The sequence below is a fragment of the Streptomyces sp. SID10853 genome (assembly GCF_010548145.1).
Classification (GTDB): domain Bacteria; phylum Actinomycetota; class Actinomycetes; order Streptomycetales; family Streptomycetaceae; genus Streptomyces.
Window position 1 is genome coordinate 1 of the sequence record NZ_JAAGLN010000020.1, and the last position, 50,865, is coordinate 50,865.

The following is a 50,865-nucleotide window of genomic DNA, read 5'->3' on the forward strand; positions in this document are numbered from 1 at the left end:
CGGCCCTGGCCCGGGGCGGCCTCCCGCGCGCGCCGGCGAGCACGGGGCCGGGGTGCCGGTGGCGGAGCTGAGTGCCCGCTGCACGGCGGCGTCCCCGGCCGTGCCCCCGGCCACTTCCTCGGTGGCTTCCTCGGTTGCTTCGTCGGTCTCGTCTCCGGCCGCTTCCTCGGTCTCGGACCCGGTCTCGTCCCCAGCCGTGTCGCCGGTCGCGTCCCCGGTCTCGCGTCAGGGTGAAGTGCGCCTGGCCGCCTGAGGGTTCAGCACCCGAAGGAGCGCGGGAGGGAACTCGGAGGGCCCGGGAGGGCCGTACGGGGCGCGGTTCACGCCCCGTACGGCCCTCCCCCGTACGGCCCTCCCCCGTACGGCCCTCCCCCGTACGGCCCTCCCCCGCCCGCAGGCCCCGGGCCCCTGCCCCGCCCCGCCCCGCTGTTACGCGACTGCGTTCCGGCGGCTGAGCACCTGGTCGGCGAGCCCGTACGCGACGGCTTCGCGCGCGGTGAAGACCTTGTCCCGGTCCATGTCGGCGCGCAGCTGGGCGAGTTCGTGGTGGGTGTGCCGGGCGAGCACCTCCTCCACCTCCGAGCGGATCCGGAGCATCTCCTTCGCCCGCAGGCTGAGGTCGGACACGGTGCCCTGCTGGCCGCCGCTCGCGGGCTGCCCCAGCAGGACCCGTGCGTGGTCGAGGACGAACCGCCGCCCGGGGTCCCCGCCGGCGAGCAGCACCGCGGCGGTCGAGGCCGCCTGCCCGACGCAGAAGGTCGAGATGGGCGAGCTGACGAAGGTCATCGTGTCGTAGATGGCCATCAGCGAAGTGACCGATCCGCCCGGCGAGTTGAGGTAGAGGGAGATCTCGGTCTCCTGGCTGGACGACTCCAGGTGCAGCAGCTGCGCGATGACGACGTTGGCCACACCGTCGTCGATCTCGGTGCCGATGAAGATGATCCGCTCCGAGAGCAGCCGGCTGAAGACGTCGTAGGACCGCTCCCCCTGCGGGGTGCGCTCGACGACGTTCGGAATCGTGTACTGACCCATGTCCACCGCGTACCGGTCCATCTCAGAGCCCCGTCCGTCGCCGGGGGCCGGCCGGGCGGACGTCGCCGAGCGACTCCACGACCCGGTCCACCATGCCGTACTCCATGGCCTGCACCGCGGTGAACCAGCGGTCGCGGTCACCGTCGCGGGAGATCGTCTCCTCGCTGCGGCCGGTGTGCTCCGCGGTGATCCGTTCGATGGCCTTCTTGGTGAATTCGAGGTTCTCCGCCTGGATGGCGATGTCGGCTGCGGTCCCACCGATGCCGGCCGACGGCTGGTGCATCATGATCCGCGCGTTCGGCAGGGCGAAACGCTTGCCACGGGTGCCGACAGTGAGCAGGAACTGGCCCATGCTGGCGGCGAACCCCATCGCGAGAGTGGAGACGTCGTTCGGGATGAGCTGCATCGTGTCGTAGATCGCCAGTCCCGCTGTCACGGAGCCGCCGGGACTGTTGATGTACAGGCTGATGTCCGTCTTGGGGTCCTCCGCCGACAGCAGGAGCAGCTGGGCGCAGACCCGGTTGGCCGACACCTCGTCGACCTGGGTGCCCAGGAGGACGATGCGCTGCATCAGGAGCTGTGCGGCCAGGTGGTCGTCGAAGCGGGTGGCGGGTGTGCTGTCGTCGTCCGACGCACGGGGGGCGAGGGCAGTGCCCCAGCCGGTAGAGGGAGTTGGCATCGGGGTCCTCCTTGTCGGGGCGCGGGACTCCTGCTCCGCGCTCTGCCCCCACTGTCGGCCCGGTGGTGGCCCCTGCCGGGCTTTCTCGGCCCGCAGCAGATTCGCTGACGGCAGAGCCCGCCGGGCCCGCGGTCGGCTGCGGGGCCGGCCGGGGTGTCTGGAGCCCGGGTTCGCCCGCGGTGGCCGAACGCACCGGTGGCGGGGACCCACGTGTGCCGTGGGTCCCCGCCACCGGTGCTGGCCGCGAGTCGAGCGATGTCCTTCCGGGCCTCCGGGCCTCCGGGCCTCTGAGCCTCCGGGCCGTCGGGCCTTCCGTCAGTCGGCCGCGGGAATCCTCCCGGCCTCCTGCTTGCCGAGCGAAGGCAGGTAACGCCCGATCAGCAGCTTGTACAGACCCGCGCCGAGCGCACCGCCGACGAGCGGCCCGACGATCGGCACCCAGAAGTAGAAGTTGCCGTACTGATCTCGCCACGCCGTGTGATAGCCGGTGATGAAGCTCGCCAGCCGGGGGCCGAAGTCACGGGCGGGGTTGATGGCGTACCCGGCGTCGGCGCCGAACGCCATCCCGATGGCGACGATGAGCAGACCGATGAGCAGCGGCCCCAGGTTGGCGCCGGGCGGGTCGTTGAGCAGGTCGGTCAGGGCGAACAGCACGAACAGCAGGATCGCCGTACCGAGGATCTGGTCGCGCAGCGCTCCCCACTCACTGACGGGCAGATTTCCGTTGCCGGGCAGCGTCGAGAAGACGAACTGCGTCTTGAAGGTGTGGCCGGGGTCGAACTTGGCCAGCACTTCGGTGTAGTTCCACCGTACGAGCAGCGCGGCGACGAAGGCACCGGCGGTCTGCGCCACGATGTAGGGGGCGACCTTCGCCCAGGAGAAGCCGCGGAAGAGGGCGAAGGCGAGGGTGACCGCGGGGTTGATGTGGGCCCCGCTGATCCGGCCTGCGACATAGACGCCCAGGGTGACGCCGAGACCCCAGGCCCAGGCGATGCTGTCGTGGTCCCCGAGGCCCGCGGCCACGACCTGCGCCACCACCCCGCATCCGAACAGGATGAGGATCAGGGTGCCTGCGAACTCGGCGGACAGTTCAGAGACCAGACCCGTTCTCTTTGCGCCTTTTGACATGGACACCTGCCTCCAGACAATGCGGGCTGAGACGTACGGCCGGCGGCACGCAGGGGCAGGGGGCGGCAGACTGACGCACCGTACGACCGAAGTACGCACACCGGCATACCCCATACGACGTGCACCAGCGCACCGGCGCAAGCTGTGGCGCGCGACCGGGTGTGACCACCCCCATGGGGACACCACCCGGCCGGGTGCATCCAGTCCGGCACCAACGGCCCCCACCGAGCCCACGCCCACCCACTCTTGACGCGAACACGTCGAGCTGAAATGGTCTGGACCAAGTTGGCGGAGACCACTGACGCCGTTGCCGCACCGCGCGGTTCCCTCCGGCACGAGGTGGTCGGCGCCGCTCCCCTTCGCGCCTCTCGGCCCCACCCGCGAGAGGCCGGCCTGGACGCGCCCGGCCCCCCACAGGCCGGGCGCGTCCAGGAAGACCTGATGTGAAGGAGTTCTCATGCACGCGAAAAGGAAGACAGCCGCGATCCTCGGTGCGGTCCTCGCGCCCGTACTCGCGCTCAGCCTGCCGGTCGGCTCCGCGAGCGCCCACGGATATATCTCGTCACCGCCGAGCAGGCAGGCACAGTGCGCCGCACACACCGTCAGCTGCGGTGCCATCACCTATGAGCCGCAGAGCGTGGAGGGGCCCAAGGGCCTGCAGAGCTGCAGCGGCGGGAACGCCCAGTACGCCGAGCTGGACGACGACTCCAAGGGCTGGGCCGTCACACCGGTCTCCTCCACCACGGAGTTCAAGTGGACACTGACCGCCCAGCACGCCACCAGCACCTGGCAGTACTTCGTCGGCGGCCAGAAGATCGCCGAGTTCGACGACCACGGGGCGAAGCCCGGCGCGACCGTCACCCACTCGGTGAATTTCGGCGGCCTCAAGGGGCAGCAGAAGGTCCTGGCCGTCTGGAACATCGCGGACACCAGTAACGCCTTCTACACCTGCATCGACGTGAACGTCGGCTGACACAGAGACCGCACCGGCACGGGCGGGCCCCGCCCAGGACAGTCCGGGGCCCGCCCGCGCCGGACGGTCGCTGCCGTGGTCGCCAGGCTCAGCCGAGTACGCGGCGGACCGCGGGCAGTGCGTCGCCTGGGTTGCGGACCAGGATCATCCTGGCGGTCGGCGCGTAGGCGTGAATGACGTTGAGAATTCGGTTGAACCAGAGGCTTGTCAGCTCGGTCGGCGGTAGCTCAGGGTCCTGGCCGCTGATGAAGCTGCCGATCACCACGCCGTCGTACTCGGTGTTGCTCAGTTCCTGGATCAGCCGGGTGTCACCGGCCTCATCGTCGGTGAGGACGATGACCGTGGCCGCCAGACCCGCCTCCCGCAGGCGTGCCTGAACCTTCTCGCCTATCTCCGGGTGCTTGCCGAAGCCCAGAACCCGCCACGGTTTGAGGACGTCCGATGTCGACAACGCCGTCTCCTGCTCCTAGAATTGGCTTAACCATAAGTCGAATGACTTGACTGGGAGGCTAGTCAAATCACATGACAAGCGTCAAGAGCACTCAGCGCAAGTACCGCTCCCCCTTGCGCGACGAGAGCGCCCGCCGTACTCGCGAGGCCGTGGTGGAGGCCGCCGGGGAGGTGTTCGTGAATGAGGGCTACTCGGGCGCCACGATCGACCAGATCGCGGCGCGCGCCGGTGTATCCCGTCAGACGGTCTTCGGAGTGGGCGGCAAGGCGCAGCTGTTCGGGCTCGCCCGCCAGCGGGTGGCCGAGGGCGGTAGCGTCAGCGCCAACGACGGAGACTTCCGGCGGATCCTGGTGATCCAGGACGCGCACCGGCTTCTTACCGAGTTCGCCGCCTTCACTGCTGCCATCTCGCAGCGGCTCGGGGCCCTGCAACTGGTGCTCGAGCAAGCCGCAGGAAGCGACTCCGAGCTGGCACAACTGCTGGAGAAATCCCAGGACGAGCTGCTGGAGTGTGCCCGTGGCGTCCTCGCGGCGGTGGCCGCGACAGGTTCGCTACGGCGCGATGTCCCCGCCGAGGTTGCCGCCGACATTCTGTGGCTGCAGATCCAGCCGGCCAATTACCGGCGTCTCGTGGAGGAACGCGGCTGGAGCCACCGCGCGTTCGAGCGGTGGCATGCCGCGACCATGATCGCCGCCTTGTTGGAACCTGATGGAGCCGGGTAGCCGGCGGATAGCCGGATAGCCGGTTCTGGCCTGACACTTGGGTCACGAGCCACCCCGGTGTGTCTCGGCCCTCGCGCGGGCGGCGACTCCCCGGCCGAGGCGAACGCCGCCGATCGTGATGCATCAGGCCGGGTTGGCGAGGTCGACGTGCGCCCGGCTCGTCGTGAAGCACACAGTCCCTCCGTCGCCCGCGATCTGCGCGCCCCAGTCGCCATAGTCCTGGCCGCGACTAACCGGGGTGACGGCGCAGTTCCTCGACGCTGAGACGGAACCCGCCATGCCACTCCACGGAGCAGCCAAGGCGCAGGGGGCTGCGGCCGACGGCGGTGCTTCGGTAACAGGGGCCCAGGGCGAGGCCGAGTGCCAGAAGCGCGGCAGGCGGTGGACGCCGGGGCTGGAACACTCGCTCGGCACGCGCTTGTGCTCGCCCGGCCGGACCTGCCCTCGGGGCCGCCCGCTCAGCCGTCCCCGCCCCAGGAGGTCGCCGGCCTCCTCCGTCGTCTCCTTGCGCAGCAGGTGTGGCGGCCACAGGTGCTCGGAGCCAAGGTGGTTCACCACGTCGTCGCGCAGACTCCACTCGGAGCATCCCCCGCTCTTCCTCCTGGTTTTCGCGGTGGACACGGCGTCGGTTTCCCCTGCACGTGCGGACGCCTCCGAAACCCCGTTGACTACGGGCCCTTGCGGGGGGGTGGGATCACGGCCGCTGGCAGGACCGCCTTGGCCGGCTGCGGTCCCGACACTACGTAACCAGGTGCGACCCCGGCCGTGCTGACAGGCGGTGAGATCCACGAGCTGTGGTGCTGACGGAACCCGAGACTCGCCTGCGCCTCCCTGTTCGTCACCGACGCGCACGGTGGTTTTGATCACGAACTGTTGATACCGGCTGTGAGGTGCCCGGTTGGGCCTCCGCCTCTGGCTGATGCCTGCTGCCCGTACGCCCCGGACTGGACACTGGAGGCAGCGCCTATCCCCCTATCCCCTATCCCCTATCCCCTATCCCCTATCCCCTATCCCCTATCCCCTATCCCAGGATGGGGTCGCGGTTGAGAGTGATGGAGTTGACGGATGTCAGGTCGTAGGTTTGCGCGTTCTGTGCCGGGAGTTGAGGGTGACAGCCGACGCCGTTGTAGCCCGAACACAGGCTGACACCGGCACCGTTGTACTGGTTGTTGACGATGTAGTGGTGGCCGTACTTGCCGCTCAAGTTGTGGGCACCGTAGCTGTAATACACGTCAGTCGGGTGGGGGCTGCCCCATGGATTGACGTCCTGGCCGTAGATGCACACAGCCCCGTACGGGCATCCCACCCAAGGGCCGTCGGCGGGTGCGGCTGACGCTGTCCCGCTGCTTGCCAGTCCGATCCCAGCGAGCAAGGCACCAGCAGCAAGAGCCGTCGTGATTCTGCGCAGCATGACGGAGTTCCCCGTTCGTTTGTGGCCCCTGTTCTGCGGGCCGGTCGGCCTCAGACTGGCCCGCACAGGCGCCGGACAGCAAGGCCGACACGAGCACATCTACATCTGGAACTACCCGCTCCCACAGGCCGAGTTCCCGGGGGCGGTGGGACGGCGGCCTCTGCTCTGCCCTCGACCTCGTCGGCCACGACACCACAACGAACACCCGCACCGCTGGGAACCATCACCGAGGACGTCATCAGGTCGGTCTTCGACGTCAACATCACCGGCCCCATCCATGACCGCCCAGAAGGCGCTGCCGCTGCTGTCCATGGTCCTGAAGAGCCGTCCGTAGTGGGCAAACGCGCCGCCCAGCCCCATCACATGGTCGTTCACCACGTTCAGCCAGGTGGTGCCCTTGGGGCGCAGCCCGAAATACCGGGGGTTCGACCCCGCGTACAGGGTCTGCACGGGCACGGTGAAGCTGATCCCGTCGGCAGAGGTGATCAGGCCCGCCACTCCACGCCCTCATGACGTCGATCCTTGCTGGGCCTCGATGGACAAGCCGTTCGCCACCGAGACGTCCTCCGCCCGGAAATAACCCTGATCGACCTGGACCAGACGGCCCCGGCTGGGCGTCGGAACGTCCACCTCGCTCAACTGCCTTACGGCCAGGGGAGGAAGGCTTCTCCTCGGGTTCCGCGGAGGTTCTTGCACACGATGAAAATCGCCGGGGCACAGGGTTCACGTGCGCTACTGTGCAACGTGTTGCAGTCGAGGGGGAACCAGGGGGAAGCGTGATGCGTGCGATGCGGGGCCGGACAGGTCTTGGGCACCGAAGCCAGAACGGAGTGAGGCAAGGCGGCGCGAAAGCGGCCGCCTTCGGACTCATCGCGGTCGTAACGCTCTCGTTGAGCGGGTGCGGGGGTGGCGATTCGGATGGTGCGCCGGACGGCAAGAAGTCGACTGCTGAGAAGACCGCTGCCGAACAGCCCGCCGCGGCCGGCTCCAAGGGCCTGGGCCTGGGCCTGGAGATGAAGGGCGCAAATGGCGCGGTGCTCACCATCGACTCCGTGCAGCGGTACGACGGCGGTGTGGTGACCGTCCGCGGCGAGATGCGCAACGACGGCAAGACGGCACTGAACACGGACCACTGGACCGGCGGCAATGACCTGTCGCTGAAGAACGGCTACTCCTCATCGGGTGCCACCCTGGCGGACCTCAAGGGCAAGAAGCGCTACTACCCGCTGCGGGACACCCAGGGAAACTGCTTGTGCAACCAGTTCCACACGGTCTTCCAGCCCGGCGACACGGCCGCGGTCTTCGTCCAGTTCCCGGCGCCGCCCGAGGGCACGACGGAGGTCGACTTCGCCATGCCGACCTTCGGCACCGCCCCTGTCAAGATCACGGTCGCGCAGTGAGGCCGGCCACGACGGCACGCGCCGCTGCCCTGCGGCTCGCGGCCTGCGCACTCTCCGCCGTATGCCTGACGGCTTCCCTCGGTCTGTACGACGCCCCCGGGGCCGACGCCGCCCCCTCGCCCAGCGCTTCGACCGAGCCGCCGCCCGTCCCGGTCGACCCACACGCCGCGGTGCTGAAACTGGCGCACGGAGCGGAGCTGGCCCCTCCGGTGGTGGTTGACATCCTCTCGGTTACCGGAGACCTGTCCGGCGACTCGGGGCGCGAGGAATCGAACGACGATATCAAGCTGACCCTCCAGGCCGAGGTCCTCTTCGCCAAGGACAGCGCGGAGCTGAGCGGTCGTGCCGACGCCCGGATCACCGAGGTCGCCGAGGAGATCAGGAAGAACGGCCCGCGGAAGGTAACGGTCCGCGGCTTCACCGACGACCTGGGGACGTACGCCCACGGCAAGGTCCTTTCCACGAAACGCGCCGATGCCGTACACACGGCGCTCGCCGCGAAGCTGGGTGCGTCCAGCGCCGTCTTCGCGGTGGTCGGCAAGAGCGAGGACGACCCCATCGCGGACAACTCCACCGAGGAAGGCCGGAAGAAGAACCGCAGGGTGGAAATCTCGTTCGGGCGAGGGACGAAGAGGTAGGCCGCTCCCGGTCGACGCTCCCCTCTGTACCCCTCCGGGGACGACGTGGCTGCTGACATCTGGGACAGCCGACGGGCGCCGACGAGGCACCGACCACGTCCGCCGCGGGGACGTTCGATCATGTCTCGGACCCTGCCATGCCATGTGATCTCGGCCGTTTGTGCTTAACCCCGGTACGTCTCCAGCAGCCGCCGTCCGGTACAACCTACCGAAGCGACCGATGTCATGAAGGTGAAGTACAAGGAGACGGCCCGTGGCGGGCTCGCGGTGAACATCATCGAGTGCTAGGCAGATGGGCCCTGACCAGCGCGTTCGTGTCTTTCAGCGCTGTCAGGTCCTTCCCTGCTTACGCGGCGGAAAGTCCCTGGAACCTCCCTGAGATAGACGTGAAAGTCCCTGAAAAGTCCCTGGGATGTCCCTGCTTTGCCGCGTTCTTGAGGAATGCGCGGTGCCTCCAGGACGACCATGCGCCCTAACCGTTGTCGAGTACGGAGTGCAACCGGTACACGCGTCGGGTAGCGAGACCTACGCATTACGAGACCGAGAGCATTCATGCTGGGTGGTGTCACACTGTGCCGCCTGGTGACGTTTTGCCTGATCAGACCATATGCGGCAGTCTCCCCTGTGCGACCTCGTATTGACTCGTCCAAAGGCATCTGTCCACCGGCTGTCCACCGGAGCACGCCTTGGTGCGGCTATCGGTGACCATCTGCTGACGCAGCTGGAGGGCCCGATGCCGACCTCGAGCGCAGTCCAACGATCTTGTCAGAATCTCACAACCGGCGCAGTCGTTCCGGCCACTTTGCTCGGGCGAGAGCTTCCCGGATCGCGCCGCACTGAGCCGCAACCACGGACCGACCGTGCCGGTCTCCGTGATCTGCCTCTCGAAGTACTTCAGGAGGACCTGCAGCCGAGGTGTGTCAGGAGGAAGGTCGAGCACGGCCGGCACCGTGTAGGGCAGCCGAGCCTGCTGACCGATGCCGCTGCTAGTGCGGATGGAACACCACCGCCGCTGGCAGGTCGAGCATCCTCTTGCGGAGTGGCGTGCACGGGTGACTGGCGAGCTGGCGGTAGGTGGCGTGCCACTCCTCTTGCATACGGTCAAGATCGTCGGGAATCGGCCTCATAGCTAAATACAATCATGTGTTCGAATTCGGATGCATCCCTGCAGCACGGCGCCGGTTGTGGCTAATCATCTGGGCAGGCTGGGGGCTCCTGCTGGTGGGGGTACTGGCAGGGTCTCTCAGTTTCGGGGGCTCGTGCCTAGCCTGGGCATATGGACAATCAGGCTGAAGTGCGCGCTTTCCTCAAGTCTCGCCGTGACAAGATCACGCCCGAGGAGGCTGGCCTGCCCTCGTACGGGAACCGCCGGGTGAGCGGCTTGCGGCGAAGTGAGGTCGCGATGCTCGCCGGGGTGAGCGTTGAGTACTACACCCGGCTGGAGCGCGGGAATCTCGGCGGGGTGTCCGAGGGAGTGCTGGACGCGCTCGCGCAGGCCCTGCGGCTCGACGACACCGAGCGCAGTCACCTGGACGACCTGGCGCGCGCCGCGAACTCGACGCCGGCCCGGGCGAAGCGTCAGCCGGTCCGGACGGGCGTGCGGCCGAGTGTGGAGCGGATCGTGGAGGGGATGCCGGGGCTGCCTGCGTTCGTGCAGAACAACCGGTTCGACATTCTGGTCTGCAATCCGCTGGGGCGGGCCTTGTACTCGGAGATGTACGCCGATCCGGCGTGCGGTGCGAATACGGCGCGGTTCGTGTTCTTCAGCCCGGCCGCAAGGCGCTTCTACACCGACTGGGAGCGCATCGCCCGGGGCGCGGTCGGTGCGTTGCGGATCGAGGCAGGGAAGAACCCCTATGACCGGGAGCTGTCGAACCTGATCGGTGAGCTGTCGACCCGCAGCGATGCCTTCCGGGTGCTTTGGGGTGCCCATGACGTGCACGTCTTCCGCGAGGGCAAGAAGCGGTTCAACCATCCCGTTGTCGGGGATCTGGAGCTGGACCATGAGTCGATGGATCTGCCGGGCGGCAGCGGGCTCATCATCGCCGCGTACAGCGCCGCCCCGGGAACGGCTGCTGAGGACGCCTTGAAGCTGCTCGCCAGCTGGTCCGCGCCGTCCGAGGCACCGCTGGACACCGAGGCGAACTCCGAGAGCTGATCCCTCCGTCCCTGACTTCCTTCGCCCCCGGCTGCTTCCTGCGGCCGGGGGCGAGCGGGTTTCGGTTGCTCAGGATGCGTAGCTGGGGGTCTTGGGGAGTACCCCTCACAGCGGAGGCTCCCTCGTTGCCGGGGATCGCGGTTGCATGGTGGTCGCCCCGCGTTTCGGGGTTCAGGCCGGTGACTGCTTCGGCTGGTCCCGCCGCCATCCACTCGTACAGCAAAGGCTGTTTCCGCATGTCCCCTCTGCGACAGAAAACCACTACCAAGCTGCCCTTCGTCGTGCCGCTGCTGGCCCTGGGTACCTTCTTGATGAGCACGACGGAGTTCATCATCGCGGGCATCCTGCCCGAGATGGCCTCCGACTTGGGCGTCAGCGTTTCCCAGGCCGGTCTGCTGATCACGGCCTTCGCGATCGGCATGATCATCGGCGGGCCCACGATCTCGCTCGCCACTCTGCGTCTGCCCCGCCGGTCGACGCTGGTCATGGCGCTGGGCACGTTTGCCGCCGGCCACATGATCGCGGCGCTCAGTTCGTCGTTCACCGTGGTGCTCGCGGCCCGGGTCCTGACCGCGCTGGCCACCGGCGCGTTCCTGTCGGTCGCCTCTGTGGTCGCTACGTCCGCGGCCGGGCCGGCCGCCGCGTCCCGGGCCATGGGCGTGATGATGAGCGGCATGGGCCTGGCCATCGTGGCCGGTGTGCCGCTGGGCTCGTTCGTCGGCCAGTCGATCGGCTGGCGCGGCACCTTCTGGGCGTTGACCGTCCTGGCCGTGATCGCCGCTGTGGTGATCGGCCGGTTCGTTCCCGCCGAGGAACACCGTGAGGCGCCCTCCGTGCGCTCCCAGCTCGGCGTCCTGCGCCATGGGCGGATGTGGCTCGTGCTGGCCGCGACGGCGCTCGTCTCGGGCGGGTTCCTGGCCGCCTACAGCTACATCTCACCGCTGCTCACCGAGCGGACGGGCCTGTCCGAGGGCGTTGTGCCGCTGGTCCTGGTCGGCTTCGGTATCGGTGCTCTGCTGGGCACGAACCTCGGCGGACGCTTCGGCGACCGCAGGCCGCTGACCACGTTTCTGGCCATTGCTGCCGGATCCGGGCTGGTGCTGTTCCTGCTGATCCCGCTGTCCGCCAGCACGTTCCCGACGGTCGTCCTGGTGGTGCTGCTGGGCCTGACCGGTATGGCGGTCACGTCGATCGCGACCCCGCTGGCCGTGCGGTTCGGGCACTCGGCCCCCGGGCTCGCCGCCGCACTGACCGTGTCCGGATTCAACGTCGGCATCGCCGTCGGCACCTGGATCGCGGGCAGTGCCCTGGACTCCCCGCTCGGTGTGAGGGGCCCGGAGGTCGTCGGTGTGGTCATGGCCGCCCTCGGCATGATCCCGCTGCTGATCCTGGCCGCGATGCGCGCCACTCGCACGAATACTTCTGAGGCGGACCTTACCGACGGGCCGGCCAAGGTGTCCTCGCAGGATGAGGCCGACGACCGGGTACTGGTCTGATCCGCTGGTCCCGGACGCAGCAGTGCCCCTTCCTCAGGAATCGGACAGACTCGCCAGACGCTGCCGTGGGGCTCTGACCTGTGGGAATCGACGCGGGGGTCCCTGCCGGTACCCCTCACAGCAGAGACTCCCTCATTCCCTCCGATCGCGGTTGCATGGTTACTGCCCCGCTTTCACAGGGACGCCGGTTTCACCGGCCCCGTCGCACCGTGCCCTGTGAATCCGGCAGATCAAATTCGTTCGCTCTATCGCCCCGAGAGGTTGTGCGCCATGGCTGAGGAACAGACCGCCGTTCAGAAGATGCTCGGTGACTTCGCACCCGAGCTGGTCCGGCTGACCGACGACGTCCTGTTCGGTGAGGTGTGGGCAGACGAGGGCCTGTCCCAGCGGGACCGGAGCCTGATCACTGTTTCCACTCTGATCGCGCTCTACCGCGCCGACCAGCTCGCCTTCCACCTGCCGAAGGCCCTGGAGAACGGAGTCACGAAGGACGAGCTGGTGGAGGCCATCACTCACATCGCTTTCTACGCAGGCTGGCCCAACGCCATGAGCGCGATCGCCCAGCTGAAGAGCATCGTCGAGTCGGACCCCGACGCCCGCTGACCCCCGCACCAATCCCCTCTGGAGCACCCCGTCTCATGAGCAAGGTCTTCTTCATCACCGGCGCCGGCCGCGGCTTGGGCCTGGACATCGCCCGCCAGGCCCTGGAAGCCGGCCATCAGGTAGTGGCCACCGGCCGCCGCCCCGAAACCATCCTCAAGGCCCTTGGCGGCGAGCACGACAACCTTCTGGTCACCGCCCTGGACCTCACCGACGCCGGCACCGCCGACGCAGCGGTCCGCGCGGCCGTCGACCGGTTCGGACGGATCGACGTCCTGGTGAACAACGCGGCGAACTTCTACGCCGGCTACTTCGAGGTGGTCTCCGATCAGCAGATGCGCCAGCAGATCGAGACCAACGTATTCGGGCCGATGAACGTCACCCGCGCCGTGCTGCCCGTCATGCGCGAGCAGCGCGCTGGGCACATCATGACGATCTCGTCGCTGGCCGGACTGGTCGGCCAGGAGTTCACCGCCGCCTACACGATGTCGAAGTTCGCCGTGGAGGGCTGGATGGAGGCCCTGCACCTGGACGTGGCGCCGTTCGGGATCCGCACCACGACGGTGGAGCCCGGGTTCTTCCGCACCGAGCTGCTGGTGGAAGCCTCCACCACCTGGCCGGAGCTGACCGTCGATGACTACGCCGAGAGCACCGCGGCGCAGATCGCGGGCTGGAAGACGATGAACGGCCAGCAGGCCGGTGACCCGGCCAAGCTCGCCGAGGCGCTGCTGAAGGTCGCTGCCCTGGAGGAGCCCCCTGTGCGGTTCGTCGCCGGTGCTGACGCCATCGCCGCGATCGAGACCCACGCCAAGGAGCTGCTGGCCCAGGTGGACGCATCGCGCGCGCTGGGGATGAACCTGGCCCACGGCGACGGCCTGGCCTGACCAGCACGAACCCATGGCCCGCTACACGATGGGGCCGCCAAGAGCTCTGCCGGGAACTCGCGGAGCCAGATGTACGGACTCGGGTACGGCCTCGATCAGGCTGCCCGTAGCCACGTGATTGGAGAACGACAATGAACAAGCGTGAGCTGGGAACCAGCGGCCTGGAAGTGTCCTCGATCGGACTCGGCTGCATGGGCATGACGTTCGGCTACGGGCCCGCCGCCGACACCGGCGAGGCCACCAAGCTGATCCGCGCGGCCGCCGATCTCGGCGTCACCCTGTTCGACAGCGCCGAAGCCTACGGCGAAGCGAACGAGAAGCTGGTGGGCAATGCCCTGGCCCCCGTGCGGGACCAGGTCGTCATCGCCACGAAGTTCGGCTTCAAGGACGGCAACTCCACAGCCGGCCTGGACAGCCGCCCGGAGCGGATCCGCCTGGTCGCCGAGCAGTCCCTGCAGCGGATGCAGACCGACCGGATCGACCTGTTCTACCAGCACCGGGTGGACCCCAACGTCCCCATCGAAGAGGTCGCGGGCACCGTCCGTGAACTCATCCAGGAGGGCAAGGTCAAGCACTTCGGCCTGTCCGAGGCCGGTGCGGACATCATCCGCCGGGCCCACGCGGTGCAGCCGGTCACGGCCGTGCAGAGCGAGTACTCGATGTGGTGGCGCGAGCCCGAGCAGGTCATCCTGCCGACCCTCGAAGAGCTCGGTATCGGGTTCGTGCCGTTCAGCCCGCTCGGCAAGGGCTTCCTGACCGGCGCGATCAAGGAAGACACGAAGTTCGCGGAGAACGACATCCGCAACGTCCTGCCGCGATTCGAGGACGAAGCCCGTCAGGCCAACCTCGCGCTGATCGCCCTGCTCGGCGACATCGCCGAGGCCAAGCAGGCCACCCAGGCGCAGGTTGCCATCGCCTGGCTCCTCGCGCAGAAGCCGTGGATCACCCCGATCCCCGGCACGACGAAGCTGCACCGGCTCGAAGAGAACGTCGGCGCCGACAATGTCGAGCTCACCGCACAGGACCTGCAGCGCATCGAAACTGCTCTGTCCGAGGTGCAGATCAAGGGCGACCGGTACACCGCGCAGCAGCAGAGCACCGTCAACCGGTAGGGCCCAAAGCCAGCAGGGAGCAGCCGGTTCCTCGGCGGAGCCCGGGGCGCCACACACCGTCCTCTTCCCGGCGCGTCGCCTCATGGCGCTGCGCCGGGAAGAGGGGCCAAGCGCGTAGGGAAAGAGTTATGGAACAGCACGTACTCCAGGGCCGTGTCGCCCTGGTCACCGGCGGCACGACCGGACTCGGCTTCGGCGCTGCCAAGCGCCTCATAGAAGAGGGTGCGTTCGTCTACATCACCGGCCGCCGTCGACACGTCCTCGACGACGCCGCCGAACGGCTCGGCCCGTGCGCCCGGGGCATCCAGGCCGACGTGTCGAGCAAGAGCGACATGCTCCGTGTGGCCGACACCATCAAGGCGGCCCACGGGCACCTCGACATCGTCTTCGCCAACGCGGGCGGCGGGCACGCGACACCGCTGCCCGAGCTCACCGAAGAGCAGATCGACAGCGAACTGGGCATCAACATCAAGGGCGTCGTCCTGACGGTGCAGAGCATGCTGGACGTCCTGCGCGACGGCGCGTCCATCGTCCTCAACGCCTCGATCACCGCCGACATGGGACTGCCCGGCTTCGCCGCCTACGCCTCGTCGAAGGCAGCCGTCCGGTCCCTCGCCCGCAGCTGGACGACCGACCTCAAGGACCGCCGGATCCGGGTCAACTCCGTCAGCCCCGGCGTCGTGCCCACCGAGGGTTACGGCCACGAGCAGAAGCTCAGCGACGCCGACGTCGCCGCCTACGTCGAGCGTGTCGCCAAGGAGATCCCGGCCGGCCGCGTAGGAACTGCGGAGGACATCGGCAACGCCGTCGTCTTCCTCGCCTCCGACGCCAGCAGCTACATCAACGGCATCGACCTCATCGTCGACGGCGGCATGACCCGTGTCTACGCCGGTCAGAACTGACCAACACGCCCACCGCACCGCCCGGAAAACGGCCTGGATGGAAGACATCACCCATGCCGAGCACTCGCGCCGAAACCGCTGCCCTGCCCAAGCACGCGAGAAGGAGAGAGAACATGACGGACACGATGCGCGCACTCATCGGCGGAATCGGGCCTCACTGGCAGATTCGGGAGCGGCCCGTACCGCAGCCCGGCCCAGGCGAAGTCCTGATCCGCACGGTCGCTGTTGCCACCAACAACGCCGACATCGGCATGCTCGCCGAATCCGACCCGATTAACGGCGGACACGGCAGGGAGTTCATCGCCGGCTTCGAGTACGCCGGTGAGATCGCCGCCGTCGGAGAGGGCGTCGACACGTGGGCGACCGGCGATGCCGTCATGGGCTCCACGCCCTCTTCCTTCGCCGAGTACACGATCGCCGACCACCGGTTCGTGCTGCCGATCCCCGAAGGCGTCGACCCGGCAACCGCCTGCGCGCTGCCCACGGGGCTGCTCACCGAACACGGCTCTCTCGTCAAGGCCGGCTTCACCACGGGGCAGAGCGTCCTGGTGACCGGTGCCTCCACCGGGATCGGACTGATCGGCGCACAGATGGCCAAGGCCCTCGGCGCGTCCCAGGTGATCGGCACGACCCGTTCGGCGGACAAGCGGGAGTTGCTCACCGCCGTCGGTGTGGACACCACGGTCATCACCTCGGAGGCGGACCTGACCGAGGCGGTGCTGGCCGCAACCGGCGGGCAGGGCGTCGATGTCGTCCTCGACCACGTCGCCGGGCAGACCTTCGCCCAGTGCCTGCCCGCGACCAAGCACGATGGCCACATCGTCAACATCGGCCGCCTCGCCGGCCCCGCCTCGACCATCGGCATCGACCACTTGTCCTACCGGCATCTCACCGTCCACGGTGTCTCCTTCGGGTTCACCCGGACCCGGGAGATGAGCACGGTCATCGCCGGGCTCCTTCCGCAGGTCATGCCGGCGGTCGCTCGCGGCGACATCCGCCCGGTCATCGACCAGACCCTGCCCTGGACCGAACATGCCAAGGCGTCCGGGCTCCTCCGGGCCGGTGGCCTGCGGGGAAAGATCGTCATGACACTCACCGGCGCCTGAGCCGCACCAACCGCCGACGCCGGCCCTCACCTGTGCCGTCGCACCGGTGCGGGAGTCCGAGCGCCGGCCACGCACGAAACGAAAGCAGATCCCCATGACCGCCAAGGAAGTAGAGCGCCACATCATCTGCGAGGTACGGGCGAAGACCCCGCACCGCGAACAGGTCCAGGAACTCCTGCTGGAGCTCGTCGGCCCGGCGCGGGCGGAAGCCGGCTGCCTCTACTACGACCTGTACGAGCAGGCCGATGCGCCCGGAACCTTCTTCATCGTTGACGGCTGGACTTCGGCCGAAGCGATCGCCGAACACGCCGACCATCCGAACGTCACCCGGGTCGTGGACCAGCTGACACCCCTGCTCGACGTGCCTCTCAAGGTCACGACCAGCACCCGCGTCAGCGACCCGCAGTAGACGAACCACGCTTCGACCGCGCACCCGCACGCCCATCAGGGAGGATCCATGGCCCGCATCTTCATCACCGGTTCGACCGACGGCCTCGGCCTGATGGCCGCCCAGCTCCTGTCCGGCCAAGGCCACACAGTGGCACTCCACGCGCGCAACGCTGTCCAGGCCCGAGACACACGCTGCGCTCCCCGACAGCCTCGGTGTAGCCGTTGGTGACCTCTCCAGCATCACCCAAACCCGTGAAATCGCCACCCAGGTCAACGACATGGGCCCGTTCGATGCCGTCATCCACAACGCCGGCATCGGCTACTACGGGCGCAGCCGCGTGGAGACCGAGGACGGCCTCTCCGACGTCTTCGCCGTCAACGTGCTCGCCCCCTACCTCCTCACCGCCCTGGTCACCCCGCCCGAGCGGCTTATCTACCTCAGCTCCGGGATGCACCACAGCGGCGACACGACGCTGCGTGACCCGCAATGGACCCGGCGCCCGTGGCAGGGCTCCCAGGCGTACTCGGAGTCCAAGCTCTACCTCACCGCCCTCGCCATGGCCGTCGCCCGCAGGTGGCCCAGCACGCTCTCCAACGCGGTCGACCCCGGCTGGGTCCCCACGAAGATGGGCGGCAGCAGCGCCACGGACGACCTCCAGGCTGCCCCCGTCACCCAAGCCTGGCTTGCGGCCGGCGACGACAGTGCGGCCCGTGTGACCGGCAGCTACTTCCACCACCAGCAGCCCCGCACCCCCCACCCCGCGACCCGGTCGCGCGAGCTGCAGGACCGGCTCCTGGAGTACTGCGCCGGCCTCAGCCAGGTCGGTTTCCCAGTCGGCTGAACAATCCCGCCGTGCGCGCGAAGAGCTCGCGCTCCCCACGCATGCCCTCCCCGTCGGCAGCGGGCTCATCCCCATCGGCCCCGCCGGAGCGACACACGGGCCGCTGCATCGCGCGCCGACGCCCACAAGAGAAGGAATCAACCATGACCAGCCGCAACTCGCTCCTCACCCTGAACAGCGGCGTGCAGATGCCCGCCCTCGGCCTCGGTGTCTACCAGAGCGCCCCGGAAGAGACCACTAAGCAGTCCTCGCCTCACTGCACGGCGGCTACCGCCTCATCGACACCGCCGCCGCGTACTTCAACGAGCGGCAGGTCGGCTAGGCCATCGCCCGCTCGGACGTCGACCGCTCCGACATCTTCGTGACGACGAAGCTGTGGATCAGCGACTACGGCTACGACTCGGCCCTTCGGGCGTTCGACGTGAGCCTGCGCAAAACAGCCACTCATCTCATCAGCGGTTTCTCAGCGGACGAGAGGCATCGCGAGTCACAGCCTCAGTTGTGGCTGCCTCCGAGTGACCATCCGGTCGGAATCTGGACGACCGAACTCTGACCTGCGACGCGGCGGGTGGAGAGCCGGCGTCCAGCTCTCGACGCAGATGGAGTGCGAAACCAAAGCTTGTCCCGCAAAGATCGTCAGGGGTGTCTCGTGGCCCCTCGGGCTGCATCGCCATGGCTGCACGCTCTCGCCGTCGGTTACACCGTGCCGCGGAGTCTGGTTGCGCTCCTCGGAGGTCGACGCCCGGACCTGTTGACGGCATGATCTTGGATGCTGCGTCCGCTGAGGAATCCTGGAGCCTACGCGAGTTTTTTCCGCATCAACGTGCACATCGTTTCGTAGCGCCGCAACGATCCATCAGGGGCTTGCTCGTCCCACGAGTCCGGCTGGCGGTCATACGCGATATAACCCAGCCTTTCGTACAGCGCACGTGCCCGGGGGTTGTTTTCCTCCACACCGAGCTCGGCCTGCCGCAGACCGCGGTTTCTGATCCGCAGTTCCGCGGCTTCGACAAGGAACGTGCCGATCCCGCACGACTGCAATGCGGGGTGGACTGCCAGCTGCCACAAAGTGCCGACTCCCTTCTTGACCTGGTAGTCGACGCCGCCTTTCGCCACAGGGATGTCCGTTGCAGGGCAGACAGCAAGGTAGTCGACTTCGCCGCCCCGGACACGCTCCAGTTGCTCGGCGACGCCGGCCAGGTGGTGGTCAGACCCTGCCCACCCACACGACGCGAGGTCCGCGTGCACCAAATCACGGGCTGACAGCTTCAACACGACGTTGATCATCTTCAGTACCTCCGGCGATCCAGCATCCATGCCGATCGCCCAGGGCACAAAGCGGTTTCCTCAGCCCGCGCTCCTGGCTCGCGCTCCACTGCCGCCGGGGCAACCAGACGAACGCCGCTGCTGACATCGATCACAAGGCCTCCGTCCAGGATGAGCTCCAGGACATCGTAGAGATTTCCCGAGCCGCCCCCCGCTCGATGAGCTGGTATTTGCCTTTGATCCTGAACAACACTCATGGTGAATCACCTTCCGGGAACTGCCACGACTCAGCGGTCTTCTGGCAGCACCTGGGTGTCAGCGCTCGATCTGCCCCTTCGCGCAACGGCAAATTCACTCGTAGCCAACGAGTCGCCCCTGCAGGTCGAGCGAAACCCGGTAGGCGGCCATCGCGCCGGCGGTGTCACCGCAGGACGGCCCGGGTCAGGGTGACCATCGACGTAGACACCGGGACGGGAAAGGGAGCGGACGACGCAACCCGGCGGGGTGAGACATGGCAGACGATCGATGACGATCCCGATCAGGGAAACCCGCATCGCTGAACCGTACGCCCGGTGAACAGGGCCACCGTACGTCTCCTCGAATATCCTCCGCCGGCTTCGTTCTGTTTCCCCTCTCGATCAAGGGGTACAGGCCAAGTGAACGCATGTTCGGTAGAATTCAAAATGCATTCGATCCACAAGCCACGAAGAGAAAGGATTTGCCCATGCTGACGGCAATCGCAGACGTCCTGAGGTCTATCGGCGGGGCAATTGCCACCGTCGTGGCCCTGCCTTTCAAGGCTGTGGCACGACTGTTCGGCGGAGCCGCCGACAGTACCCACGGCCGCCACTGACACCCGGACGGCGGGGGCGGGCGGCAGGCGTTCACCGGGCCTGCCGCGGAGGGCAGAGGAAAGGCAAGATGACCACTGACAGCACACCCGCCACCCGGCCACCTGACCAGGGCGACCGGCCCCGCGCGGTCTGCGCGCGTCTGACAGCTCTGATCGGGCAGGGCGACCTCCGGCTTCCCCTGCCCGGCGGCGGCCGTACCGTCGACCGTTTCCGGACGCTGACGGAGCTGGGCCGCGATGACCTGACGCTCGCCCGGCTTGCCGAGGGCCATGTCGACGCGATCGCCATCCTCGACGAAATCGAGGGATCGCGGCCCGACGACGGTGAGTGCTGGGGTGTGTGGGCCGCCCAGCCTCCGGGACCCGGTCTCACCGCCACCCCGAGCGGCAGCGGATGGCGCCTCGACGGCGTCAAGCCCTATTGCTCGGGCGCGCACACCTGTACCCGCGCGCTGGTGACGGCGGACAGCCCCGAGGGGCGCCGCCTGTTCGCCGTGACGGTGAACGACGACGGGGTGGCCCCGGTGCCAGGGACCTGGCAGGCGGTCGGGATGGACGCCAGCGACTCCCCGGACGTCTCCTTCTCGAACGTTGCGGCCGTCGCCGTCGGAGGGGTGGAGGACTACGTCAACAGGCCGGGTTTCCAGCACGGCGGCATCGGTGTCGCAGCATGCTGGCTGGGCGGAGCCCGCGCCGTGGCGGACACTCTGGTGGAGTCGACCGTCCGGCGTCCTCCCGACGCTCACGCCGCCGCGCACCTGGGCGCAGTCGACATGCTGATCAGCTCGGCGGAGACCGTGATGGAGCGGGCCGCCGCGGACATCGACACGGACCCGTTCGACATCTCGGGCGATGCGCGGATCCGGAGCCTGCGGGTGCGCGCGTTCGTGGAAAAGGTCTGCACCGAGGTGCTGCACCACGTGGGGCGCGCCACCGGTGCCGCTCCGCTGTGCCACGACCCGCGGCATGCCAGGGCCGTCGCCGATCTCACCGTCTACATCCGCCAGCACCACGCGGAACGCAACCTCGCCGAGCTGGGGAATCTGCTCAGCCTGAACGAGGAGCAGCAGTGACCGGCGCACGGTGGACAGCAGCCACGGCCATCGACGCTCCCGGCACCCCGGAGACCGAGTGGGCCCGCTGGGACGGCCTGCTCCGCCTTCCCGCTGCCGCACTGCCCCGCGGTCCCGTTCTGGTCGTCGCGGCGCATCCCGACGACGAGGTGCTGGGTTTCGGCGGCACGATGGCCACCCTCTCGGCCGACGGCAACGACGTACACCTGGTGTCGGTCACCGACGGCGAGGGCTCACACCCGCGCAGCCCGCTGGTCTCCCCCGCCGAACTCACGGTGATGCGGGAGACCGAGCTTGAGCACGCGGTCGCCGATCTGGGCCTGCCCGGCCTTCGACCGCGGCGCCTCCAGGTGCCCGACACTCGCGTCCACCAGCACGAGGGCGAGGTTCGGGCCGGCATCACGGCGGCTCTGCGCGAAACCGGTGCCGTGCTGTGTGCGGCGCCCTGGACCGGTGACCTCCACAGCGACCACGAGGCAGCCGGGCGGGCGGCCGGCGCGGCATGCCTGGCCGCCGGTGTGCCCCTGTGGCTCTACCCCGTTTGGATGTGGCACTGGGCTTTCCCCGGCGACGAACGCGTCCCCTGGCAGGATGCCGCACGGATCGCACTGCCCCCAGAGGCTTCCACCCGCAAACAGCGGGCGATCCAGCGGTTCACCAGCCAGATCATGCCGCTGACCGCGAGCGAGGGGGACGCGGCCATCCTTCCTCCCGAGGAACTCGCCCATCACATGAGGCCGTTCGAGGTGGTCTTCCGATGAGCACTCCAGCGAGCTATTTCGACCGCATGTACGCCGGAGCGCCCGATCCCTGGAGCCTCGCCGAGCGGTGGTACGAGCAGCGCAAGTACGCCCTCACCGTCGCCTCGCTCCCGCGCCGCCGCTACAGCAGCGCCTTCGAACCCGGGTGTTCCGTGGGGACTCTCACCGCGCAGCTCGCCGGCCGCTGCGACCGCCTGCTGGCCACCGACCGGGTGCCGTCGGCGGTCCGGGCCGCCGCGGATGCCACCCGCGGCCACCCGCACGTGGACGTCAGGGAGCTGACCATTCCCGACGAGTGGCCGCAGGCCGCCTTCGACCTCATCGTGCTGTCCGAGCTCCTCTACTACTTCGATGACCGGACTCTGCGGGACATCCTGGCCCGCACGGTCGCCGGCCTCGAACCCGGAGGAACCCTCGTCACCGTGCACTGGAACCACCCGGTGGCCGAGCACCGGCTCACCGGTACGGATCTCGCGCCCCTGCTCACCTCCGTGCCCGGCCTCGAGACGCTCCTCGACGTGCGTGACCCGGACTTCACACTCCACGTCCTCACCCGGCAGCACCCGGACGGACGGGCGGCACCCAGCCCTGCGGCCGAAGAGGGACTGGTGTGAGCGCCCGGCCCACCGCCTGCGCCGTGATCATCCCGGCCCACAACGAAGCCGCCACGCTGCCCGCGACCCTGCGCAGCCTCAAGGCGGCTGCCGCCCACCGGGCGGTACCCGGCGTCCCGCTGGTGACTGTGGTCGCGGCGGACGCGTGCACGGATGGCACGGCGGCTGTCGCACGGAGGGTGGGCGCACGGGTGGTGGAGCTCGCCCGGCGCAACGTAGGAGTCGCACGCGCCGCAGCCGCCGAGGAAGCCCTCAGGCTGCTGCGGCCGTACGAGCATGGGCTGTGGATCGCGACCACGGATGCCGACACCGTCGTCCCCGCGGACTGGCTGGCCCATCAGCTCCGCCACGCCGAGGAGGGGTGGGAGTGCCTGGTGGGTACCGTCCGGCTGACGCCCCACCCCCTGCTGCACCCGGCCGTCGTGGCCAAGCACAATGCCCAGTACTTCGCCGGCCGGCCTGCCGACTCCGTTCTCTGGACGCATCCGCACATCCACGGCGCCAACCTCGGTGTCACCGCGGCCGCCTACCGCGCAGCCGGGGGCTTCCCGCCTCTTGCCCACAGTGAGGACCGGGCCCTCGTCGCCGCGCTGCAGCGGCAGCACCGCCGGATCCTGCGCACGGACCGGTGTCCCGTCCTGACGTCGAGCCGCCCGGACCACCGGGCTCCGCACGGGCTGGGCGCCGCCCTCAACATCCTCGCCCGGGCACCCGGTGACCGTCCGGACAGCAGGGACTGACCACGCAGGCGGACCCACCGGCCCCGGCTCACAGCCCGGACGCGGCCCGCGGCCGTGGCAGGCGCATACGGAGAGGGTGTCCGGCGGCCCCGCAGCGGAGGGGAAGCTGACCGGCGTCCCGCGGCCCACGGAGGACCGTCCGACGGGGTACCGCACCTTCGAGGGCGTGATCGCCAGGGGCGGGTACGGTGCGGGGGTCGACTGCACCTGGACCCTTTACGGTTCAGGGGCCGGAGGGATACGCACCGGGACGATTGCGGGGCCCCACGGTGCGGGTCCTGAACCTTCTGCCCAGGCGGCGAGGGAAGCACCATCCACGCAGCGGATACCGCAGTCTGCGGCGTAGTCCTCAGCCGGCGCGGTGAACTGACTGGTGGTGACTACTACGGCGAGCTGGGCTCCGTGCACCGACCAGCAGGTACCGCCGAAGCGTTGGAGGTCCTGGGAGCCGACCTTGTGCGCGGGGCCGTACCGCTTGCACTGCACGACAACGCGCCGGCCGTCAGGTGCAGTCGCGAGGACATCAGCGCCGAGATCACCGGCGCCGCCGACCATCTCGACCTCGCGGCAGCCGTCTCGTTCGCACAGCGCCGCGACGGCGGCCTCGAAGCCGTCGGGGTCGAGGGCCGTGAAGTCGGGCGCAGGATCGGGTAGCGCGACGGTGAGCCCGTCCTGTGCCACGGCGGGAGCGAAGCCAGCCGGCCCTTGGGCCCGGGCGCCCAGGGCGGGCTCGAAGGTCTGGCCGGCCCGGATCGTCCCGGTGAATTCGCGGTCGGCCTGAGCCATCCCCGCCCGGGCGGCGCGGCGCAACTCCCGGACCCCTGGCATCGCGCGGAACAGGGCGTAGAGCACGGGAACCGCGATCAGCGCCAGTAGTACGGCAGTGAGTGGATTCGCCCCGGCCCAGTGTGCGAAGCGCACAAAAAGCAGCGCACCGGCGCAGAGCACGGCACCCGCCAGTGCGAGAGCAACCACAGAGCGGGGCAGCGATGCCACAGCTCTGGGGCGGCCGGTGTTACTCCTGGTTTCCCGTATCGGCACTGGGCCCCCTGCACTCGTCCGGATCTCTTTGATCAGCGTGTGCCCCGAACAGCGCGATTCATGATCAACACGGTTGGCCCGGCTTACAGACAGTCCGGTTCTACGGAGATGGTCGGGCGGGCTGTGCCGTACTGGTCTGCGAGACTGAGCCTATGGGTGTGAGGGACAGGAACCATGTGACGGTGACCGGGCGGCCGGGAGGGCCGGTGGTGGTGCTGGCGCATGGCTTCGGATGCGACCAGAACATGTGGCGTCTGGTGGCGCCGGTGCTGGAGCGTGACTTCACCGTGGTCCTCTTCGATCATGTGGGCGCCGGGCGTTCCGACCTGTCGGCATGGAGCCGGGATCGTTACTCGGCGCTGGACGGGTACGCCGATGACGTGCTGGAGATCTGCCGTGAACTGGCGCTCGGCCCGGTGGTCTTCGTGGGGCATTCGGTGGCCGCGATGATGGGCGTGCTGGCCGCGGCACGAGAGCCGGAGGTTTTCGCGGGGCTGGTGCTGCTGGCGCCGTCGCCGTGTTTTGTCGACGACCCGGCCACCGGTTACCGCGGCGGGTTCAGTGCTGCGGATATCGGTGAGCTGCTGGAGTCGCTGGATGCGAACTATCTGGGGTGGTCGGGTGCGATGGCGCCGGTCATCATGGGCAACCCTCAGCGGCCGGAGCTTGGCGAGGAGCTGACCAACAGTTTCTGTCGCACCGATCCGGATATTGCCCGCGCTTTCGCGCGGGTGACGTTCCTGTCCGACCACCGCGCCGATCTTGCCCGGGTGGGTGTGCCCACGCTGGTCGCCCAGTGCTCCAGTGACGCGATCGCCCCGCCTGAGGTGGGCGCGTTCGTCCACGCGCAGGTACCCGGCAGCCGTCTGGTCACGCTGAACGCGACCGGGCACTGCCCCCAGCTCGCCGCGCCGGAGGAGACCGCCGCGGCGATCGCCGCGTTCGCGGAAGCGGCCGGGTGATGTGCGGAACGAGTGACGAAGAGGAGCGCCGAAATCTGGAACAGGACGGCAGTCCCGTCGATGAACAGGCGCAGTTCTCCGCGCTGCTGGAGGACAGTGCCGAGGACCTGTACGAACACGCCCCGTGCGGGTTTCTGTCCACTCTGCTGGACGGCCGGATCGCGAAGATCAACACCACGCTGCTGGACTGGCTCGGCTATCGGCGCGGTGACCTGGTCGGCCGCAGACACTTCGCTGACCTGCTGACGGCCGGCGGGCGGCTCTACCACGAGACGCATTTCGCGCCGCTGCTGCGCATGCAGGGCGAGGTCAGCGGAATCGCTCTGGAGCTCAAGGCCGCCGATGACAGCCGCCTTCCGGTCCTGGTCACTTCCACAGTGAAGACCGGCGGTGATGGGCAACCGCTGCTGATTCGCACTACCGTCTTCGACGCCCGCGACCGCCGCGCCTACGAAACGGAACTGCTGCGAGCCCGCCGGGAGGCTGACCGGGAACGCGAACGTCTCCAGCGTTTGAACGCCACATTGCAACAGACGCTGCTGCCGCCGGCACTGGCCAATGTGCCCGGTGTGGATGTCGCCGCGCACTACCACATCGCCTCCACCGACGAGGTGGGCGGCGACTTCTATGACCTCTTCCCTCTGGCCGACGGCAGTTGGGGGCTGTTTCTGGGTGACGTGTGCGGTAAAGGCGCCGCTGCTGCAGCCGTCACCTCCCTGGCCCGCTACACCCTGCGCGCCGCGGCCGTCTACGACGCCGATCCGGCGGCTGTACTCAGCAACCTCAACAGCGTCCTGAACCACGAGTACACCGGAACGGACCCCCGCTTCTGCACCGTCGTCTTCGGCCTGCTCACCCCGTACGGCAACCGGGGAGGTTTCCGTGTCACGCTGGCCAGCGGCGGACACCCTCCGGCCCTACTGATACGCGCGGACGGCACCGCCGACTTCCTGCCCACCCCCGGCGGCCAGCTCATCGGCGCCCTGCCCGACGCGCACATCGCCACAACCACCACCAGCCTGGGGCCCGGTGACACCCTGCTGCTGCACACGGACGGCCTGACCGAAGCGCACACCGCCAGCGCCGAATCCGGCGGCCGCTACGGAGACGACGCCCTCCTCGACTTCGTCCGCACCCTCGCGCCCACCACCGCCACTGACGCGATCGCGGCCATCCGCGGCCTGCTCGACACCCTCGGCACCGGTGTGGACGACGACACCGCCGTCCTCGCCATCAACGTGCCCCGTCCCCCCAGTGAAGAGCACCAGTGACCCCGCCTCCAGCCTTCCGCAGCCGCACCACCATCGCCGGCCCCGTCATGGAACTCGCCGGCGAACTCGACCACCGCACCGCGCCCACCGTTCGCGCCGCCCTCCTGGAACTCGATCTGTGCCCGGGGCAGCAGCTCGTTATCGACCTCGGCTTCGTCACCTTCTGCGACTCCAGCGGGATCACCGTGCTGATCGCCGCCCGCAACCACGCCCTGGCAGCGCACGCCACCGTCGTGTTGGCCGCGGTCCCCGAACGCGTCAGCCGTATCTTCCGCACCATCGGCCTCGAACAGGTCTTCCCCGTTCACCCCACCGCCCAGGACGCCGAAATCGCCTGGCGGCCGGCACCGGGCTGACCCCCGCCACCCGCCAGGGAGCCGGCCCGCGGACTGACGTCGGTCCGCCTTGCGCCGTCAGTCCGCGCTCGCCGCACGGGCTGCCGCCCGTTGTTCCCTGCGCCTGCGCTGTTCGGCCACGTCCGCGACGGGTGACGACAGCAGCAGGGTGCGAGTGTAGGGGTGTTGAGGAGAGCCGGTGATCTGCCCGGTGTCGCCCGACTCCACTATCTCCCCCTGGTGGATTACGGCGACGCGGTGGCTCATACAGCGGACCACGGACAGGTCGTGGGAGACGAAGAGATAGGCCACCCCGGTCTGCTCCTGGATTTCCAGGAGCAGGTCGAGGACTGTCCGTTGGGTGGTGAGGTCGAGCGCGGAGACCGGTTCGTCGCAGACGACCAGGCGGGGCCGGAGCGCGAGAGCCCTGGCAATGGCGACCCGCTGACGCTGGCCGCCGGAGAACTCCCGGGGCAGGCGCCGCGCCGCGTCCGCGGGCAGGTGGACCCGGTCGAGGAGGCCCCCGACACGGCCGCGAGCCTCTTGGGTGTCGGCGCCCTGTCCGATCAGCGGCTCGGCCAGGGTGTCCCCGATGGTCAGTGAAGGGTTCAGCGAGGTGTACGGGTCCTGGAAGATCACCTGGAGGTCGCGGCTGAGGGCGCGACGACGGGCGGTGGCTGCCTTGTCGATGCGCTCACCGTCGAAGGTGACGGTGCCGGACGCGATCGGGACCAGCCCGAGGACCGCGCGGCCCAGAGTGGTCTTGCCGGAACCGGACTCGCCCACCAGACCGAGGGTTTCACCGGCCCTGATGTCCAGGTCCACGCCCCTGAGCACCTCGGTGCGCCGGGAGCGCCGGCCTTCGCCGGGGTACGAGACACGCAGCTCCCGTACCGTCAGCAGGGCCGCGCCCGCCGGGTGACCGGGGGTGCCGACTCCGGCAGTGGTCGTCGTACGGGGGGTCATGCGGGGGTGCTCCTCGCCTCTCGGGGCTGCCAGGGTGCACGCGTCGGTGCCGTGTCCAGGACGGCGTCGAGCAGGGTGCGGGTGTAGGGGTCCTGCGGGTCGTGCAGGACCTGGCCGGTGCTGCCGGTCTCTACGATGCGGCCTGCTCTCATCACCGCGACGCGGTCGCAGACATCCGCGACGACGCCCAGGTTGTGGGTGACGAGGAGTACCCCGAGCCCCCGCTCCCGCTGGAGTCGGCGCAGCAGGTCGAGGACCTCGGCCTGGACGCGTACGTCGAGGGCGGTGGTCGGTTCGTCGGCGATGAGGAGGTCCGGTTCGCAGGACATGGCTCCCGCGATGAGGACCCGCTGGGCCATGCCGCCGGATATCTCGTGCGGGTAGCGGCGGACGGTCTGTTCCGGGAAGGGGATCTCCACGAGGTGCAGCAGCTCGACGGCGCGTGCGGCCGCCTCCGCCCGGGACAGGCCCAGGACGTGGCGCATGGGTTCCGTCAGCTGGCTGCCGATGGTGAAGGCCGGGTCGAGATTACTCATCGGCTCCTGCGGTACGTACGCCACCGTGCGTCCGCGCAGTGTGCGGTGCGCGCGCTCGTGCAGTCCCGCTGTCTCCTGTCCTGCCACGAGGACGCTGCCGCGGCTGATGCGGCCGCCCTCGGGGAGGATGCCGAGGACGGAGAAGGCGGTCTGGGTCTTTCCGGACCCGGACTCGCCGACCAGACCGACGATTTCACCGGGCCGCACGTCGAGGTCGACGCTGTGCACGATCTCTTCGGCGGTGCCGTCCGGCTGGGCGTACTCGATGGCGAGGCCGCGGACCGACAGCAGCGCTGCGCGAGTCCCGCCGCCGGGCGCGGGGGTCTCGGCCGCCGTGCTCCTGCCGGGCCTTCGGCGGCGGGGCGGCCGGTCGGTGTGGCTCTCCAGGACGTCCCGCAGGGCGGTGGCGATCAGGACGAGAGCGCCGTTGGTGAGCCCGAGCGCGAGGCCCGGCCACAGCAGCAGCACCGGTCGGCGCTGTATGTTCTGGAACGCCTCGTTGAGCATGGCGCCCCAGGTGGCGGTGGACCCGCTGCCGACTCCGAGGAATTCCAGCCCGGCCTGCAGTCCGATGGCGATACCCGCGACGAGCGCCACCTGGATGATGATGGGTCCGCGCACCACGATGAGGATGTGGCGGGCCACGATGCGGAGGTCGGAGAGCCCGGACACCTTCGCGGCGTCCACGTACAGCTCACGACGGACGTTGGCCACGATCCCGCGCACCAGCCGGAAGAAGCTCGGGGCGGCCAGGACCCCGAGGACGATCATCAGGACCCAGATCTTGGGGCCGAGGATGGCGCGGGAGGCGAGGAGTACGACCATGGCGGGGAGCGCCATGACGAGGTTGACGAACCAGCTGGCGACGGCGTCGAACCGGCCTGCGTAATAACCTGCGAAAAGACCCGACGGCACCCCGGCTGCGAGGGCTACGCCGAGCGCGATCAGGGCGCCGCCCAGGGTGTTGCGCCCGCCGTAGAGGATGCGGGAGAGGATGTCGCGCCCGGCCGAGTCCATGCCCAGCGGGTGGGCGCCGCTGGGACCGGCGAAGGCGTCGCGCAGTGTGGAGGTGCCAGGTGCCTGCGGTGCGAGCAGCGGTGCCAGCAGCACGGCGGCCACCAGGATCACCAGGATGGCGAGGGGGACGGCGCCCATCGGGTTGCGCACCAGCCGTCGCAGTACGGCGTGCGGTCGCGGTCCCGCAGGTGCGGCTGCGGAGCCGGCCGGGAGGTTGTCGCTCATGCGACCCTCGCCTTCGGGTTCAGCCAGCCGATCAGGATGTCGACCAGGAGGTTGATCAGGACGACGCCAATCACGGTGAGCATGACGAGCGCCATGATCACGGGGACGTCGCCGCGGGTGGTGTACGTGACGGTCATGCTGCCGATTCCCGGGAGCCCGAATATCTGCTCCACGAGCACCGCGCCGCCGAGCAGGCCGACGAACTGCATGCCGAGGACGGACAGCGCCGGCGCAGACGCGTTGCGCAGCACGTGTCTGAGAACGATGCGGGACTGGGGCAGCCCGCGCGCCCGCAGGGTCCGGATGTAGTCCTGGCGCAGGACGTCGACCACGGCACCGCGCACCTGCTGGGAGACGCCCGCGACGGAGGCCACCGACAGGGCGAGCACCGGCAGCGTCACGGTCGAGAACCAGCCGCCGGGCGACTCGGTGAACGGGGTGTAGCCGATGGCCGGGAACCAGCCGAGCCGGACCGCGAAGACCAGGACGAGCACCAGCGTCACCAGGAATCCGGGCAGCGCGTAGCCGATGACGCCGAGCACCTGTACGAAGCGGTCGGCCGCGCCCCGGCGGACCCCCGCCCACACCCCGAGCAGGAAGGACACTACGGCGGTCACGAGCGTGACGCCGAGCATCAGGCTCACCGTGACGGGCAGTCGGTTGGCGATGGCCTCGGTGACGTCCTCGCTGGTGAACCAGGAGATGCCGAGGTCCCCGCGGACGGCGTGGGAGAGCCAGTCTCCGTACTGGACGAGGACTGGCCGGTCCAGGCCGAGGGACGCGTTCTTGGCGTCGATGGCGTGCTGCGACGCGCCCTGGCCGAGGAGCTGGCGTCCCACGTCCGTGTCCGGGATGGACAGGAGCAGATAGGAGAGCAGGGAGATGACGAGCAGGAGCAGCGCTCCTGCGGCGATTCTGCGGGCGATGAAGGTCAGCATGTGTCTCGGTATCCGTGACCGGCGGCCGGATCGGCCGGCGTGAGCCGCGCTCGGTGCGGGCGCCCCCGTGGGCGGGGCGGCACTCGGCGCATGGGTGTTCGGTGCCGTGTGGACGGCGGGGAACGAGGGCGACCCTACTCTCAGAACTAACCAGTCGGTAGGTTTTCTGGTGAGGAATTGACCAACTGGTAGATTCGGCACGGCCGTCGACGCGCGCGGCGGTCTCCGTCCAGGTGGCACACGTACCGCGCCGGCCCACGCGGCCGCCGTACGTACCGGACCCGCCACCTGCTGCCTTCACTGAATCCACCGGAAGGAACCTCCCGTTGAGCAAGGAGCCCCGGACGAAGGGCGAGCGCACGCGCGCCCGCATCCTCGACTCTGCGGCCGAGCTGTTCTCCCGCTCGGGGTTCAACGCCGTGTCGCTGCGCGAGATCGCCGCCCGCGCGGGCCTCACCCACGCCGGGCTCCTCCACCACTTCCCGGGGAAGGAGCAGCTACTGATCGAGGTCCTCAGCAGGCGCGACGAGGCCGACGCCGCCTGGCTCTTCCCGCGCATCCTGGAACCCGCGGCGCCGGAGCCGCCACCCGCCGAGCGGCTGCGACGGGTCGTGGAACTCGTCGGGCGCAACAGCCGAACGCCCGGCCTGGTCGGCCTGTACGCGAAGCTGTCCGTCGAGGCTTCGGGGCCCGACCACCCCGCCCACCGCTATTTCGTCGAACGCTACCGGCGACTGCGCGCCGAGCTCGGCGCGCTCCTGGGGGCGTTGTTCGCCGCGGCCGATCCGCCTGTCAGGGCCGAACCGCAGGCCGTTGCCGTCCAGTTGCTCGCGCTCCTGGACGGTCTGCAGACACAGTGGCTCCTGGAGCCGGGCGCCGTCTCGATGGAGGAGTCGGTCCGTGACTTCCTCGGCCGCTACGGCCTGCCAGTGGAGCGGGAGGCCGCCCGCGGGGGCCGGCTCACCGGCTGATCACCCCGAGGACCGCACCGGCCATGCTCCGGTGTCCGGCCGCGTTGGGATGGAAGCCGGCCGCAGCCGCCGACTCCTTGGGCTCGATCCACCGCACGCCGTCCGCTTTGCAGGCGTCATGGCCCACCGATGGGGTGTAGGTGTCGACGTAGGCCGCGTCGTACACTGCGGCCTGCTCGGCGAGCATGGAGTTGAGCGCCTTCTCCTCGTCACGGAACCAGGCGAAGTCGCCCTCGGCGAAGGGGATCGTGTCGCGGCAGGCCGAACCGTCGTCGGGGACGATCGCGGGATAGCCGACCAGGACCACCTTCGCCTGTGGGGAACGGGTGTGGATGTCCTTGAGTACCGCTTCGATCTTCGGGCCGGTGGCGTTGATGCGCGAGCGGATCTCGTCGGTGCCGAGGAGGGTGTAACTGCTCTTGCAGGGTGCGCCGTTCGGTGCGAGGTTCGCGAGCAGGACACAGCGCGTGATGACCCCGGTCAGATCGAGATCGTTGCCTCCGATACCCAGGGTGACCAGCGTCGTGTCCGGACGCAGGGCATCCAGCTGGGGCGGGGCCGAGCCCTGACGCTGGGTCATATCGGTGGTGTCGGCGCCCGAGCAGGTCACATCGGTGACCTGCGCCGCGCCGATGGTCCTGGCAATCAGCGACGGGTAGTTCTGGTCGGAGCGGGCGCAGTTCACGTCCACCTGGTCGGGGATGCCCGCGCCGGCGCTGTACGAGTCACCCAGCGCCACGTAGTGCGCTGCGGCGGCTTTCGCCCTCGCGTGGCCGGCTGGGGCGGGGGCTGCCGGACGGGCCGTGGCGGGCGTCGCGAGAGCCAGGGCCGCCAGCCCGGCCGCTGCCAGCGGGACACCGGCTCTCGCAAGAGGGCGGCGGACGGCCGTGGCGGGCGGAAGCCCTGCGGTACGGGGCACGGAACGGTGCAGCGACATTGCTGTCCCTCATCTCGTGAGTGGCCCGGTCGTGCGGGGCCTACCGAGGCGGAGTGCCCCGGGCTCGAAAACCGTAAGGTGATCGGTTTACGGTCGTCAATATGCCGTCGTCCGGCAGTTTCGCTGCCGGCAAGGCGGCGGACGAGACCCGGGACGCCGCTTCCACGGGCCTTGACAGTGAAACCCGATCAATTTACGGTTTTTGCGATCGCGGCAGAGCTCTGCCGCGCCCGGTCGGCGCCCCTCCGACGGACACGGCACCGGCCGACGCCGCATCAACGACCGGGCAGGCCCTATGACCCAGCAGAAACCGCCCCCCGCGCCCGGCACCCCCGACGGGCTGCCCGGGCTGACGCTCGCCCAGAAGGCTTCGCTGACCAGCGGCGCGGGAGACTTCGTCACCGAGGCGGTGCCGGGGATACCGACCGTGTCCCTCTCCGACGGGCCACACGGCCTGCGACTGCCCCGGGGGCAGGGCGACGGCGGCCAGCTCGATCTGCACAGCGCGGCCCCCGCCACCTGCTTCCCCCCGGCGGTCGCCCTCGGCAGCAGCTGGGATCCGGGACTCGCGGCGCGTGTCGCCGCCGCCATCGCCACCGAGGCGCGGGCGCACGGCGTACAGGTGGTGCTCGGTCCTGGTATCAACATCAAACGGTCGCCGCTGTGCGGGCGCAACTTCGAGTACTTCTCGGAAGACCCGCTCCTGACAGCCGAGATGGGCGGGGCGATGGTACGGGGGCTGCAGGAGGCCGGAGTGGGGGCCGCGTTGAAACACTATGCGGCCAACAACCAGGAGACCGACCGTATGCGGATCAGCGCCGACATCGACGAGCGCCCCCTGCGCGAGATCTACCTCAGGGCCTTCGAGCGCATCGTCCGCCGCGACCGGCCCTGGTCCGTCATGGCCTCCTACAACGCGCTCAACGGCGTACCGCTGAGCGAGAACCACCGGCTGCTGACCGATATCCTCCGCACCGAGTGGGGCTTCGACGGCGTGGTGATGTCCGACTGGGGCGCGGTGCGCGACCGGGTCGCCGCCCTGCGCGCCGGACTCGACCTGCAGATGCCGGGCACCGGCGGGCGGACCGACCGTGAGGTGGTCGCCGCGGTCGAGTCCGGGGCCCTGGACCCGGAGGCGCTGGACCGGTCGGCCGAGCGGATGGCACGCTTCGCCCGGCGCGCGAAGGTATCCGGCGGACAGAAGCGGGGCGAAATCCCGTACGACGCACACCATCTGCTCGCTCGGGAGGCCGCGGAGCGGTGCGTCGTCCTGCTCAAGAACCACCCCGCGCTGCTCCCCCTGGACCCGGGCACCGGCAGCATCGCCGTGATCGGTGAACTCGCGCGCACCCCGCGCTTCCAGGGCGCGGGCAGCTCCCAGGTGACCCCGGCCCGCCTCGACGTACCGCTCGACTGCCTGCGGGCGGCGGCCGACGGAGCGCGGGTGGAGTTCGCGGCGGGGTACACCCTGCCCGACGGCGGAACACATCCGGCCGGGGACCGGGAGCCGGGCCACGGAGACCGGGGAGCGGCCAATGCGGCCGTGGGCGATACGGCAGCCGAAGGTCCGGCTCCGGGAGATCCGGCTGTGGGGGCTACAGCCGGGGCGTCCGGGACCCTGGCCGCAGATTCCGCGGCCCCCGCCCGGGAGCCGGCGGCCCTCGCGCTGGAGGCCGAGCGGCTCGCTGCCCGCAGCGACGCCGTGCTGCTGTTCCTCGGACTGCCCGCGCTGGACGAATCAGAAGGGTTCGACCGCGACCGCATCGATCTGCCCGAGGCCCAACTGCGCCTCCTGGAGCGGGTCGTCTCCGCCAACCCCCGGGTCGCGGTGGTCCTCTCCAACGGCGGCGTGGTCCGCACCGCGCCCTGGCACGACCGGGTACCGGCCCTCGTAGAGAGCTGGCTGCTGGGCCAGGCGGGAGGAGCCGCGCTCACGCGGGTCCTGTTCGGCGCGGTCAGCCCGTCCGGGCGGCTCGCCGAAACCGTTCCGCTGCGCCTGGAGGACTCGCCCTCGTATCTTTCCTTCCCGGGCGAGGAGGGTCATGTCCGTTACGGCGAGGGCGTGTTCGTGGGATACCGGGGGTACGACGCACGCCGAAGCGATGTCGCCTTCCCCTTCGGCCACGGTCTCTCCTACACCTCGTTCGCGTACTCCGGTCTCAGCGTCGGGACCGGCCACGGCGACGCGGGGCTGACCGTGCGGGTCGGCGTGACCAATACCGGGCGGCGCGCGGGGCGCGAGATCGTGCAGATCTACAGCGCGGGCCCCGAGGAGAGCCGGACCGCCCGCCCGGAGCGTGAACTGCGCGGTTTCACGGCAGTGGATCTGGAACCCGGCGAACACCGCGAAGTCGTCGTGGAGCTGGACCGCACCGATCTCGCCCACTACAGCGAACGAGAGGGCGGGTGGCGGGTGGCGGGCGGCACCTACCGCATCGAGGCGGCGGCCTCCTCCCGGGACATCAGGCTGGCGGTACAGGTGCACGTCGAGGGAGACCCGTCGCGGATCGGGCTGACAGGCCGTCACACCCTGGCGGAGTGGTTCGCGCATCCGGTCGGCGGGCCGCTGCTGCTGGAGCGGTTCGCCCGTGGTGGCACCCCGGGCAACTCGGCTGCCCTGGCCGACCCGGTGATGCGGCGCTTCCTGGCCGGAATTCCGCTGGATGTGATCGCCGAATTCCCGCAGAGCCCCGTCTCCTCCCAGGACCTGACGGAGCTGGCTGCCCGCGCTGCGGCGGAGACGCCCGCCGAAGGGGTCGGGGCGGGGTAGCGGACACGGCTGCCCCCGACCCCGCTCGTACGCACTGCTCCACCCCCGCGCACGCCCCGGGGGTGGAGCAGACCACCGTCCCCAGCACCGCGGCCCGGTCCGGCCGACTGACTGCCACCGCCACCCACGTCGGAGACCGGCTGCCACCGCGCCCCGCTTCAGGGGCTGTCCATCACCGCCCCCCGGTCCGGCGCCGATTCGGGGGGCCGCCCGTCACCGCTCGCCTGGCTCAAGGGACAGCAGGCTCAACACGTCGTCGATCGGCTGCTCCATGTCCGTCGACCTGTCGATCAGCCACTGCAGCTGGATGCCGTCGGCCACCGCGATGAGCAGGACCGCGAGCCGCTCGGGCGGGATGTCCGTGCGCATAGCGCCCTGTTCCATCCGCTCCCGCAGATACGCGGCCACCCGCTCGCGCAGCATCGGGTAGCGCTCGGCGAAGAGCGCGTGCGCCGGGTGCGCCGGGTCGCTGGCGGCTGCAGTCATGGAGACGAACAGCTCCACGAGCCCCGGTGTACGGGCGCCCTCCCTGATGACCTCTCGGTAGCTGCCCGGATCGGTGCGCTCCTGCTGCCGCAGCCGCGCCGTCTCGTCGCGCATCCGCAGGACCTGAGTCAGCAGGTCCTCCTTCGAGTCGAAGTAGTGCATGAGACCGGGGAGGCTGAGATTGCATTTCGCCGCCACCTTGCGCAGCGACGTACCCCGGTATCCCTCCGTGGCGAAGATCTCCAGTGCCGCGTGGAGGATCTCGCCGCGCTTCGCTTCGCCCTTCTCGTACGGGCCCCGTTTCGCCATGCTGATCACCCTAACGTGCAGTCGGTGCGCCGGCCCGGGCCTGCGCGGGGGCCTGCGGGATGCGCCCGGCGCGGGCCAGTGCGCCGAGCCACCGGGCCGACTTTCTGGGCGTACGGGCGAAGGTCCGCGGGTCGACCGCAGCGAGCCCGAACGTGGGCCGGTAGGTGCCCCATTCGTAGTTGTCGACGGCGCTCCAGTGGAAGTAGCCCCGTACGTCGGCACCGTCGCCCATGGCGCCCGCGAGGCTCGACAGCGCCCGCTCCGTGTAGACGATCCGCCGCTCGTCGTCGCCGGTCGCGATGCCGTTCTCCGTGACGATGACGGGGACACCGGGACCGGTGACCCGAACGGTGTGCCGGACGGCCTCACCCAGTGCCTCCGGGTAGAACTCCCAGCCGGTCAGCGTGGTCTCGGTGCCCTCGGGGACCGGCAGCGGGCCGTCCGGGCCGATGCAGTGGCGGGTGTACGCCTGCACACCGATCCAGTCGTCCTCGCGGGCGGCCTCCAGGAAGACATCCTCGCGCGGCCGTGCGTAGGCCACTGCCACGTCCCTGGCTCCCGGCTCGGCCTGGTACACCTGGTTGGCCACGGTCCAGCCGACCCGGAGCCCCGGGTCGGCGCTCCTGAGAACAAGCGTCGCGGCCCGGTGGGCACGCACCAGCGCCTCGGTGATGTCGGCGGCGGGCTCGGCCGAGGCCGGGCCGCCGGCCGCCGCGCCGGTCTCGTCCCTGCTGGTGACGGCGTCCCAGCCGTGTTCGGCGGCGTAGCGGCGGATGCCGTACATCAGAGCCACCATGTTGGGCTCGTTGATGGTCGCCACGTACCGCACCCCCGCACGCAGGATCTCCGTCGCCGTCCGGGCGTACGCCGCGAACAGCTCGGCGGAGTCCGGGGCCGCCCAGCCGCCGCGCTCGGTGAACCAGCGGGGCGAGGTGAAGTGATGCAGCGTCACCACCGGGGTGAGGCCGCGCTCGACCGCGCCCTGCACCATCGCGCGGTAGTGCGCGACCGCGGCTCGGGAGACTCGGCCGCGCTCAGGCTCGATGCGTGCCCATTCGATGCTGAAGCGGTACGCGTTGAAGCCCAGCCCGCACAGCAGGTCCATGTCTTCGGGCCAGCGGTGGAAGCTGTCCGCCGCGTCCCCGCTCGGCTCGGCGACGAAGGTGTCCTCCTGGTTCTCCAGGGCCCACCAGTCGCTGGAGACGTTGTTGCCCTCGGTCTGGTGGGCGGAGGTGGCTGCCCCCATCAAGAAGTGCTCCGGAAGCACCAGTGCGGATCCTGCTGAGGACGTCATGCGGCCACCCCTAAAAAGCGTTCGTTGATCGGTTTTCGTGTTAGCGTACAGGCGGCGCCGGTCCCGGAGGAAGAGGCGCCCGGGCGAAACACGCGCCCCGGACCCGGCCGGCCCGGGGGCGCCGAAGCGCCGTACCTGACGACTCGGCCGTCCGGGCTCCCGGGCCCCCGGACGGCCGGTGGAGGCTCCATGAACGCCGTCATCCCCCGCCCCGCGGAGCGGTCCGCCGCAGTGGAGGCCGGTTCACTTCCGGCCGCCGGCCCCTGGCGTATCCGTGCCGGTGAACGCCTGGCACCGGTCGCCGACGCGGTGCGCGCCCTGCTGGCACCGCACCTGGGCGAGCGCCTGCTGCCAGGTGACGCACCGACGGGGCCTGCGACCGAGATCGTCCTGTCGCTCGACCCGGCCGGCGTACCGCCCGGCCGTACCGTGGGTGTCGCGCCCGACGGCGGAGCCGAGCCGGCCGACGAGGCATACCGCCTGACGGTCGGCCCCCGGCACGTCATCTGCCGGGCGCGCACCTCCGAGGGCGTCTTCCGTGCGGCGACCACGGCCGCGCAACTGATCCTGACCGCACCGCCCGACGGCCTGATCTGTCATCAGGAGCTGTACGACGAACCGCGCTTCGCCTGGCGCGGGCTGCTGATCGATCCGGCCCGCTGTTTCGTCACGGCCGATGAGGTGCGACGGATCATCGATGTCGCCGCCCTGTACAAGTTCAACGTGCTGCACCTGCATCTCACGGACAACGAGGGCTGGCGCCTCGAAATACCGTCGGTCCCGGCCCTGACCTCCCCGCCTCCGGCCGCTCAGCAGGACGGCCCCGGGGAACGGCGCTACTACACCACGGAGGAGTACCGGGACCTCCAGGTGTACGCGGCGCGGCGCCACATCACCGTCGTTCCCGAGATAGACCTTCCGGGGCACTGCGCCGCGCTGCGCACGGCCCTGCCGGAGCTGCCTCCCGCGCCCGCACCGCCCGGACTCGTGGGGCGCTTCCCCTTCGTACCGCCGCTCGACCTCACCGATGCGGACACCCACGCGGCGGTCTCCGCCGTCCTCGCCGACGTCTGCGCCCTGACCGACGGCCCGTTCGTCCATATCGGCGCCGACGAGGCGGTCGGCATCACCGATGAGAGCTTCGCAGCCGGGGTACGCGAACTGCGCGACCTCACAAGGAAGTCCGGCAAACGTCCGGTGGCCTGGCAGGAGTCCTCCCGGGCCGGGGCCGGGCCCGATGACATCGCCCAGTTCTGGGTCGACGTCCCGATGATGGACCTGCCCGACACCGCCGAGGAACTCGCCGAGCGGCCCCGACTGGTCGCGGCGGGCATGACGGTGGAGTTCATCCGGGCCCTCAAGAAGTTCTTCGCCCCGTCCGACCATGATGTCGAGCGGATCATCGACGGAGGCGGCCGGCTGCTGCTGTCGCCGCAGTCCCATCTCTACCTGGACCGCGGCTACGCGCCGGACGGGACATCCACGGACCAGGCCGCCACCACGGCGCGCCTGGGCTTCCCCGGCTACCGCCCGCGCAGCGTCCGCCACACGGCCTCGTGGGATCCGGCCTCGTACGGCATCCCCGAGGAGCAGTTGGCCGGTGTCGAAGCGACGCTCTTCGCCCATACCCTGCGCGGAATGGACGACTTGACCACCCTGCTCCTGCCGCGCATCGGTTCGCTGGCCGAGGCCGCCTGGTCGGGGCGGGCGCCCGAGTGGGACGAGTACCGCACCCGCATCGCCCGGCACGCGCGGATGTGGAGCGAACGGGGCCTGGTCCACTTCGCAGCACCGGAGGTGCCTTGGACATGAGTGCGCGGGAGGGCGCCTCCACCGCGGTGTGCGGCGAAGGCGCCCTCCGAAGTGGCCCGCGGTGGTGCGCCGGCCCTGTGCGGGCCGCGGGCAGCCGCCTACCCGGCCGGTGTGTAGTCGTAGATCGACGGCACACCCATCCCGGACTGCGGCTCTGCCTTCACGTCCTTGCCGGACACGAGCAGGAACGACGACCGGTAGAAGGGGACGAACCAGCCCTGCTGGACGAGATGCCTGTTCAGGGCGCGCGCCGCCGTGCCGGCCTGCGGGCCGCCCGCCTCAATGCGCGGAAGCAGTTGCCTGACGGTCGCATCGGTGGAGCCGAACAGATTGAACGTGCCCGGTGCCACCAGGTCCTGGACGGTGACCCAGTCGATCGGCGACTGGCCGATGTTCATGACCATGGCGGAGTAGGCCCGGTCCTTGTAGATCCTCTGGACGGCGCTGTTGCCGTCGAGCTGGTCCCAGACCACCTTGATCTTCACTGCCTTGAGATCCGTCTCGATCGATGATGCGAGAGCGTCGTTGACGATGGCGGAGATCCTCGGCAGCTTCAGGGTGAACCCCTTGGCGTAGCCCGCCTGGGCCAGCAGCTTCCTCGCCTTCGCCGGGTCGTGGTCGTAGTAGGTGTCCAGGCTCTTGTCGTACGCCTTCGTGCCCGTTCCGAAGACCTGGTCGGTGGCCTGGCCGCCGCCCCGGCGGATCTTGTCGAGCATCGTGCCGCGGTCCAGGGCGTAGTTGAGTGCCTGGCGCACCTTCACCTCCCGCAGCGCCGGGGTCCGTACGCCCGCCCGGTCGAAGAGGAGCAGCCCCTGGAAGTCGAAGGTGTGCTCGGCCGTCCGGAGCTGGGTGTCGGACTTGACGGCCTCCTGCTGGTTGGCGTCCTGGAGGACGGCGGTGTCTATCTGACCCGTCCTGAGGCCGTTGACGATGGCTGTCTCGTTGTCGAAAACGCTGATCGTCAGTGTGCGGTAAGGGAGTTGGGTGCCCCAGTAGCCCTTCCTGCGCTCGAAGACATACTTGTCCCCGACCGCTGTCCTGGCCTTGTCGAGTGTGTACGGGCCTGTACCGTCCGGATCCGTCTTGAGGGTGCCGCCCGCCAGCTTCGCCGGGCTCGCCATCAGCCCGGCCGCGTCGCTCAGATAGAAGAGCATCGCGGGGTCCGGGGCCGAAAGCCGGAGCGTCACATGTGTGGCGTCCCGCACCTCGACTGCCTGCAGGGCGCCGAGATCCTTGGCCGCACCACCGCCGCCCTTCTTGAAGTGCTCCATGTTGGCCTTGACGGCCTGCGCGTCGAACGCGCTCCCGTCGGTGAACTTCACCCCTTGGCGCAGGGTCAGCGACAGCCGCGTCCGGTCCTTGTCGTACGACCACTTGGTGGCCAGCATCGGCCGGAAGCTGCCGTCCGGGGCCCGCTTGAGCAGAGTGTCGTAGACCGCCTGGAAGTACGGCAGCGCACTGCCGAGCGCGTCGGCCGGATCGAGGCTCTGAGCGCTCGTCAGGGTGGCGATGTCGAGTTCAGCGGACCCGCCTCCGGCGGAACCGCCGCCTCCCCCGCAGCCCGCGAGTACCAAGGACGCCACAGTGGCGCAGGCCGTCAAAGCCCCGGTTCGGGCGGAATACCTCATCATGTTCTCTCCGTCTGGGTGGCCGGGAACAGGGGTGTCCCGGCGGAACGACAGGGGGCAGCCGGACAGCACGCCCAGCCGAAAGAGCTCGACCATTTCGAAAACCATATTGTGATCGGTTTCTAGGCGTCAATGCGCCAACCGGAGAAGTCGGAACCGGAAGGCGGTCCGGCCGCACCCCCCTCCCCGGGCCCCAGGGAGGGGCGACCCGAGCCGCCACGCAACTCTTGACGAGCAAAAACAGTGCACCGTATGGTTTTTGAGTACGGGTACGAGCACCCCTGCAGAGCCGGCCGCCCGGCCGGGGCCGGACGCCGTGAAGGAGCACCACTCATGTCAGGCAAGCGGCCGAACTTCGTCTTCTTCATCCCGGACCAGCTGCGCGCCGACGCGGTCGGCGCCTTCGGGAACCCACACATCAGCACCCCGCATCTGGACGCCCTGGCCGCCCGCGGCACCCGCTTCGACAACGCCTACGTGCAGCACCCCGTCTGCTCGCCCAGCCGGGCGTCGTTCCTGACCGGGTGGTACCCGCACACCCAGGGGCACCGGACCCTGACCCATCTGCTCAAGCCGTGGGAACCCAATCTGCCGCGCTGCCTCAAGGAGGCCGGCTACCACGTCGCATGGCCGGGGATGCGGGGCGACACGTTCGCGCCCGGCGCCACCGAACTCAGCGTCGACGAGTACGGGTTCGGGGTCCCGCCGACAGTGTTCGGTGGCCCCGCCGCTCCCGGCGGCTGGCCGGGCGGTGAGGAGCGGGCGCGCCTCCACTACCGCGGCCGGCTGCCGGACGACAGCGAGCGCGTCAGCGCCGACGAAGCCACCATCCGTACCGCGGTGCGCTGGCTCGAACAGCCCCCGCAGGGGCCGTGGGCGCTGTTCGTGCCGCTGATCGCGCCGCACTGCCCGTTCGAGGTCGAGGAGCCGTGGTTCTCCCTGTACGACCGCGCCGCGCTGCCCGCCCCCGCCCCGTCCGCCGGTGCCGAAGGCCCCGAACCCGCCTATATGCAGGCCATCAGGGAAACCTTCGGGATCGAGGACACCACGCCGGAGATGTGGCGCGAGGTGAAGGCCACGTACTACGGGATGATCTCCCGGATGGACGAGCAGTTCGGGCGGCTGATGGCGGCGGTCGACGGCAGCGGAGCGGGCAACAGCACCGTCACGCTGTTCTTCGCCGACCACGGTGAATACCTGGGCGACTACGGCCTGGTCGAGAAGTGGCCGTCGGCCCTCCACCCGTCCATCACCCGCGACCCGCTCGTCATCGCCGGCGCGGGGCTGCCCGGGGGCGGGCACACCGACGCGATGGTGGAACTCATCGATGTGCTGCCGACCGTCCTGGAAATGGCCGGTGTGGAGGCGCCGCACCGCCATTTCGGACGCAGTCTGGTGCCCCTCATCCATGACACCGGCAGGGAGCACCGTGAGTACGCCTTCACCGAGGGCGGCTTCTCCGCGGCGGAGGAACCGCAGTTCGAGCGGGCCGGATTCCCCTACGACCTGAAGGCAGCACTCCAACACGAGCGCCCCGAACTCGTCGGCCGGGCCGTGGCGGTACGAGACCGGGAGTGGACGTATGTGTGGCGGCTGTACGAACCGGCCGAGCTGTACCACCGGTCGACCGACCCCGACGAACGGATCAGCGTGGCGGGCAGTCCAGCCCACACGGACGTCGAACAGCGCATGAACCAGGCCCTGTTGAGCTGGCTGGCCGATACGGCGGACGTCATCCCGGCCGACGAGGACCCCCGCTACCCCAGCGTCGACTTGCCGGTGCCCGCGGGCCGGGCCGGCCCAGACGGAACCGTGGAGCGCGCCTCACAGCAGCTCGCCCGCGCACTGGCCCGCTGGAAGGCATCCGACGGAGACCAGCAGAGGTGAACCCGCGACGGCGGGGCCACCCCGCGCGGGCGCCCCAGGTCGGGGCCGACGCGATCCGCCGCACCGGGCCGGCCCAGCCGGCGTGCCGGACACGCAGCATGTTCCGCGCGTACTGGAATCTCGTGTCGAACAGTGGCGGATCATGTCGGGCATGGTGCGTCGGCATGAGCTCTTAGCCGCGGTACGTCTCCAGCAGCCGCAGCCACACCTCGCTGATCGTCGGATACGCCGGGACCGCGTGCCACAGCCGGTCGATCGGCACCTCCCCCGCGATCGCGACGGATGCCGAGTGCAGCAGCTCGCTGACCCCGGGGCCCACGAAAGTGGCGCCGACGAGGACCTCGCGGTCGAGGTCGACGACCATACGGGCCCGGCCCCGGTAGCCATCGGCGTAAAGACCGGCTCCCGCGACGCCCGCCATGTCGTAGTCCACCGCCCTGACCCGGTATCCGGCGCTCTCCGCCTCGGCGAGGGTGAGACCGGCGGATGCCGCCTCCGGGTCCGTGAAGACCACCTGGGAGACCGCGGCGTGGTCGGCGGTCGCGGCGTGCGCGCCCCAGCGGTCGGTCTCCAGGAGCGGCACACCCTGCGCACGGGCGATGATCGCGGCGCCCGCGATCCTGGCCTGGTACTTGCCCTGGTGGGTCAGCAGGGCGCGGTGGTTGACGTCCCCGACGGCGTAGAGCCAGTCGGTGCCGTCGACCCGGCAGCTGTCGTCCACGGTCAGCCAGGACCCGGCGGTCAGGCCCACCGACTCCAGGCCGATGTCCTCGGTGCGCGGGGCGCGGCCGGTGGCGACGAGGATCTCGTCGGCCTCGATCCGCTCGCCGTTCTCCAGCACCACTGTCGCCGGTCCCTCGCCCCGCTCGACCGAAGCGGCAGAGGTGTGGAGCCGGATGTCCGCTCCGGCCTCCCGCAGCGCCGATGCCACCAGCTCGCCCGCGAAGGGCTCCATCCGGGGCAGCAGCCCGCCGCCGCGCACCAGCATGGTCACGCGGGAGCCGAGCGCCTGCCAGACGGTGGCCATCTCGGTGGCCACCACTCCCCCGCCGATGATCACCAGACGCGCCGGTACGGACCGGGCACTGGTCGCCTCCCGGCTGGTCCAGGGCCTGGCCCCGGCCAGCCCTGGCAGCTCGGGCACGACCGCGCGGGTTCCCGTGCACACGGCGACCACATGCCGTGCGGTCAGCTGCCGCTGCTGTCCATCGGCACCGGTGACGACGACCTTCCTCCGGCCGGTGAGGCGCCCCTGGCCGCGGTAGAGGTCCACTCCGATGCTCTCCAGCCAGTCGACCTGGCCCGTGTCCTTCCAGTGCGAGGTGTAGTCGTCCCGGTGGGCGAGCACCTCCGCGACATCGAGGGGCCCCTGCACCGCGCCGCGCAGACCGGGGACCCGCCGGGCGTCGGCGCGCGCCGTCACCGGGCGCAGCAGGGCCTTGCTCGGCATGCACGCCCAGTAGGAGCACTCACCGCCGACCAGTTCGCTCTCGACCACCGCCGCGCTCAGGCCGCCGGCGCGGGCGCGGTCCGCCACGTTCTCGCCGACCGGGCCCGCGCCGAGCACCACCACGTCGTACACCGTGTTCTCCATGCCATCGGTCATGGGAGCCAGTCTGGTACGGGGTGTGCCGTGCGGCCACATGGGCAGTCGGAATAGGACAGCGAACACCACGGTTGACGCGGGCGAACACACCGGTCAGCCACGAAAGGCGGGCACAGCATGAGCACGGTCGAGCTCACCAAGGAAAACTTCGACGATGTCGTGACCGACAACGACTTCGTCCTCATCGACTTCTGGGCTTCTTGGTGCGGACCGTGCCGTCAGTTCGCCCCGGTCTACGAGGGCGCGTCCGAGCGGCACAACGATCTTGTCTTCGCGAAGGTCGACACGGAGGCCCAGCAGGAGCTGGCCGCGGCCTTCGAGATCCGCTCCATCCCCACCCTGATGATCGTGCGGGACAACGTCGCGGTCTTCTCGCAGCCCGGCGCTCTGCCGGAAGCGGCCCTGGAGGACGTGATCGGGCAGGCGCGCGCGCTGGACATGGACGAGGTCCGCAAGTCGGTGGAGAATGCCAAGGAGGGTGAGGCGTAGCCCCTCTCGCCTCGCTCCGACAGCTTGAGTGGGCCCGGGTTCCGGCCGGAACCCGGGCCCACTGCTGCCTGCGGCTACCTGCGGCTGTCCGCGGCTCTCAGCGTTCGAGTACGAGCGCGAGCCCCTGGCCCACACCGATGCACAGGGCGGCGAGCCCGGTGCCGGAGCCGGCCGCGGCCAGCTGGTGCGCGACGGATCCCGCGAGCCGCGCCCCCGACGCGCCGAGCGGGTGGCCGATCGCGATCGCACCGCCGCGCGGGTTCACGACGGCCGGGTCGAGTTCCGGCCATTCCACCAGGCAGCCGAGGGACTGGGCGGCGAACGCCTCGTTCAGCTCGAAGGTGGTGAGGTCGGCGAACCCCTTGCCCGCCTTGGCGAGGGCCCGCCGGACCGCCTCGACCGGGCCGAGCCCGAAGAGCTGCGGCTCGACTCCGGTCACCGCGGATGCCCGGATACGGGCGAGCGGTTCCCGGCCGGTGGCGCGCAGCCCCTCGTCGTCGACCAGCAGCAGGGCGGCCGCGCCGTCGTTGAGCGGGGACGCGTTGCCCGCGGTGACGGTGCCGTCCTTGCGGAAGGCCGGCTTGAGCCGGGCGAGTGCCTCCATGCTGGAGTCGTCGCGGACGCACTCGTCACGGGTGAGGCCGGCTCCGTCGTACGGCACGACCTCCCCGTCGTAGAGGCCGGCGTCCCAGGCCGCGGCGGCCTTGCCGTGGCTGGCCAGGGCGAAGGCGTCCTGCTGTGCCCGGCTGATGCCGTGCTTGTCGGCGACGAGCTCGGCGCCCTCGCCGAGCGCGACGGTCCACTCCGCGGGCATCCGGGGGTTGGTCATCCGCCATCCGAGCGTCGTGGAGTGCAGCTGCTGATGTCCGGCCGGAAAGGCGCGTTCGGGCTTCTGCAGCACCCAGGGCGCCCGCGACATCGACTCGACGCCGCCCGCGACAGCCACCGAAGCGTCGCCCACCGCCACCGCGCGGGCCGCCTGGATGACGGCTTCGAGCCCGGAGCCGCAGAGCCGGTTGACGGTGACCCCGGGGACGGAGACCGGAAGTCCCGCCAGCAGCACGGCCATTCTGGCCACATCGCGGTTGTCCTCGCCCGCGCCGTTGGCGTCGCCGAAGTACACGTCGTCGATCCGGGACGGGTCGAGGCCGGGGGCCCGTGCCACCAGCGACCTGACGACGTGGGCCGCGAGGTCGTCGGGGCGTACCCCGGAGAGCGCCCCCGCGAATTTCCCGACCGGCGTACGGACTGCGTCGACGATGTAGACGTCGCGGATGCTCATCGGATCTCTCCCAGGCCACCAGGCCGTTCGCCAGGTGAACGATCGTTCAGGACGGCTGACGGCCCGAGTCTCTGCCCGCCCTCGCTCCCTGTCAACGCCCGCGCCCCTTCACTGCCGGGCGAGCACCTTCCACAGGCCCGGGTCCTCGAAGCCCAGTGCCCAGAGCGAGGTGTTGCGCACCCCGTATCCGCGTACCGCGGCCAGCTGCACGGCGGCGCCCCGCGCGTCCTGGTACCAGACGGTCCTGGGCTCCGCCCCGTCCCGGTAGGTGAAGTGCGGGGTGCCCGACTCCGGGTCGAGCGCATAGGGCGCGCCGACCTCGCGGCGCAGCGCGTCCGCCTGCTTCCAGGTCAGATGGCGGGCCGGGCGGCTGCCGTCGGCGGGCCAGTCCCAGCCGTAGCCGGGCAGCGCCGTCTCGATCCTGGCCGCGGGCACGAGCGCGGTCGCCCGGCGCAGGATCTCGTCGTACCAGGCCGTGCTGGAGAGCGGTCCCGGCGGGCCGCCCGACCAGTGCAGGTCGTACGCCATGATGCGCATCCGGTCGGCGGCCCGGCCGATCGCCGCGTAGTCCCAGATGCGGCCCGTGGTGGCCGTCTGCGGGGAGACGGTGACGACGCACTGCTTGCGTACGGCGTGCAGCTTCGCGCAGAGGCCGGTGACGAAGGCCGCGTACGCGGAGCGCACTGTGCGGTAGCCGGCCGTGGGGGTGGTGGTGATGGTCTCGTAGTCGAGGTCGATGCCGTCGTAGCCGTGGCCGCGCGCGAGCCGGACCAGGGCCGCGGTGTGCGCGGTGCGCAGGGCGGGTGTGGTGAGGATCCTCGCCAGCTCGCCGCGCTTCATGGTGTCCATGTCCATGACCGTGGGGATGACCTGGATCCCGGCCTTGTGCAGCCCGTTGATGATGCGTGTGTCGCCCGCTCCGGGGTGTCCTTCGATACGGTCCGCCGCCGCTGCCTTGTACCAGAAGGGGCTGACTGTGTGCAGCTGACCGGCGTGGCGCAGGGCGTCCTGGTAGCCGTTCTCCTGGTCCCAGTAGGGCAGCCAGGCCGAGGCGGTGCGCCGGCCGGCTCCGGTGTCCGGCGGCTCCTGCGGGCTCGAAGCGGCCGCGTTCGCGGGGAGGGCGGCGGCCAGGGCGCACACGAGAGCGGTCAGTGCACGGGCGGTGCGGGAGGCAAGCGCAGTGATCATGGCCAGAGAGTGACGACGATTGCCGGGTCCCGCCCTGCGGGATGGTCCGTCCAGGTTCTAACGTGACCCGGATGACGACTTATCAGGGTGACCACACCGGACATCAGGGTGCCCGCACCGACCTGCCCGGCAGCACGGGCCCGACCGCCACGACCGAGGCCGAACCGCGTGACATCGGCCCGGTCAGGACGTCGTACGCCCCCGCCCACGACGGCGATCCCGACCCCGGCGAGATCGTCTGGACCTGGGTGCCGTACGAGGAGAACGACGGCCGCGGCAAGGACCGCCCGGTCCTGGTGGTGGCGCGGGAGCAGGCGGACACCCTGCTCGCCGTACGCCTCTCCAGCAAGCCGCACGACAGGGACCGGGAGTGGCTGGCGATCGGGGCCGGGCCGTGGGACCGCGAGGGGCGTGAGTCCTGGGTCGACCTGGACCGGGTGCTGCGGGTGCACGAGGGCGGGATGCGGCGCGAGGCGTGCGCACTCGACCGGCCGCGTTTCGACGCCGTCGTCGACCGGCTCAGGGAGCGCTACGGCTGGCGGTGACCGGGCGCGGCCGATGACGGATGCGCCCCGGGTGGCCGAGCGTTGCCCGGCCGCTGCGGCCCGGCGGTGAAGGCCCGGGGAATCCCCGGACAACAGGGATTACGGCCGCCCGGGGCGCTCTTGTGCGGACCGTCGGCAGTGGCTTAGGTGGGACGGAGCGTTTTCCGGGAGGCACCGGACAACGGCCGAAGGTATCTTCGCCACGAGGAGCCGATCATGACCATGCCGCTGCTGACCGAGGTGGACGCGGAGCACCTGCTCCGATGTATCTGCTTCAAGACAGGACCGCCCCGTACGGTCGGTGTCGAGCTCGAATGGCTCGTGCACGACCTGCACCACCCCGAGTCGCCGATGTCCGAGGAACGGATCGCGCGGGCGCAGACGGTGGTACGTGCGCTGCCGCTCGTCTCGGCGCTGACCTTCGAGCCCGGCGGACAGCTGGAGCTCAGCTCGCTGCCCGCCGCATCGCTGACCGAGTGCGTCGACTCGGTGTCCACGGATCTCGCCGCTGTGCGCGGTGCGTTGCGCGGCGAGGGACTGGTGCTCACCGGTCTCGGGCAGGACCCCTGGCATCCGCCGCGCAGGCTGCTGCGCGAACCGCGGTACGACGCGATGGAGACGTATCTGGACCGGCACGGCCCGGCCGGCCGGTCCATGATGTGCGGTTCGGCCTCCATCCAGGTCTGCCTGGACGCGGGGCACGCGGAACCGGGTCCGCTGGGCTACGGCAGGCGCTGGAAGCTGGCGCATCTGCTGGGGGCGGTGCTGGTGGCCGCGTTCGCCAACTCCCCGCACCGCCAGCGCCGTACGACCGGCTGGCTCTCCACCCGGCAGTCCCAGTGGGCCGATCTCGACCCGGTGCGGTCGCTCGCGCCGTACGACGGCCCGGAGCCCAGGACCGCCTGGGCGGCGCATGTCCTGGACGCTCCGGTGATGTGCATCCGCGCCGACGCGGGCCCCTGGCCGGTGCCGGAGAACCTCTCGTTCCGGCAGTGGCTGCGTACCGGCCTGCCCAGACCGCCGACCCGGGAGGATCTGGACTACCACCTGACGACGCTGTTCCCTCCGGTGCGGCCACGCGGCCACCTCGAACTGCGCATGATCGACGCGCAGCCCGGTGAGGACGGCTGGACGGTGCCCCTGGCGGTGACCGCGGCGCTCTTCGACGACCCCGCCGCGGCCGAGACCGTGTACCGCGCCGTCAAACCCCTCGCGGAGACCGCGGGCCGGTCGCCCGCGCCGCGCAACCCGCTCTGGGAGACCGCGGCCAGGAGCGGCCTCGCCGACCCCGAGCTGCGTGCGGCCGCCGTGCTCTGCTTCGCCGCCGCACAGGAGGCGCTCCCCCGGCTCGGTGCCTCGACCGCCGTGCTGGACGCGGTCTCCGCCTTCGCCGCCCGCTATGTCGCGCGCGGCAGGTGCCCCGCCGACGATCTGCTGGATCCCGACCACGGGAAGGATCACCGCTCATGACCGCCGACCCCACAGCCGACCCCGCCGCTGTGCGTCGCAGCGCGCTCGACGCCCTCACCGCGGCCCGCAGCCGTACCAGCGCGCTCACGGACTGCGTCGAGGACAGTGAACTCATCGCGCAGCACTCGCCGTTGATGTCCCCGCTCGTCTGGGATCTGGCACATATCTCCAACCAGGAGGAGCAGTGGCTCCTGCGGGCCGTCGCCGGCCGTGAGGCGATACGCCCCGAGATCGACTCGGTCTACGACGCCTTCGAGCACCCGAGGGCCACCCGCCCCTCGCTGCCGCTGCTGCAGCCCGCCGAGGCACGGCGCTACGCGTCGGATGTACGGGGCAGGGTCATCGACGTACTGGAGAGCGCCCCGCTGCACGGGCGGCCGCTGGTCGACGCCGGGTTCGCCTTCGGGATGATCGCCCAGCACGAGCAGCAGCACGACGAGACGATGCTCATCACCCATCAGCTGCGCAGCGGCCCCACCGCACTGACCGCTCCCGCGCCACCGCACACGGACCGCGCCGGCCTGCCGGACGAAGTCCTCGTCCCCGGTGGCCCGTTCACCATGGGCACGTCGGACGAGCCGTGGGCGCTGGACAACGAACGTCCCGCGCACCAGCGGCTCGTACCGGCTTTCCGTATCGACACCGCCCCGGTGACCAACGGCGCGTTCCTGCGTTTCATCGAGGACGGCGGATACCGCGACGAGCGCTGGTGGCAGGAGAAGGGCTGGGACCTGGTCCGCGGCCATGAGCTGGCCGCGCCGCTGTTCTGGCACCGGGAGGGCGGCCAGTGGCTGCGCCGCCGCTTCGGCGCCGTGCAGCCGGTGGCGCTCGACGAGCCGGTGCTCCACGTCAGCTGGTACGAGGCGGACGCCTATGCCCGCTGGGCGGGGCGGCGGCTGCCGTCCGAGGAGGAGTGGGAGAAGGCCGCGCGCCACGACCCGGCGACCGGCCGTTCCTACCGCTACCCCTGGGGCGACCAGGACCCCACCCCGGAGCGGGCCAACCTGGGCCAGCGCCATCTCGGCCCCGCCCCGGCCGGCAGCTATCCGGAGGGTCAATCCCCCCTGGGTGTAAGGCAGTTGATCGGCGATGTGTGGGAGTGGACGTCCAGCGACTTCCTGCCCTACCCGGGCTTCGCCGCCTTCCCCTACCGCGAGTACTCGGAAGTGTTCTTCGGCCCGGACCACAAGGTGCTGCGGGGCGGCGCGTTCTCCGTGGGCGAGGTGGCCTGCCGGGCGACCTTCCGTAACTGGGACCTGCCGGTGCGCCGTCAGATCTTCTCCGGTTTCCGGACCGCGAGGGATGCCTGATGTGCCGTCATATCGCCTACCTGGGAACGCCGGAGCCGCTCGGCGAGGTTCTGGTGCGGCCCCGGCACTCGCTGGTCCGCCAGTCGTGGGAGCCGCGCAGACAGCGCCACGGGACGGTCAACGCCGACGGGTTCGGGGTCGGCTGGTACGCCGATGACGACCCGGTGCCCGCACGTTACCGGCGTACCGGCCCCATCTGGGCCGACCTCTCCTTCACCGATCTCGCCCGGGTCGTACGCAGCGGGGCGGCGCTGGCTGCGGTCCGCGACGCCACCGAGGCGGGCGCCGACGGCGAGGCGGCGGCGGCGCCGTTCGCCGCAGGGCCCTGGCTGTTCAGCCACAACGGCGCGCTCACCGGC

At 70.1% G+C, this 50,865-nt stretch carries 47 protein-coding genes and 4 pseudogenes; 32 read left to right on the plus strand and 19 right to left on the minus strand.

The window, feature by feature from the left end; all coding sequences use genetic code 11:
- A partial coding sequence (locus tag G3I19_RS36820) for a hypothetical protein (protein WP_203599260.1) occupies window positions 1-234 on the plus strand: 234 nt, incomplete at its 5' end.
- A gap of 195 nt (window positions 235-429) precedes the next feature.
- Here G3I19_RS36820 and G3I19_RS06725 read toward each other — a convergent pair.
- The 3 genes from G3I19_RS06725 to G3I19_RS06735 form a co-directional block, all read right to left on the minus strand.
- A complete protein-coding gene (locus G3I19_RS06725) occupies window positions 430-1,032 on the minus strand; it encodes an ATP-dependent Clp protease proteolytic subunit (protein ID WP_164260611.1) in 603 nt (200 codons plus the stop codon).
- A gap of 22 nt (window positions 1,033-1,054) precedes the next feature.
- Window positions 1,055-1,711, minus strand: a complete 657-nt coding sequence (locus G3I19_RS06730; RefSeq protein WP_164260534.1) for an ATP-dependent Clp protease proteolytic subunit — start codon at window positions 1,709-1,711, stop codon at window positions 1,055-1,057.
- A gap of 315 nt (window positions 1,712-2,026) precedes the next feature.
- Window positions 2,027-2,839 carry an MIP/aquaporin family protein gene (locus G3I19_RS06735; RefSeq protein WP_164260536.1) on the minus strand — a complete coding sequence of 271 codons (813 nt, stop codon included), beginning with the start codon at window positions 2,837-2,839 and terminating at the stop codon, window positions 2,027-2,029.
- A 457-nt stretch (window positions 2,840-3,296) separates the two neighbouring features.
- On the opposite strand from G3I19_RS06735, the gene G3I19_RS06740 reads away from it, so the two are divergent.
- Window positions 3,297-3,812 carry a lytic polysaccharide monooxygenase auxiliary activity family 9 protein gene (locus tag G3I19_RS06740; protein WP_164260538.1) on the plus strand — a complete coding sequence of 172 codons (516 nt, stop codon included), beginning with the start codon at window positions 3,297-3,299 and terminating at the stop codon, window positions 3,810-3,812.
- Window positions 3,813-3,900: 88 nt separating this feature from the next.
- On the opposite strand, the gene G3I19_RS06745 is transcribed toward G3I19_RS06740, so the two are convergent.
- Window positions 3,901-4,263: a hypothetical protein gene (locus tag G3I19_RS06745; RefSeq protein WP_164260540.1), complete on the minus strand. Its 363-nt coding sequence runs from the start codon at window positions 4,261-4,263 to the stop codon at window positions 3,901-3,903.
- A gap of 71 nt (window positions 4,264-4,334) precedes the next feature.
- Between G3I19_RS06745 and G3I19_RS06750 the strand changes: the two genes are divergently transcribed.
- A complete protein-coding gene (locus G3I19_RS06750; RefSeq protein ID WP_164260542.1) occupies window positions 4,335-4,985 on the plus strand; it encodes a TetR/AcrR family transcriptional regulator in 651 nt (216 codons plus the stop codon).
- Window positions 4,986-5,174: 189 nt separating this feature from the next.
- On the opposite strand, the pseudogene G3I19_RS37300 reads toward G3I19_RS06750, so the two are convergent.
- Window positions 5,175-5,340 (minus strand): annotated as a pseudogene (locus G3I19_RS37300) (DUF3626 domain-containing protein); the annotation flags it as partial.
- Window positions 5,341-6,006: 666 nt separating this feature from the next.
- Window positions 6,007-6,396: a hypothetical protein gene (locus tag G3I19_RS06755; RefSeq protein ID WP_164260545.1), complete on the minus strand. Its 390-nt coding sequence runs from the start codon at window positions 6,394-6,396 to the stop codon at window positions 6,007-6,009.
- Between the two features lie 830 nt (window positions 6,397-7,226).
- On the opposite strand from G3I19_RS06755, the gene G3I19_RS06770 reads away from it, so the two are divergent.
- The 12 genes and pseudogenes from G3I19_RS06770 to G3I19_RS37305 form a co-directional block, all read left to right on the plus strand.
- Window positions 7,227-7,796, plus strand: a complete 570-nt coding sequence (locus G3I19_RS06770; protein ID WP_343235011.1) for a hypothetical protein — start codon at window positions 7,227-7,229, stop codon at window positions 7,794-7,796.
- Window positions 7,793-8,434, plus strand: coding sequence for an OmpA family protein (locus tag G3I19_RS06775; protein ID WP_164260547.1), 642 nt, complete (start codon window positions 7,793-7,795; stop codon window positions 8,432-8,434). Before G3I19_RS06770 ends, G3I19_RS06775 begins: the two co-directional genes overlap by 4 nt.
- 1,276 nt (window positions 8,435-9,710) lie before the next feature.
- Entirely contained in the window at window positions 9,711-10,592 is an 882-nt protein-coding gene (locus G3I19_RS06780; RefSeq protein WP_164260549.1) for a helix-turn-helix transcriptional regulator, read from the plus strand.
- Between the two features lie 236 nt (window positions 10,593-10,828).
- A complete protein-coding gene (locus G3I19_RS06785; RefSeq protein WP_164260551.1) occupies window positions 10,829-12,088 on the plus strand; it encodes an MFS transporter in 1,260 nt (419 codons plus the stop codon).
- A 270-nt stretch (window positions 12,089-12,358) separates the two neighbouring features.
- Window positions 12,359-12,691 (plus strand): carboxymuconolactone decarboxylase family protein, encoded by a 333-nt coding sequence (locus G3I19_RS06790; protein ID WP_164260553.1) that lies wholly within the window; start codon window positions 12,359-12,361, stop codon window positions 12,689-12,691.
- A gap of 35 nt (window positions 12,692-12,726) precedes the next feature.
- Window positions 12,727-13,572, plus strand: coding sequence for an SDR family oxidoreductase (locus G3I19_RS06795; protein WP_164260555.1), 846 nt, complete (start codon window positions 12,727-12,729; stop codon window positions 13,570-13,572).
- Window positions 13,573-13,703: 131 nt separating this feature from the next.
- Window positions 13,704-14,684, plus strand: coding sequence for an aldo/keto reductase (locus tag G3I19_RS06800; RefSeq protein WP_164260558.1), 981 nt, complete (start codon window positions 13,704-13,706; stop codon window positions 14,682-14,684).
- A 128-nt stretch (window positions 14,685-14,812) separates the two neighbouring features.
- Complete coding sequence (locus tag G3I19_RS06805; protein ID WP_164260560.1) at window positions 14,813-15,586, plus strand: SDR family oxidoreductase; 774 nt, start codon at window positions 14,813-14,815, stop codon at window positions 15,584-15,586.
- A 113-nt stretch (window positions 15,587-15,699) separates the two neighbouring features.
- On the plus strand, window positions 15,700-16,692 hold the full coding sequence (locus G3I19_RS06810; RefSeq protein WP_164260562.1) for a zinc-binding dehydrogenase: 993 nt from the start codon (window positions 15,700-15,702) through the stop codon (window positions 16,690-16,692).
- A gap of 94 nt (window positions 16,693-16,786) precedes the next feature.
- Entirely contained in the window at window positions 16,787-17,101 is a 315-nt protein-coding gene (locus tag G3I19_RS06815) for a putative quinol monooxygenase (protein WP_164260564.1), read from the plus strand.
- A gap of 238 nt (window positions 17,102-17,339) precedes the next feature.
- Window positions 17,340-17,924, plus strand: a complete 585-nt coding sequence (locus tag G3I19_RS06820; RefSeq protein WP_343235012.1) for an SDR family NAD(P)-dependent oxidoreductase — start codon at window positions 17,340-17,342, stop codon at window positions 17,922-17,924.
- Window positions 17,925-18,067: 143 nt separating this feature from the next.
- Window positions 18,068-18,360: pseudogene (locus tag G3I19_RS37305) on the plus strand (aldo/keto reductase); the annotation flags it as partial.
- Window positions 18,361-18,722: 362 nt separating this feature from the next.
- Here the strand turns inward: G3I19_RS37305 and G3I19_RS06825 are convergent.
- Both G3I19_RS06825 and G3I19_RS37310 read right to left on the minus strand, forming a co-directional pair.
- Window positions 18,723-19,211 (minus strand): N-acetyltransferase, encoded by a 489-nt coding sequence (locus tag G3I19_RS06825; RefSeq protein ID WP_164260566.1) that lies wholly within the window; start codon window positions 19,209-19,211, stop codon window positions 18,723-18,725.
- 125 nt (window positions 19,212-19,336) lie between these two features.
- Window positions 19,337-19,447 (minus strand): annotated as a pseudogene (locus G3I19_RS37310) (gas vesicle protein); the annotation flags it as partial.
- Between the two features lie 467 nt (window positions 19,448-19,914).
- On the opposite strand from G3I19_RS37310, the gene G3I19_RS38025 reads away from it, so the two are divergent.
- The 5 genes from G3I19_RS38025 to G3I19_RS06850 all read left to right on the plus strand — a co-directional run bounded on the left by G3I19_RS38025 (window position 19,915) and on the right by G3I19_RS06850 (window position 23,231).
- On the plus strand, window positions 19,915-20,043 hold the full coding sequence (locus tag G3I19_RS38025; protein WP_275402697.1) for an LPFR motif small protein: 129 nt from the start codon (window positions 19,915-19,917) through the stop codon (window positions 20,041-20,043).
- A gap of 68 nt (window positions 20,044-20,111) precedes the next feature.
- Complete coding sequence (locus G3I19_RS06835; protein WP_203599262.1) at window positions 20,112-21,116, plus strand: acyl-CoA dehydrogenase; 1,005 nt, start codon at window positions 20,112-20,114, stop codon at window positions 21,114-21,116.
- Complete coding sequence (locus tag G3I19_RS06840) at window positions 21,113-21,877, plus strand: PIG-L family deacetylase (RefSeq protein ID WP_164260568.1); 765 nt, start codon at window positions 21,113-21,115, stop codon at window positions 21,875-21,877. Before G3I19_RS06835 ends, G3I19_RS06840 begins: the two co-directional genes overlap by 4 nt.
- Window positions 21,874-22,491, plus strand: a complete 618-nt coding sequence (locus tag G3I19_RS06845) for an SAM-dependent methyltransferase (RefSeq protein ID WP_164260570.1) — start codon at window positions 21,874-21,876, stop codon at window positions 22,489-22,491. Before G3I19_RS06840 ends, G3I19_RS06845 begins: the two co-directional genes overlap by 4 nt.
- Window positions 22,488-23,231, plus strand: coding sequence for a glycosyltransferase (locus G3I19_RS06850; protein WP_164260572.1), 744 nt, complete (start codon window positions 22,488-22,490; stop codon window positions 23,229-23,231). The genes G3I19_RS06845 and G3I19_RS06850 overlap by 4 nt, the downstream gene beginning before the upstream one ends.
- 216 nt (window positions 23,232-23,447) lie before the next feature.
- On the opposite strand, the gene G3I19_RS06855 is transcribed toward G3I19_RS06850, so the two are convergent.
- On the minus strand, window positions 23,448-24,218 hold the full coding sequence (locus tag G3I19_RS06855) for a restriction endonuclease (protein ID WP_203599267.1): 771 nt from the start codon (window positions 24,216-24,218) through the stop codon (window positions 23,448-23,450).
- A gap of 206 nt (window positions 24,219-24,424) precedes the next feature.
- On the opposite strand from G3I19_RS06855, the gene G3I19_RS06860 reads away from it, so the two are divergent.
- Genes G3I19_RS06860 through G3I19_RS06870 form a run of 3 tightly spaced genes read left to right on the plus strand, consistent with a single transcriptional unit; the run spans window position 24,425 to window position 26,861 of the window.
- Window positions 24,425-25,234, plus strand: a complete 810-nt coding sequence (locus G3I19_RS06860; protein ID WP_164260576.1) for an alpha/beta hydrolase — start codon at window positions 24,425-24,427, stop codon at window positions 25,232-25,234.
- Window positions 25,234-26,505 (plus strand): SpoIIE family protein phosphatase, encoded by a 1,272-nt coding sequence (locus G3I19_RS06865; RefSeq protein ID WP_164260578.1) that lies wholly within the window; start codon window positions 25,234-25,236, stop codon window positions 26,503-26,505. The genes G3I19_RS06860 and G3I19_RS06865 overlap by 1 nt, the downstream gene beginning before the upstream one ends.
- Window positions 26,506-26,552: 47 nt before the next feature.
- Window positions 26,553-26,861 carry an STAS domain-containing protein gene (locus tag G3I19_RS06870; protein ID WP_164260617.1) on the plus strand — a complete coding sequence of 103 codons (309 nt, stop codon included), beginning with the start codon at window positions 26,553-26,555 and terminating at the stop codon, window positions 26,859-26,861.
- Window positions 26,862-26,918: 57 nt separating this feature from the next.
- Here the strand turns inward: G3I19_RS06870 and G3I19_RS06875 are convergent, their stop codons facing one another.
- The 3 genes from G3I19_RS06875 to G3I19_RS06885 are packed head-to-tail and all read right to left on the minus strand — an operon-like array spanning window position 26,919 to window position 30,522.
- Complete coding sequence (locus G3I19_RS06875; RefSeq protein ID WP_164260580.1) at window positions 26,919-27,806, minus strand: ATP-binding cassette domain-containing protein; 888 nt, start codon at window positions 27,804-27,806, stop codon at window positions 26,919-26,921.
- Entirely contained in the window at window positions 27,803-29,584 is a 1,782-nt protein-coding gene (locus G3I19_RS06880) for an ATP-binding cassette domain-containing protein (protein WP_164260582.1), read from the minus strand. Before G3I19_RS06880 ends, G3I19_RS06875 begins: the two co-directional genes overlap by 4 nt.
- Entirely contained in the window at window positions 29,581-30,522 is a 942-nt protein-coding gene (locus G3I19_RS06885) for an ABC transporter permease (protein WP_164260584.1), read from the minus strand. The genes G3I19_RS06880 and G3I19_RS06885 overlap by 4 nt, the downstream gene beginning before the upstream one ends.
- A gap of 326 nt (window positions 30,523-30,848) precedes the next feature.
- Here G3I19_RS06885 and G3I19_RS06890 point away from each other — a divergent pair, with 326 nt between their 5' ends.
- A complete protein-coding gene (locus G3I19_RS06890; RefSeq protein ID WP_164260586.1) occupies window positions 30,849-31,493 on the plus strand; it encodes a TetR/AcrR family transcriptional regulator in 645 nt (214 codons plus the stop codon).
- Here the strand turns inward: G3I19_RS06890 and G3I19_RS06895 are convergent.
- Window positions 31,483-32,430, minus strand: coding sequence for an SGNH/GDSL hydrolase family protein (locus tag G3I19_RS06895; RefSeq protein WP_164260587.1), 948 nt, complete (start codon window positions 32,428-32,430; stop codon window positions 31,483-31,485). The genes G3I19_RS06890 and G3I19_RS06895 overlap by 11 nt on opposite strands.
- 295 nt (window positions 32,431-32,725) lie before the next feature.
- On the opposite strand from G3I19_RS06895, the gene G3I19_RS06900 reads away from it, so the two are divergent.
- The gene (locus G3I19_RS06900; RefSeq protein WP_164260590.1) at window positions 32,726-35,200 is read left to right on the plus strand and encodes a glycoside hydrolase family 3 C-terminal domain-containing protein; all 2,475 of its coding nucleotides are present in this window, start codon (window positions 32,726-32,728) and stop codon (window positions 35,198-35,200) included.
- A 213-nt stretch (window positions 35,201-35,413) separates the two neighbouring features.
- Here the strand turns inward: G3I19_RS06900 and G3I19_RS06905 are convergent, their stop codons facing one another.
- Together G3I19_RS06905 and G3I19_RS06910 are read right to left on the minus strand one after the other, a co-directional pair.
- Entirely contained in the window at window positions 35,414-35,995 is a 582-nt protein-coding gene (locus G3I19_RS06905; protein WP_164260592.1) for a TetR/AcrR family transcriptional regulator, read from the minus strand.
- A 10-nt stretch (window positions 35,996-36,005) separates the two neighbouring features.
- A complete protein-coding gene (locus G3I19_RS06910) occupies window positions 36,006-37,289 on the minus strand; it encodes a family 1 glycosylhydrolase (protein WP_164260594.1) in 1,284 nt (427 codons plus the stop codon).
- A gap of 189 nt (window positions 37,290-37,478) precedes the next feature.
- On the opposite strand from G3I19_RS06910, the gene G3I19_RS06915 reads away from it, so the two are divergent.
- A complete protein-coding gene (locus G3I19_RS06915; protein ID WP_164260596.1) occupies window positions 37,479-39,101 on the plus strand; it encodes a family 20 glycosylhydrolase in 1,623 nt (540 codons plus the stop codon).
- 98 nt (window positions 39,102-39,199) lie between these two features.
- Here the strand turns inward: G3I19_RS06915 and G3I19_RS06920 are convergent, their stop codons facing one another.
- The gene (locus G3I19_RS06920; protein ID WP_239074023.1) at window positions 39,200-40,732 is read right to left on the minus strand and encodes an ABC transporter substrate-binding protein; all 1,533 of its coding nucleotides are present in this window, start codon (window positions 40,730-40,732) and stop codon (window positions 39,200-39,202) included.
- 330 nt (window positions 40,733-41,062) lie between these two features.
- Here G3I19_RS06920 and G3I19_RS06925 point away from each other — a divergent pair, with 330 nt between their 5' ends.
- Window positions 41,063-42,616 (plus strand): sulfatase-like hydrolase/transferase, encoded by a 1,554-nt coding sequence (locus tag G3I19_RS06925; RefSeq protein ID WP_164260598.1) that lies wholly within the window; start codon window positions 41,063-41,065, stop codon window positions 42,614-42,616.
- Window positions 42,617-42,788: 172 nt separating this feature from the next.
- Here the strand turns inward: G3I19_RS06925 and G3I19_RS06930 are convergent, their stop codons facing one another.
- Entirely contained in the window at window positions 42,789-44,222 is a 1,434-nt protein-coding gene (locus G3I19_RS06930) for an NAD(P)/FAD-dependent oxidoreductase (RefSeq protein ID WP_239074024.1), read from the minus strand.
- 117 nt (window positions 44,223-44,339) lie between these two features.
- On the opposite strand from G3I19_RS06930, the gene trxA reads away from it, so the two are divergent.
- Entirely contained in the window at window positions 44,340-44,711 is a 372-nt protein-coding gene (trxA, locus tag G3I19_RS06935) for a thioredoxin (RefSeq protein WP_164260600.1), read from the plus strand.
- A 97-nt stretch (window positions 44,712-44,808) separates the two neighbouring features.
- Here the strand turns inward: trxA and G3I19_RS06940 are convergent, their stop codons facing one another.
- Window positions 44,809-45,993 (minus strand): thiolase family protein, encoded by a 1,185-nt coding sequence (locus G3I19_RS06940; protein ID WP_164260602.1) that lies wholly within the window; start codon window positions 45,991-45,993, stop codon window positions 44,809-44,811.
- 108 nt (window positions 45,994-46,101) lie between these two features.
- Window positions 46,102-47,181: a glycosyl hydrolase family 18 protein gene (locus tag G3I19_RS06945; protein WP_164260603.1), complete on the minus strand. Its 1,080-nt coding sequence runs from the start codon at window positions 47,179-47,181 to the stop codon at window positions 46,102-46,104.
- A 71-nt stretch (window positions 47,182-47,252) separates the two neighbouring features.
- Between G3I19_RS06945 and G3I19_RS06950 the strand changes: the two genes are divergently transcribed.
- The 4 genes and pseudogenes from G3I19_RS06950 to G3I19_RS06965 all read left to right on the plus strand — a co-directional run.
- Complete coding sequence (locus tag G3I19_RS06950; protein WP_164260605.1) at window positions 47,253-47,726, plus strand: type II toxin-antitoxin system PemK/MazF family toxin; 474 nt, start codon at window positions 47,253-47,255, stop codon at window positions 47,724-47,726.
- 216 nt (window positions 47,727-47,942) lie between these two features.
- Window positions 47,943-49,196, plus strand: a complete 1,254-nt coding sequence (gene egtA, locus G3I19_RS06955) for an ergothioneine biosynthesis glutamate--cysteine ligase EgtA (protein WP_164260607.1) — start codon at window positions 47,943-47,945, stop codon at window positions 49,194-49,196.
- Window positions 49,193-50,506: an ergothioneine biosynthesis protein EgtB gene (egtB, locus tag G3I19_RS06960; RefSeq protein WP_164260609.1), complete on the plus strand. Its 1,314-nt coding sequence runs from the start codon at window positions 49,193-49,195 to the stop codon at window positions 50,504-50,506. The genes egtA and egtB overlap by 4 nt, the downstream gene beginning before the upstream one ends.
- A pseudogene (locus G3I19_RS06965) lies at window positions 50,506-50,865 on the plus strand (class II glutamine amidotransferase); the annotation flags it as partial. The gene egtB and the pseudogene G3I19_RS06965, both read left to right, overlap by 1 nt.

What these genes read in the sequence shown, in the direction of transcription:
- G3I19_RS06895 (WP_164260587.1), bottom strand. Translation starts at nt 32,430, where the DNA reads ATGTCGCTGCACCGTTCCGTGCCCCGTACCGCAGGGCTTCCGCCCGCC.
- trxA (WP_164260600.1), top strand. Translation starts at nt 44,340, where the DNA reads ATGAGCACGGTCGAGCTCACCAAGGAAAACTTCGACGATGTCGTGACC.
- egtA (WP_164260607.1), top strand. Translation starts at nt 47,943, where the DNA reads ATGACCATGCCGCTGCTGACCGAGGTGGACGCGGAGCACCTGCTCCGA.
- G3I19_RS06950 (WP_164260605.1), top strand. Translation starts at nt 47,253, where the DNA reads ATGACGACTTATCAGGGTGACCACACCGGACATCAGGGTGCCCGCACC.
- G3I19_RS06755 (WP_164260545.1), bottom strand. Translation starts at nt 6,396, where the DNA reads ATGCTGCGCAGAATCACGACGGCTCTTGCTGCTGGTGCCTTGCTCGCT.
- G3I19_RS06810 (WP_164260562.1), top strand. Translation starts at nt 15,700, where the DNA reads ATGACGGACACGATGCGCGCACTCATCGGCGGAATCGGGCCTCACTGG.
- G3I19_RS06780 (WP_164260549.1), top strand. Translation starts at nt 9,711, where the DNA reads ATGGACAATCAGGCTGAAGTGCGCGCTTTCCTCAAGTCTCGCCGTGAC.
- G3I19_RS06875 (WP_164260580.1), bottom strand. Translation starts at nt 27,806, where the DNA reads ATGACCCCCCGTACGACGACCACTGCCGGAGTCGGCACCCCCGGTCAC.
- G3I19_RS06795 (WP_164260555.1), top strand. Translation starts at nt 12,727, where the DNA reads ATGAGCAAGGTCTTCTTCATCACCGGCGCCGGCCGCGGCTTGGGCCTG.
- G3I19_RS06865 (WP_164260578.1), top strand. Translation starts at nt 25,234, where the DNA reads ATGTGCGGAACGAGTGACGAAGAGGAGCGCCGAAATCTGGAACAGGAC.
- G3I19_RS06900 (WP_164260590.1), top strand. Translation starts at nt 32,726, where the DNA reads ATGACCCAGCAGAAACCGCCCCCCGCGCCCGGCACCCCCGACGGGCTG.
- G3I19_RS06845 (WP_164260570.1), top strand. Translation starts at nt 21,874, where the DNA reads ATGAGCACTCCAGCGAGCTATTTCGACCGCATGTACGCCGGAGCGCCC.
- G3I19_RS06940 (WP_164260602.1), bottom strand. Translation starts at nt 45,993, where the DNA reads ATGAGCATCCGCGACGTCTACATCGTCGACGCAGTCCGTACGCCGGTC.
- G3I19_RS06905 (WP_164260592.1), bottom strand. Translation starts at nt 35,995, where the DNA reads ATGGCGAAACGGGGCCCGTACGAGAAGGGCGAAGCGAAGCGCGGCGAG.
- G3I19_RS06930 (WP_239074024.1), bottom strand. Translation starts at nt 44,222, where the DNA reads ATGACCGATGGCATGGAGAACACGGTGTACGACGTGGTGGTGCTCGGC.
- G3I19_RS06800 (WP_164260558.1), top strand. Translation starts at nt 13,704, where the DNA reads ATGAACAAGCGTGAGCTGGGAACCAGCGGCCTGGAAGTGTCCTCGATC.
- G3I19_RS06740 (WP_164260538.1), top strand. Translation starts at nt 3,297, where the DNA reads ATGCACGCGAAAAGGAAGACAGCCGCGATCCTCGGTGCGGTCCTCGCG.
- G3I19_RS06945 (WP_164260603.1), bottom strand. Translation starts at nt 47,181, where the DNA reads ATGATCACTGCGCTTGCCTCCCGCACCGCCCGTGCACTGACCGCTCTC.
- egtB (WP_164260609.1), top strand. Translation starts at nt 49,193, where the DNA reads ATGACCGCCGACCCCACAGCCGACCCCGCCGCTGTGCGTCGCAGCGCG.
- G3I19_RS06735 (WP_164260536.1), bottom strand. Translation starts at nt 2,839, where the DNA reads ATGTCAAAAGGCGCAAAGAGAACGGGTCTGGTCTCTGAACTGTCCGCC.
- G3I19_RS06925 (WP_164260598.1), top strand. Translation starts at nt 41,063, where the DNA reads ATGTCAGGCAAGCGGCCGAACTTCGTCTTCTTCATCCCGGACCAGCTG.
- G3I19_RS06835 (WP_203599262.1), top strand. Translation starts at nt 20,112, where the DNA reads ATGACCACTGACAGCACACCCGCCACCCGGCCACCTGACCAGGGCGAC.
- G3I19_RS06885 (WP_164260584.1), bottom strand. Translation starts at nt 30,522, where the DNA reads ATGCTGACCTTCATCGCCCGCAGAATCGCCGCAGGAGCGCTGCTCCTG.
- G3I19_RS06805 (WP_164260560.1), top strand. Translation starts at nt 14,813, where the DNA reads ATGGAACAGCACGTACTCCAGGGCCGTGTCGCCCTGGTCACCGGCGGC.
- G3I19_RS06785 (WP_164260551.1), top strand. Translation starts at nt 10,829, where the DNA reads ATGTCCCCTCTGCGACAGAAAACCACTACCAAGCTGCCCTTCGTCGTG.
- G3I19_RS06870 (WP_164260617.1), top strand. Translation starts at nt 26,553, where the DNA reads ATGGAACTCGCCGGCGAACTCGACCACCGCACCGCGCCCACCGTTCGC.
- G3I19_RS06920 (WP_239074023.1), bottom strand. Translation starts at nt 40,732, where the DNA reads ATGATGAGGTATTCCGCCCGAACCGGGGCTTTGACGGCCTGCGCCACT.
- G3I19_RS06860 (WP_164260576.1), top strand. Translation starts at nt 24,425, where the DNA reads ATGGGTGTGAGGGACAGGAACCATGTGACGGTGACCGGGCGGCCGGGA.
- G3I19_RS06825 (WP_164260566.1), bottom strand. Translation starts at nt 19,211, where the DNA reads ATGATCAACGTCGTGTTGAAGCTGTCAGCCCGTGATTTGGTGCACGCG.
- G3I19_RS06725 (WP_164260611.1), bottom strand. Translation starts at nt 1,032, where the DNA reads ATGGGTCAGTACACGATTCCGAACGTCGTCGAGCGCACCCCGCAGGGG.
- G3I19_RS06815 (WP_164260564.1), top strand. Translation starts at nt 16,787, where the DNA reads ATGACCGCCAAGGAAGTAGAGCGCCACATCATCTGCGAGGTACGGGCG.
- G3I19_RS06915 (WP_164260596.1), top strand. Translation starts at nt 37,479, where the DNA reads ATGAACGCCGTCATCCCCCGCCCCGCGGAGCGGTCCGCCGCAGTGGAG.
- G3I19_RS06730 (WP_164260534.1), bottom strand. Translation starts at nt 1,711, where the DNA reads ATGCCAACTCCCTCTACCGGCTGGGGCACTGCCCTCGCCCCCCGTGCG.
- G3I19_RS06880 (WP_164260582.1), bottom strand. Translation starts at nt 29,584, where the DNA reads ATGAGCGACAACCTCCCGGCCGGCTCCGCAGCCGCACCTGCGGGACCG.
- G3I19_RS38025 (WP_275402697.1), top strand. Translation starts at nt 19,915, where the DNA reads ATGCTGACGGCAATCGCAGACGTCCTGAGGTCTATCGGCGGGGCAATT.
- G3I19_RS06790 (WP_164260553.1), top strand. Translation starts at nt 12,359, where the DNA reads ATGGCTGAGGAACAGACCGCCGTTCAGAAGATGCTCGGTGACTTCGCA.
- G3I19_RS06910 (WP_164260594.1), bottom strand. Translation starts at nt 37,289, where the DNA reads ATGACGTCCTCAGCAGGATCCGCACTGGTGCTTCCGGAGCACTTCTTG.
- G3I19_RS06750 (WP_164260542.1), top strand. Translation starts at nt 4,335, where the DNA reads ATGACAAGCGTCAAGAGCACTCAGCGCAAGTACCGCTCCCCCTTGCGC.